The sequence below is a fragment of the Paenibacillus sp. J31R109 genome, from assembly GCF_059692055.1.
In genome coordinates, this window is the sequence record NZ_JCAUAR010000016.1 from 1 (window position 1) to 57,671 (window position 57,671).

Consider the following 57,671-nt stretch of genomic DNA (forward strand, 5'->3'; position numbering starts at 1 on the left):
GTTCTGGGAGAGTAGAACGTTGCCAAGCATTGTTCCCTGATAGCTCAGTTGGTAGAGCACTCGACTGTTAATCGAGTTGTCACAGGTTCGAGTCCTGTTCGGGGAGCCATTTATTTTTCAAAAACCAGGCCTTTTTATGGAGAGGTGTCCGAGCTGGCCGAAGGAGCACGATTGGAAATCGTGTAGGCGTCACAAGCGTCTCGAGGGTTCGAATCCCTCTCTCTCCGCCATAAGAGCTTTCATTGTAGAAGTGCCTGTTTACGAGGCCCGTTGGTCAAGTGGTTAAGACACCTCCCTTTCACGGAGGTAACAGGGGTTCGAGTCCCCTACGGGTCACCATTTATTCTTAATCCCATGGAGGCTTAGCTCAGCTGGGAGAGCATCTGCCTTACAAGCAGAGGGTCGGCGGTTCGATCCCGTCAGCCTCCACCATATTATGTTTAAATAGTAACGTCGCGGGGTGGAGCAGCCCGGTAGCTCGTCGGGCTCATAACCCGAAGGCCGCAGGTTCAAATCCTGCCCCCGCAACCAACCTCTTACCAAGAGGAGTATTACATAGTGTGGAGCTGTGGTGTAGTGGCCTAACATGCCTGCCTGTCACGCAGGAGACCGCGGGTTCGAATCCCGTCAGCTCCGCCATTTTTTTATTACTAGACATGAGTCATTAGCTCAGTTGGTAGAGCACCTGACTTTTAATCAGGGTGTCGTAGGTTCGAATCCTACATGACTCACCATTTTGCCTTATTTACAGCATGCGCGTATGGCGGAATTGGCAGACGCACTAGACTTAGGATCTAGCGGGCGACCGTGGGGGTTCAAGTCCCTCTACGCGCATCCAAACAAACAAAAAGAGCTTTCTTTTATCCTTTTAACGAGGATTGAAGAAAGCTCTTTTTTCGTACAATCCCGTCAAATTTTTGGTTGACATTGATTATTATTATCACTAATATCAAGAGTAGTGATAGACGCGAAATGGCGGGAGGAGATCGCATTTGAAAACGATTAAATACTGCTGCAGAAATGAGAAATTCGGATCCAAACAAATATATAAATCCATAAAGAATGAATTTCCCGATTTGAAGCAGAAGAAGAAAGACTGCCTTGGCAATTGCAGACATTGCAAGAAAGAGTGTATTGCGATGATCGGGAAGAAGAAACTGCTTTGCGCGGAATCACCAGATCATTTGTATGCTCAATTAAAGGAAATCATCTCGGCATCTAAAGCCAAAAGTGTGACGGCTTGAACATAGATCTATTAAAATTATTACTTCCGTTTGTATTTCTATGCACAATTCTGGTAATCTTGTATGTATGGGGAATACGCAAGAGATAACCATACAGAAAGGTGTGTGCACAGATGTTAAACGATACACTAACAGAAGCGCTAAACGAACAGATGAATTATGAGTTTTACTCCGCGCATGTCTACTTGGCTATTGCTGGTTATTGCGCTGCGGAAAGCTTGGATGGGTTTTCGAACTTTTTTAAAGTACAAGCAGAAGAAGAGAAATTCCATGCAATGAAAATTTTCAAATTTATTAATGACCGTGGGAAAAAGGTCAGCTTTGCTGGCATGAATACACCGGTGAACCAGTATGAATCGATTTTGGATGCATTTGAGCATGCGTATCTGCATGAGCAAGAAGTAACGAAACGTATCTATCACCTGTCTGACTTAGCGTTGAACGATCGAGAGCATGCGACGATGCAGTTCTTGAAATGGTTCATTGATGAGCAGGTAGAGGAAGAAGCGATGTTCGACAGCATTATTAATAAATTGAAACGCATTGATAAAGATAGCAATGCCTTCTATATGTTGGATGCCGAATTTGCACAACGCTCGTTTACCCCACCAGCTACGGAATAATTACATATCCTTTTCAAGAGACAAAAACTTACCTGTTTCGCATATTGTTGCGAGAGGTAAGTTTTTTCTGTTTGTTGACATAGAGGTGTCAGGGTTTATTAAGTATACTAAAAGAAAAAGAGAGGAAGTTCATTCATCATGGATAAATTAGATTTAGCCAAAACCTATAAAACGTACTATACGGCTCCGACCAAGCCTCAAGTTGTTGAATTTGAACCTATTTCTTATGTCACGATCGTAGGGAAAGGGGACCCCAATGGTAGGACCTTCGCTAGCGCAACAGAAGCTCTGTATACGGTCGCTTATGGTGTTAAGGGCTATTGTAAGAAGGCTGAGCAAGATTTTACTGTACCGAAGTTAGAAGGGCAGTGGTGGGTGGATGGCGATCCAAGAACTGCGTTAGAGGTGCCCAGAGAGGAGTGGCACTGGAAGCTGTTGATTCGGATGCCTGTGTTTGTAACGGCGGAGCTCGTGGAAGAAGCACGCAATGGTGCATTAGTGAAGAAGAAGGAGCTTAAGGTTATTGCCGATGTAAGGCATGAAACTATACATGAGGGACTCTGTGTCCAGATGCTGCACGTGGGCCCGTATGCGACAGAACCAGAAACACTGGCACAGATGGAGCATTTCATTTCACAAGAGCAGCTCAGCTACCGTGGACTCCATCATGAGATTTACTTATCAGATCCGAGGAAGATTGATCCTGCCAAAATGAAAACGATATTACGGTATCCAGTTCAAGCGATAGAAGTGGTGAAGGGGTGATTTTTGCTGTAAAATAGAAGATAATGTCGAGAATGATGGGAGTGAGTGCGGATGCGCATACGTAAAATGGCTGCAAATGGACAAGCAGTGGTTGTCCTCGTGATCTTGTTAGGTTTGCTGTATCCGGCACCTGCCGCCCACGCTTCTTGGTTAGATCGGATCAAAGATATATATCAATTACCAAGCAATGTAGAGCAGATTCAGAAGGATTACGACGCTACGAAGCAGCAATTAGAAGAACAGAAGGACAAGCTATCGGAGGCTGTCAGGCAGTCTCAAGAAATTGAACAACGACTTTTGAGCCAGAATGAGGCGCTTAAGAAGGATAACGAGCAATTGCAGGATCGCTTGAAGGCTATGGAACAAGTTGCTTTAGACAAAGATAAGCGTAATCGTAAAATTACCTACATGATCATTACGGCAGCGGCATTAGTAGTAGGATATTTCTTGCTTGGACGTGTGTTTCGTTTCTTCGTATGGCAGAGAAGGAAGCGTGGGATGCGTTAGCAGGAGCGGCAAGGGGGTTGTATGATTTGGAGATTATCTATGAAAATGCAAGCTCACAAGCCAGGATGGCTACGCTGCAGCTTCTTAAGGGAGAGGCCGTGCATGTTCTGCACCCGAACCAAATTGTTGCCTTTCAGGGGAGGCCAGAGCAGCGTGAGGATGCACTGATGAAGCTTCCCAGCATGTATAGGAAGAAGCGGTTGATCCAATCACGCATACTCGGTCCTGGGCGTGTGCTCATGGGCTTGCCAGAAGCGTATAGTTTGGCTGTCGTCCCTTTGGAAGCAGAAGACGATCTATTGTTTGAATTTCGTCATGTGCTGTTCTATACGGAAGGTGTGACGTTTACAACGCATTTACAGAGTATGAAGAACACGTTGATCACGCAAGATTTAGTTAAAATGCAGTTTCACGGCCCTGGTAATCTAGGTTTGCTAACAGCTGGCCCTATCCATCACATGGCCCTAGATCCTGTGGAGCCCTTGTATGTTGATGTCCATTGCCTTGTTGCCTACCCGCGGCAGGCTAAGCTGCGCCTCTGTGTATACGGCAACACGCTGGCGAGCCAACATATGAATTATCACTGGGAGATAACGGGGCAGGGTCACGTACTCATGCAGCCTTGTAAGCCTGATCCCAAATTAGATGAGCATATGAAATCGGATAGTTTGCTGCGTCGCATAGCACGGGAAGTACTGCCCTTTGGCGGCGTTTTCATAAAATAATAAAAAAAATTGAAAAATAGTTGCATTTGTTTTGAATACCTGATATATTATTCCTTGTCGCCTCAGAGAAACACTTGTTGAGCGAAAGAGAAATAATACCGTGCGGAAGTGGCTCAGCGGTAGAGCATCGCCTTGCCAAGGCGAGGGTCGCGGGTTCGATCCCCGTCTTCCGCTCCAATATTTTGCGCCCTTAGCTCAGCTGGATAGAGTATTTGACTACGAATCAAAAGGTCGGGAGTTCGAATCTCTCAGGGCGCGCCATTTATACTTTATTCACACTTCGGGACGTAGCTCAGCTTGGTAGAGCACCTGCTTTGGGAGCAGGGGGTCGCATGTTCAAATCGTGTCGTCCCGACCACTTCGTTATTTTTAATATGCGGGCGTAGTTTAATGGTAGAACTTCAGCCTTCCAAGCTGATCGCGCGGGTTCGATTCCCGCCGCCCGCTTACGAGCAAGAGAAAAGGCCACCTTCGGGTGGTCCTTTTTTGTTTATATTTGGGTTCGCAGGAGTTCACATAGTAGCGAAGGATGAACTAATCATCAAATTTCCGATAGTCATACTCGTATATCTAGGTTAAAATGGGAAAAACATGCAAAGGGGACTTACCGAAATGAACGCAATTGAAAATCGTATTCAAGGGCTACATAATTATCATTCGGAGTTAACAGCGCCCACTGATCTGGCTGCATTCTGGGAGCGCGCTTACGCGGAAGCTACAGAAGGAGCATCGTATACAAGAGAGTCGGTGCCATCAAATTTTGTACAAGCAGAAGTGAATAAGATCGTTTTGAGGGGTGCTGCGGAAACACCGATTCATGCTTGGTTGTTACTGCCTGCAGAGTACAAGTCTAAGAAGGTGCCTTGTATTGTTACATTCCCGGGCTATACAGGTTCCAAGGGAAGACCAGAGGATCATGCAGCTTGGCTGCTTATGGGGTATGCGGTACTTGCGGTTGATGTACGCGGGCAAGGCGGCGAGAGTGGTAACCTGCTGCCGCAGGAGACCGGCATGACGAAGGGATGGATTACACAGGGGATTCTCGATGCGGAGACGAGCTATTATCGAGCGGTTGCGATCGATTCCATGCGTGCTGTGCAATGTGCGTTAGAGCAGCCAGAGATCGACAGTGAGCGAGTATTCGTAAACGGTGGAAGCCAAGGCGGAGGGATTGCCTTACTCGTTACTGCACTTGAGAAGCGCATTCGGGCAACCATTGCCCATGTACCGAATCATTGTCACATGGATCTAGGCTTGTTGAATTCGGTTAGTTCACTCAGCGAAGCGGCTGATCTAGTTACCCGGTTCCCAGAATATCTGCCTAAAGTACTGAAAACGATTTCTTATTTCGATATCATGAACCTAGGCGATCGTATTGGGCAGCCTGTTCACATTTCCGTAGGATTGAAGGATACGTGTTGCTTACCAGAAGCGATATTCGCTGCCTATAACCGAATTGAATCCCCAAACAAATCGATTAAAGTGTATCCCTTCATGGGGCATGCGACACCTCCTGGTTCCCATGCAGCGGCACATACCTTTTTCTCAAAATGGTAAGGACTAAAACAAGTGTCGAGTAAAGATGACGATCCCCCTACCTTATTGGAAAGTAAGAAGCTGCACAGTTGGATAACCTATAGCTAACTTGAAGGGAGGTGGGGACGGATGGTCAATGAGGAGTCGTTTGAAGAGATATTTGAGCTGATGAAAGTCGCTTTTCCAGAAACGGAAATAAGAACGTATGAGGGTCAGCGGGCGCTTTTACCTCATCCTAGTTACAGGATCGATGCAGAGAGAGATGACCAGGGGCAATTGCTCGGTTTTTTGGCTAGTTGGAACTTTAGCACGTTTCGATTTGTAGAACATATTGCTGTCAATGTTGCCATAAGAGGTGGCGGGATTGGCAAGCGAATGCTGATGAAGTACATGAGCAGTGCAAGCACGCCTATGGTACTTGAAGTCGAGCCTCCAACTACCATAGATGCGACGCGGAGAATTGAATTCTATAAGCGCTGTGGTTTTCAATTGAACCGATTTCCCTATGCACAGCCTCCACTGCGAGAAGGACAAGCGATGCTTCCTCTCCATATCATGAGTTATCCGAATCCTTTGACTGAAAGTGAGTTTAATCCCATTAAGGAAGTCCTGTTTACAGAGGTATACAGGCAGCCAGTGGGCTTGGTCTGAGGTCATTTTGCAGACAGTTACTCTGAAAAGAGTAGCTGTTTTTTTGCGATTTTCACCCGAAAAGGAAATAATTACCGCCGTGTAAAAGTTGTCAAGCCAAAACGAACTGTGCTAGTCTAACATAGACAAAAAATGCCGAATCTCGGAGCATCGAAAGCTCCGGTACGGGGGACTTCTTTATTTGGGGTGAATGAATGCTCAGTTAGTCTAGTTTTAGGCTAATGGGGCTTACTAGGGAAAACCTCTTCCCGAACCCGTCAACTAACCTCGGAGGCTTCAAGGAGGCACAACGTTTTGAAACTTTTTACCAAAAGCTTTATTTGTTCATGCGCTATTGTAGGCGCAGCCATTTCGCTATTCGCCGCGCCATCCGCGCATGCGGCAACGGACTCTTCTTCGGTGAAGGTTCAAGTCAACGATGACTTGGTGCAGTTCCCAGAGGTACAGCCTTTTATTGATAAGGCCGGTACACTCCAAGTGCCACTTCGCGTGTTGTCGGAGAAGTTAGGTTATCAAGTGGGTTGGGCGAAGCAAGGCGATGAAGTTGTCGTCACACTCATGAACAAAGAGCAATCCATTCAACTTACTACTGACGAAGAGAAAGCGATCGTGAACAGTAAGTTAGTTGAACTAGAGAGCAGTCCTACCTTGCTTGAGGGAAGTACCTATGTTCCGCTACGTTTCATCACAGAGACGTTTGGCTCTGAGATTGCGTGGAATGATGCGAATAAAATCGCTATCGTCGAACAAGACGGTAAAACTCATAAGCCAGCATGGATTGCACCCCCACCCGCAGCCCTAGCAGCTCCAGTGGCCAAGGTCGTTCAGTCATCCGTTTCAGCTCAAATTATACAAGCTGCAACGACTTTTAAGGGGACGCCTTATCGATGGGGAGGAACGACACCCAAGGGCTTCGATTGCTCAGGATTCGTTCGTTATGTATACGAGGCCAAAGGCATTGAGCTGCCACGCACCTCCGTGCAAATGTACGATCAAGCAGGGACAAGAGTGACGGATTTGAAAGCGGGAGACCTTGTTTTCTTTGCTTCAGGTATCGTCAATCATGTGGGCATTTACATCGGAAATAATCAATTCATTTCCTCAACAACGTCCGTTGGTGTGACGGTTGATAGTCTCGCTAGCTCCTATTGGGGCTCAAGATATGTAGGTGCAAAGCGCGTACTATAAGACAGTTACTCAATATGGTATATGCAGGGTGAATAAGAGCGTATGTTCGCTGTGTCTTTCGCAAATGAAAGCATAGCGGCGGATGCTCTTTTTTTTGCGCGAAAATCTGCGATTTTTATCGAAATTTTGAGGATTATAGCCTATAATGAGAAAATGGTTGGAAGAAAGTAGGTGACGCGTACGACATGCAAGTTAGTGTCTGGAAAAGCTGGTTTCATAAAATTAAAATGTCGGGTCGAACAGATCGCATGTACAACGTGGAAACAGGTCCTGCCATTCCGGAAGACATTCGGGTCGTGATTAAGCAATTTTTTCATACGTATAACCATTTCAAAGGGGCAAGGCAATTCCAAACGGATACTTTTATTAAAGAAGTATTCTATGCAACGAAACAAGATCCGAAGGATCACCGCTCGATAGATGAGATGGAGAATTATATCCAGAGCAAGAACGTCAACCGTTTACGACTGAAATCGTATGTGATTGATGAATATCTGCGAATTGGTGAAAAGGTATGTATGATTGGTGTGACGCGGGAATTTAGCAATGCGCATCGAAATCGTGTCCTTTATTTTATCGTACAGGAAGAAGGCGCTTGGCGGTTTCATCATATCGTGAGATCACATCATGGGAAAATTATCGAGAAGTTTCAGGTGAAAGAACAGGTTGGATTTGTAGTTGGGGATGATAAGGTAGCGTTGCTCTTTCTGACACATGCAGATTCAGCGGATGCTTCCACGTTTATGTTGGGGGATTATGTACATACGGAAGGCTATTTGGAAGTGGAACAAGAGGTAAGCGGTCAGCTCTATTATCGGATTGTTCGGATGAATCGCGTACATTAAGAAGGTATAAGTCAGGATACAAGCGGCATGAATAGGCTTTGCTCTGTCGAGTAACGCTTATTTGGTGTGCGTGCAGATGGCGATAGGTAAGTGGACAGGGCGTATCTCCTTATGAAACAATAGAACTAACATTTTATCAGGATAAAATAAAGTGCAACATGTTTGGAAGGGAGGCAAAGATGGAGAAAGAACCGTTGGAGCTGCAAGCGCAGTTTTGGAAAAAGGTTAATGGTGAACAGTTAGGGCAGCTGTTGCAACAGATCGCATTGAACACAGAGTTGAAGCCAAGTGAGTTGGCTTTTGTGTGTATCGGGACCGATCGTTCAACTGGGGATTCACTAGGTCCACTCGTTGGCAGCAAGCTTGAAGAGCTAGGCTATCCGCATGTTATTGGTACGTTAGCGGCACCGTGTGATGCCAGTAACTTGGCAATTCGCTTGCAGGAAGTTCCACCGAATGTCGTGGTGATTGCGATAGATGCTTGTTTGGGACAAAAATTAAGTGTAGGTTTATACCAGTTATCGAACCAGCCGTTGGCACCCGGGAAATCAGTCGGTAAAGTGCTGCCGCCTATTGGTGATTATACGATTGCGGCGATCGTCAATGTTGATGGACCAAGACAGTACAATGTGCTGCAAACGACTTCGTTATATCATGTATTGCGAATGGCAGATGAAGTTGTTCGTGCAATCACCTATGCAATTCCTTTGTAGCTGAGGGGCAGCAAAGAGGAGAAAGATCGGAGTGATATGTGAGTGATAGGACCAGGAGGGCCAGGGGGAATGGGGCGGCTGTCCGACCGGAATCGTCCCAAGGCCAAGTTGAAGGATGTATCGATACGAAGGATTTTGTTATTGTTCAAAAGCTATTGGGGACAAATCATGGTGATTATTGGTTTGGCGCTGCTTGCGGCAGTGATTGGGCTTATTCCACCACTCGTTATGAAAGAAATTATTGATACGGCAATCCCGCAGGGGCGTGTAAAGCTGCTGTCCGTTATGGCGCTGCTGATGATTCTGCTGCCCGTGCTTAGCGGTGTGCTCGGTGTTTGGCAAAACCATCTCAATACCAAAGTAACCCAAGGGGTTATTCGGGATTTAGGACAGTCCTTGTTTGTTAATTTGCAGCGGCAGTCGATGGCGTTCTTCACAGACGCGCGCTCAGGCGAAATTGTGCAGCGGATCACTGGCGATGTGCAATCGGTACAGAGTGTGGTGACATCGATTGTGGTCTCCTCCATCACGCAGATTGTTATCGTATTCACGACGATAGGCATTTTGTTTGCGCTAGATTGGAAACTTGCGATCATCTCGGTGCTCATTCTTCCGCTTTTTGTGCTGCCTGTAAAAAAGGTCTCCCAGGTAAGGAAGGTCTTGCGGCTCGAAACACAAAAAGTGCGTTCGGAAATCACCTCGCAGCTGAATGAAAATTTCGGCATTTCGGGTGCGTTGTTGACCCGGATTTTTGGCAGAGAGAAACAGCAAGAGCAAGAATTCACGAAGATGAATCAAAAGGTAATGGATCTCGAGCTGCGCCTCAATTTAGTCGGCCGTTGGTTCGGAATGGCTACGAATACGCTTGGGCCGTTAGGCACGGCCATCATCTATATCTATGGCGGCTACTCCGTTATCAACGGGGATATGACCTTAGGATCGATCGTCGCGTTTACGGCGTATTTGGGAAGATTGTATATGCCTGTAGGTACGCTGCTGAATCTGCAAGTTGAAGTCGCTACTGCGCTGGGGGTCTTCCAGCGGATCTTTGAGTATCAGGACATGGTGCCTGATGTCATGGATGCCGAGGGAGCACGTCAGTTAGGGCCTGTGGCAGGGCGTGTGAGTTATAAGCAGGTGTCTTTTGCTTATAAGTCGGGGGAACCGCGTGGTAAGGGAAGTGTGGGGGAGCTAGAAGTAGGGAAGCGTAGGAAGCCGGCTGAAGTTGGCGAGCAGGGTAGAGCGGAAGAATTCGCAGTCGGGCTCAGCGAGAAAGTGGAGGAGAGAAGAGCAGAGCAGAAGGGAAGATTGGAAGAGCGAAGTGCAGAGATGAGAGGAAGGGCCGTGGAGCTGGGCGGAGTTGGCGAGAGAGGGAAGTCGGTGCAGTATGCACTGCGCGACGTCACCTTTGAGGCGCAGCCTGGTGAGATGGTCGCGCTCGTGGGACCAAGCGGCGCTGGGAAGTCGACGCTGATCGGAATGATCGCGCGGCTGTACGACCCGACAGCCGGCGTTGTCGAGGTCGACGGCGTCAACGTCCGCGACGTGGGGTTAGCGTCGCTGCGCGCGCAGATCGCGTATGTGACGCAGGAGTCTTTTCTGTTCCACGCGACGATTGGCGACAACCTGCGCTTTGCGCGGGAGGACGCTACGCGTGAAGAGATGGAGGCCGCTTGTCGGCAGGCCTACATCCACGATTTCATCGTGTCGCTGCCCGAGGGGTACGACACGATGGTCGGAGAGCGCGGCCACCGGCTCTCCGGTGGTGAGCGTCAGCGGATCGCGATTGCTCGCGCGATCCTGAAGCGCCCGCGCATCCTCATCCTCGATGAGGCGACGTCGCACTTGGACTCGGAATCCGAGTCCTATGTGCAGGCGGCGCTCGAGGAGCTGATGCAAGGGCGCACGACGCTCGTGATCGCGCACCGGCTCTCCACGGTGCTGGCCGCCGATCACATTCTGGTGATCGAAGCGGGCAGTGTCGTGGAGCGGGGCACGCATAGCGAGCTGCTCGCACTGGAAGGGCTGTACGCACGGCTGTACAGCACGCAGTTCGCCAAAGCTGCCGAGGAGGCAGCGAAAGGCGGCATAGCGTAGCCGCGCAAACGCAAGGAATAAGGCCCAAAAGGGGCCTTATCCCAGGGCAAACCACGCGCGGCGTGGCAGATAGCGCCCCAAAAGGGCGCTAAAACCGAGCGTCGCCCGCCGAACGGGCGGAAACGCAAGGAATAAGGCCCAAAAGGGGCCTTATTCCAGGGCAAGCACGCGCGGCGCGGCGAATAGCGCCCCAAAAGGGGCCTTATTCCAGGGCAAGCACGCGCGGCGCGGCAAATAGCGCCCCAAAAGGGCGCTAAAACCGAGCATCGCCCGCCGAACGGGCGCAAACGCAAGAAAGGGATATTCCACCAGGTCAATGGACCAGAGGGAATATCCCTTTTTTGCTACTCCACCCGAACGTTCACCTGAGGAGCGGGAGCTCCTGCGGGTTCCGCTAACACTGCGGGATCCAGTTTGGTTTCTTCACGCAGTAAGTAGCCGAAAAACAAAACGTAGTAGGACACGATGATGAAGAATACACCAGCGGTGACAGGATCCTTTGAAAACTGAGAGAGCTCAGCAGGTGTAAAAGTAGTTGTTGGACCTGTCGACAGGGCAACAGCTGCGTAGCGGTATGCAATGCGGCCTAGGAAGAGAACGAGCACGGTGACTTCAACCCAGAGATGTGTACGATAATACCAGCCATCGCTCCTATGCTCGAAGCGGGTATGGCGGATTGCTGTACGTCCAAGCAACGTACCGCCAGCAAGTCCGATCAGATAGCCGATGAAATGGATGGGGTGCACGAAGCCCAAGAGGAAAATGATGACCCCGAGGAGGCTAAATAAGGACAGACGAAAGATGAGTCTGCCACGGGAAAGCTTTTGAAAGCCAATGGTACGCTTCGTCCTTCGATAAATAAAAAAGCCAAAGATGAGAAACGGAATCACATAATGCAAAGAGTCCTGCAGGTGAAGCACCTCCAAACCTGTCGTTGTATATGTCCATATTGTAGCAAATTTGGACGGCCCATCGTGAGAAATGTTATTCCGTTTACAAAATATTGTCATACACTTAATAGTAGTTCGATAAACTTACTATTACACACTCAAAATGCAGCAAGGAGTTGACGGTAAATGGCAATGATCACTCATGTTAATGTATGTAACACAGTTAATGAAATTTACTGTTGTCTTCGTAATAAAGTCGTGAAGCTGGATGCGCAGCAAAAGGAGCAATATTGCAAAGGGTGTAAAATGTTCGCAGGTGGTGCAGCAGGCTACGACAACGGGGTTTGTTGTATATGGGAAGATTTGCGAACCGTAAGTAATCCACATGTGGTCCTAGACCCAGCCCAAGAGTTTAAACATAATCAAATTCGCCAAGTGCCGCCCGAGGGTCCGGCCTTATTTGTATATACACCCAGATGGTAAAACATATCCTATTTGATTTTGATGGGACACTTGTCGATTCGAGGGCGCTTTTAGTTAAGCTTTACAATGAAATGGCCATCCAACATCGTTTTCGCCCTATCCGCGAACAGGACTTAGGCCCTTTACGCTCGATGTCGATTTCTGAACGCGTAGATCGCTTAGGGGTGCCTGTGCTCCAAATTCCTAAGCTGATGGTGGCAGGGCGACAACTGTATCACGAAAATATTCGTTCCTTGCAGATTGTGCCTGGTATGAAAGAGGTTGTTGCAAAGCTTTCCGCGCAAGGCGTTAAGAGCTCGATTCTTTCTTCCAATTCAGAAGCAAATATTCGGCTATTTTTACGAAAGAATAAGCTGGAGGGTGCATTTAAGGAGATCATTTCAGCGAAGCATATTTTTGGCAAGCATCACTCTATTCGCAAAGTAATGAAGCAGTGGGGAACCACGCCTACGCGCATGATTTATGTTGGGGATGAAATACGAGACATTGAATCCTGTAAAAAGTTAGGTGTGCCCATCGTAGCTGTGACATGGGGATACGATTCTCCGCAGCTGCTGCACAGCGGAAAACCAGACTATATGGCCAACACGCCAGGGGAGCTATACCGCACGTTAATGAGTCTAACTTGAGGGACAACAGGATAGATAGGCAGGAGGCCGCCACAGGATGACTGGGGGGGCTTTTAATGTTGGCATCAAGTGAGAATACGTAGAATTAGCAGTTATCCGTTCTTTTCAAGTAAGATAATAGAGTAAGGCTGAGGAAACGAATGGGAGGTTTAGGATGTTATTTTATTCAATTATTCTAGTGACTACAGCTATTGATCAATTGTCTAAGTATTGGATACGCTCCGTGATGACGGTGGGTGAATCTATGCCATTTTATAAAGATATCATCTCATTTACGTATTATCAAAATAGCGGGGCAGCAGGCAGTTCACTGCAGGGATGGGCTCCTATACTCGGCGTTCTGGCCGTTCTCATTGTCGCAGGAATTTGGTGGTATCGTAAAAAAGGGGGCTTTCCAGGCCCGTTAAAACAAAGCGCTGCTGCATTTCTTGTTGGTGGAGCTATTGGTAACGGAATTGAACGTCTGCTATTCGGGAAAGTCACTGACTTCATCGTTTTTCACTCCGGAGGTGGCATTATGAATCTAGCTGATCTTGCCATTAATTTGGGTGTTGTGCTCTATATAGTGGATATGCTTTGGGAGCAGAGGGGCAAATGGAAGGGGAATCGAAAAAATCCGCAAATTTCATAGGTATTTATACCCTTTCATGTGAGGGTTGATATGGAACTTAAGAACTATTTGTGGTATCCTTCAAGAAGAAGTAAGTTATTTGGAGGGATGGTCACATGAAACCGGATCGACAACTACTTGTTGATGAGTTTTTTGCGATGATTCGAAGGTTGAACCGCACGGGTGCCGATATTATGCATGTGAGAGAATTTTTCTGGCGATCGTCTGAAATTCGCGGACTCGTTCCGCCAACTGTTGAGTTTATGACGGTTCTCAAAACTTATAATGCGGTGCTTTTTCACGAGTTTCGCAAATCATTAGTGCCCCATACAAGCATGCATATCTTAGCCAATGTACATATGGAAGCAGGCGATGCGCTGGTTAGCTTGGGGATCACAACGTTAGAAGATCTTGAATTAGCGGTTAAAGGCAGGATTTTAACCAAAACTTAACATAGTTATAAACATGCCGATGCAAAAGCCCAAGCGAAGTCGCTTGGGCTTTATGCTTGGCATTAGTCGTCTTTCTTCTGCTGAAGGGCTGCAAGCAGCTTGTCTGCGAGTGAGTTCCCAACGCCGGCAGAATCGGAGAATTGTTCGATCAGCTGGCGGTTGGCCTTGGCTGTAGCCTTGCGACCGCCGCCTCCCTTCGCATCGCCATCGATTTTCTCAACGACATTGCAGGGACGGCATTGAAAATATTTGCCTGCTTTCCCTGTGTGGATTTCCATCTTCTTATGGCACTGCGGGCATCGGTGGTTCGTTAATTGCCCGTCAGCTTCACGTTTATAGGAACATTCCCGACTGGAACAAACCAGGTAACGTCCTCTTTTGCCTTTGACTTCCTGAAGGAACTCGCCACAGTCGGGGCACTTACTGCCGGTCAAATTATGCGGTTTATACGCTGCGGAGCTGTGTTTGACTTCGTCAACAAGTTCGGCTGCTTTTTTGCGAATACCGCTGAGAAAAGCTTCCATGCTGCCTTTACCTTTGGAGATGCGTTCAAGTTCCTGTTCCCAGCGTGCCGTAAGCTCGGGTGAACGGAGCTCTTCGGAAGCTAGCTCGATGAGCTGTGTGCCCTTACCGGTAGGAATGAGCAAGGAACCTTGGCGCTCAATCGTGTCGGAGGACACGAGCTTCTCGATGATATCTGCGCGAGTCGCAGGTGTGCCGAGACCGAATTTCTCCATTTGCGATAGCAGAGAAGCTTCATTATGGCGAGAAGGCGGCTTCGTTTGGCGGCTAACTTGGCGGACGTTGCGAGCGGTAACGGTGTCTTTCTCTGAAGCCTCTGGCAATAATTGTCCAGAATCTTCTTCGGCATCATTGTCTTCGCGATCAGGATCGCTGAAATCCGTGGCACCATAGACCTCTTTCCAGCCCGCTTGTTTCACGACTTTGCCTGAAGCGTAGAGCTTCTCGCCAGCGATTTCGATGGTTAATTTCGTTTCATCGAAGCGGCAAGGACCGCTGAATAAAGCTAAGAAGCGGCGAAGAATTAGATCATAGAGTCGACGTTCATCTGCACTTAATGTTGCAAGTGAGATGGCTTCACCTGTTGGTATAATGGCATGGTGATCGCTGACTTTGGAATCGTCGACAATTCGTTTCGTGATGGTTAGCGGCTTCCGGATAAAAGGTGCAGCCAGCGCCGCATAAGGGCCAATAGCAGCACCTTTCAAACGGCCGAGCAAGGTCGGTACCATGTCCGAGGTCAAATAGCGCGAATCCGTTCGCGGGTAAGTGACCAACTTGTATTGCTCGTAAAGCCGTTGTAGAACATTGGACGTCTGTTTAGCGGAGAAGCCAAATTTGCGGTTCGCGTCGCGCTGCAGCTCCGTTAAATCATAAGCCAGCGGATGCGGGATCTGCTTCTCGGTTTTATTGACCTGCACGATACGGCCGTTCTGGCCTTGCAGCTTGGTTTTCAAGCTATCGGCGCGCTCGCGGTCCCATATGCGCGAGTCGCCGGTCTTCGGGTCCCGCCACTGGGCGCGGAAGGACCCGAGTTCGGCTTCGATCAACCAGTAGTCGACGGACCGGAAATCGCGGATTTCCGCCTCACGGTTGATCATCATGGCCAGAGTGGGCGTCTGCACGCGCCCAGCGGATAACGACGCGCCGAACTTGCTGGTCAGCGCGCGGGTTACGTTGAGGCCGATCAGCCAATCGGCCTCGGAACGGCAGACGGCTGCTTGATACAGCCGGTTATAGTCGGTGCCAGGCTTCAGCTGCGCGAAGCCTTCGCGGATGGCCTGATCCGTCTGCGACGAGATCCAAAGCCGTTTGAACGGCTTCTTCCAGCGGATCAGCTCCATAATCCAGCGCGCGACAAGTTCGCCTTCGCGCCCCGCATCGGTTGCGATGACCAGCTCCGACAGGTCACCTCGACGGCTGAGATGCTCGATGGCACGAAACTGCTGCGAAGTTTCCTTCATGACTTTGAGCTTCATTTTGCCAGGGATAATGGGCAGATTTTCAAGGTTCCACGTCTTGTACTTGGGATCGTAATCATCAGGCTCAGCGAGCGTAACGAGATGACCGAGTGCCCAGGTGACAACATATTTAGGGCCCTCGAAATGATGTTTCTGCTTCTGATTACAGCCCAGCACGCGAGCAATTTCTTTGGCTACACTTGGTTTTTCGGTCAGTACAAGAATTTTCATAGGGTAAATTACCTCTTTTCTACATACAAAATAGCATAAGCGATAGAGAAGTACTTTTCAAACGAGAGTACTTTCTAAGTATTCATACAATTACACTGGGAATTAGTGAAATTTGTCTGTTTTTGTCCTCATATAAGGTATAATGCAGATATATAGAATAGAGGGGGAAACCTCAATGGGGCATTTGTTTTCTCTTTTTACCAATCATACCATTAAAATAAGACTGCAACTCTGGATCAGCGGTATCATTTTGGTGCTGGCGTTCTCGATCATTATTCCTTTTTATTTTATAGAGAAGGGCAATCGGATCGAGGAGGCTGGGGTTCAACTTAAGCAAGTGATCGATGTGCAGAGTTTATATATTGAAAATTGGAATCAGGAAAAGCTGGATACCATTAAACGCTTCGCACTTTCAGATAACGCCAAGTTCCATCGCATCGGTGATTTGAAGCGGGAATTTCAAGATTACGCGAAGGTAAAATCTGAATTTAATTCGATTATCTTTGTGGAGCCTGACGGTTATATACGTTCAAATTCAACACAGATGTATGTAGGTGATCGTGAATATTACGCGCGCGGCAAGGAAAAGAAGAGCTTTGTTTCAGGTGTTGTCATGTCCAAAGAAAATGGTACACCTATGATTACATATTCATCTCCCGTGCTAGGCGATCATGGTGAATTCAAAGGCATTGTGCTTGGTGTTGTTACGCTTGAAATGCTGAATACATTGATGTCACGGCTCAGCTTCGGGGATACGGGTGAAGTCTATGTGCTTGATGGAAACGGCAATATTGTAACGGCGTCCAAGCGTATGGAGAATTACCTCCATCCCCAAGGAGTCACACCGGAAATTTATCAACTAGCATTGGTGAATCGTAAGGCGGATCGTGCTTATATTGGCTTCCGAGGTGAGAGTGTCTACGGTCAATATCGTTGGTCGCAAGAGAAGAACTGGCTTGTTGTTGGGGAAATTACGAAGAAGGAAATCTTTCAGAAGCTCAATGAATTAAGCGTGACAATTATTGTCATCTCGTTGATTGCTCTACTACTGAGCGTAGCAGCTGCTGTGCTGATTGCATCCAAAATAGAAAGGCCGATTCGCTACTTGCTGCGTGCAACGAAGGTCATTCAGAAGGGCAATTATGATTACCAGATCAATGCAGATAAAATAAAACATGCACCTGTCGAGCTGCGTCAATTAGTGGTGACATTTAACCTCATGTCTGATCGTTTGAAATCATATATTTCGTTATTGGAGCATTCGGCATGGATGGATCAATTGACAGAGGTTCACAATCGACGGTATATGATGCTTGAAGGAAACAAGCAACTGCAGTCGTGCATTTACTCAGGACAGACTTGTTCCGTCTTGATGATGGATATTGATCATTTTAAGAAAATTAATGATACGTATGGTCATTTGGTTGGCGATGGCGTACTGCATCATGTTGCAAGTGTTTTGAAAAGGTATGCCGGAGAGGATGCGATTGTAGCCAGGTATGGCGGTGAAGAGTTTATTCTTTTGTTACTGCGAAAGGATGCGCAAGAGAGTGCTGCTGTAGCAGAGGAGGTACGTGAGGTTTTAAAAGAGGAGCCATACAGAAAAGAGTCGCTAACCGTCAAAATAACGGCCAGCATTGGAGTCGCAGAATACTCACCGACCTTGGAATACGGAACGATGGTGCTCGAAGATATGGTTTCCAGGGCAGACCATGCGTTATATCGTGCAAAGGCAAGCGGAAGAAATCGTGTCGTAGTGGATAACAAAAGGTTGTATGAGGAAGATGATCATGTATAAATATGACGTTGGAGGCGCGCTATGAAAGGGAGAACGGCGATTGTTGCAGGAGGAACGGGCTTAGTCGGCAAGGAACTGATCAAACAGCTACTGAACGATCCGGACTATGAGAAGGTTATTGCCTTAGTGCGTAAGAAGATGGATCTGGAGCAAACAGGTGGACAAAGTAAACTAGAGCAGCGAGTGATTGATTTCGCTAAACTAAGTGAGAATCTGAAGTCATCCGAGTTTGCGCATGCTCATGTCTTTTGTACCTTAGGAACGACGATTAAAAAGGCAGGCTCGAAACAGCAATTCCGCAGAGTTGATCGCGACTATCCCCTCATGTTGGCTGAAGTGGCAAGCAAGGGACAAGCAGATAGCTTCGCCATTGTGACAGCGATGGGTGCCGATCGAAGCTCTTCCTTTTTCTACAACCAGGTGAAAGGGGAAGTGGAAGATAAGCTGCGGGGAATGCGGCTTCGTGCACTTCACATGCTGCGTCCTTCACTCATTCTTGGCAACCGAGGGGAATTCCGACTAGGCGAGAAGATAGGGAGCATCCTGTCGATCGTGGTAGCCCCACTAATGACGGGCCGCCTTCGTAAGTATCGCCCCATTCATGCGCATACGATTGCAACGGGATTAATTCGAGCCGCGAAGTCAGGGAAAACGGGTGCTCAGGTGCTGAGCTCCGATCGGATTGCAGCCATAGCTGGTAAGTGATCCGCTAGGCGAAGAAGAACAAGCCCACAGAGCCAATTAAGCTAGTGAGGCCGAGTACCGCTCTCAACTTGAATCGAGGGTGGTACTCGGCCTCTGTTTTTGATAAGATTAATGTCGTTCATTATTAATGTTCGAAATGATTATAGACATAGAAAGAAGGTTCACACCATGATTGATCATATTGTCCTTGTAAAATTTGGTGAAACAACAACACAGGAGCAGCTGCAAGAGGTTGTTGATCGTTTTAAAGCACTGCGTCCACATCTAACCGGTATCGTTGATATTCAAGCAGGTCTTAATTTTTCTGAGAAAAATCAAGGTTTTCAAGTCGTACTATCCGTTCGTTTTGAAGATCAAGCAGCCTTAGTGGCATACGGGCCAAACCCTGAGCATCAAGCTGTAGCAGCGTATATCCGTGAAGTTGGGCGTGTAGACAGCCTGATTGTGGATATCGAGATTTAAGTGTAAACTGGTTCTATTTTGATTGGTATTTACAAAATATTTACATATTCATAGCTTGAAATTAACACTACTCCTCTATGCTGGAAGAGCATATTCCAATAAGAGGGGTGTTTGTGTTGAAAAAAATGATGAAAACTGTAGTTGGCGGGGCAATGGCGGGATTGCTTGTCGTGGCAGGATTAACGCCTGCTTACGCGATGGCAGCAGAAACAACAACGGATCTTCCGTTACGCAAGACGATTGAAGGAATGGAAGGCAAAGTGACATGGAATGACAAAGACCGTTCTATTCAAATTCAAGTTGGCGGCGTACAAGCAGTCGTAAAACTGGATTCCACTGAGGCTACTTTTCAAGGGAAATCCGTTCAATTGGATAAAAAGCCGTACCTAATCGATGGTTCTGCGCAACTAAGTAAAGATGCATTCAAAACTATTCAGAATGAAGTTATCAAACTTCAAAATAAAACAGGTTTGGAATTACTCACAACGTATCAAATGCCGAATAAAAAGGCTGAAATCTCAACGTCTACGCCAGATGGTAAAACGTTAATCGTTACCCAAGCAGATTTGGGCAGCATCGCATTGGTATCCATTGAGAACCTAGCAGCCGTGTCGGTTAAGAAAGAGATTAGTTTCACGGATCTTTCTAAAGAAGCTGAAGTGACGAGTGTCGTAAGTACACCTGATGGCAAGTACGTACTTGTAGGTGTTCGAGCTGGCGACAATGTAAATGTAGCGAATAAAGGTTACTTAGCTGTTGTGGATATTGAAAAACAAGCGACTGTTAAGACATATGAAATCGGCGTAGGACCCGACTCCGTTACAATCTCTAGCGATGGCAAATACGCTGTGGTGTGTAATGAGGATGAAGAGATCGATCCTGCTACAGGCGAAATTGATATGAAGAGCGTCAAGCGTCCTGGTTCGATATCGATTATCGAGTTCCCGAATGGAGATGTCTTGAAAGGCGTACATACGGAGCTGAAGATTGATTTAAGCCAAGTTGGTGGAGGCGTGACTTACCCGAATGATCCACAACCGGAGTATGTAGCGATTAGCCCGGATAACTCAAAAGCAGCAATTACACTGCAAGAGAATAATGCCATCGCTATCGTTGATTTAGCTTCCAAAAAAATCATCAATATGTTCGGTTTAGGAGTAACGAAGCATAAAGCTGATTTGAAGAGCAATGGTGAGGTATCGATTACGGAAGATATGACGGCACGCCCTGAAGCGGACGGGATTGTATGGTCTTTGGATGGGAAGTATGTGATTACAGCCAACGAAGGCGATTTAGGTAAGGATGAGTTTAAAGACGGCGTTAAAGCAGGCGGACGCAATATTATGGTGTGGGATTTACAAGGTAAAGCCATCTATGACAGCATGGAGCTTATTGATCGAATGACAGCTCAAGTTGGTGTGTATCCCGATAGCAGAAGTGCTAATAAAGGCAGTGAAGTGGAGAACTTAACCATTGGAGTTATCAATGGTAAGCCGATGCTAGCAGTAGCTTCTGAGCGTGCTAGCGCTATCTTATTTTTTGACATCACAGATGCAACAAAACCAAATTACTTGGGCCTATTGCCATCAGGCGGCGAGTCACCAGAGGGTATCCTTAAAGTAAGCGGGAAGAACTTATTCGTAAGTTCAGATGAAGTTTCTGGAACGCTTAGCTTTTATGGCGTGAAGTAATAAAGTGTTGAGAGAGCCTATGCCAAGATGTTGGTATAGGCTCTTCGACATGTCATGAGGAAATGTCACTCTGACTGATTGTTTCTGAGCTCCTTGCGATAGACCGAGGGCGCAGAACCACTCCATTTGTGAAACTGCTTGGAGAAGTAGAGCGCATCGTTAAAGCCGACGGACGAGGCAACCTGATCGATTGTCATGGCCGTTCGTAACAGCTGCTTAGCCCTTTCCATGCGGATGTTGAATAAATACTGCATAGGGGACAAGCCAGTGGATTGTTTGAACATTTTGCATAGATAGGTCCGATGATAACCCAGGTTGCGAGCGAGATGCTCAATAGAGACAGCTTGGGTGTATTGCAGCTCTAAGTAGCGGATGGCTTGACCAATTTGGCGCTTAATATCGGTTTCTGCCGTATGTTTAACGGAAATATGGTGTGTATTCACACGGCCAAGTTCACGTAGAAGCAAGCGCAGCCAGCCTTCGGCTTCCAATTCATCCAACTGGGGGAAATCGCTTTGGCGAAAGGAGGAGCGAATATGGCGATAGTAGTGCCTAATTGTTCGTGGTGTGCTGCCAGATATGACAGCTTGCTCGGGTGACATGCCAATTTGTGCAAGTGTTGTGCTTGCGGCACGGCCGGTAAAAGCAACCCATGTATAGTGCCAAGGCGTATTGGCATCTGCGGTGTAGGTGAACAGCTCGCCTGGATAAATGATGAAGGTATCCCCGGCCTGGCAGACATAGGTTCGTCCACACATTTCAAAAGTACCCTTTCCTGCATGCACGGTATGAATCAAAAAATAATCATGAACAGCGGGTCCCGTTTTGTGAAGCGGGAAAGGTCTGCCTTCACCGCTAAAAAGCACGGACAGTTCAAGGTTACTATGAAGAGGGTTAATACTTACTGAGAAATAGGTGTGCTCTGGAATCATAGATGCCTCGCTATGTTTTTATTTTGAGCGTACCCTATTAAACTACAAATGTCCATATTGGAGTTGTTTCAATCCATATTTTTAAAACCGAGCATGCGCTATAGTAAAGATATGAAATAGATGAACTATTGGAGGAGAATCTCACATGTCCAAAATTACTTTTTTAGGTGCAGGAAGCACGGTTTTTGCGAAAAATGTACTCGGTGATTGTTTGCTTACACCCGCATTACAAGGCTTTGAAATCGCTCTCTTTGATATTGATCATGAACGGTTGCAAGACTCAGCAAATATGTTGAATAACATCAAGAAAACAAGTGGAAGCACATCCATTATTAAATCGTATACAGACCGCAAAGAAGCGCTTAACGGTGCTAAATATGTGGTAAATGCGATCCAAGTAGGTGGTTATGATCCATGTACGATTACGGATTTTGAAATTCCGAAGAAGTATGGTTTGCGTCAAACGATTGCCGATACGGTTGGAATTGGTGGTATTTTCCGCAACTTGAGAACGATTCCAGTTATGCTGGATTTTGCTGCGGATATTCGTGAGGTGTGTCCAGATGCTTTGTTCCTTAACTACACGAACCCAATGGCTGTATTGACGAATGTGATGAATACGTATGGCGGTGTGCGTACAGTAGGTCTATGTCACAGTGTGCAGGCTTGCGTGCCGGAGTTGTTTAAGCATTTGGAAATTGATCAAACAGGTGTGAAAGCGAAAATCGCAGGTATTAACCATATGGCGTGGTTGCTCGAGGTATCTAAGGATGGCGTTGATTTGTATCCGGAGATTAAGAAGCGTGCAGCTGAGAAGCAAAAAGAGAAGCACAAGGATATGGTTCGCTATGAAATGATGCTGAAATTCGGTCACTACATTACGGAATCTTCCGAGCATAATGCTGAGTATCATCCGTATTTCATCAAACGGAGCTACCCGGAGTTGGTGGATCGTTTCAACATTCCGCTGGATGAGTATCCGCGTCGTTGTGTCAATCAAATCAGCAAATGGAAACAAATGCGCGAGGATCTTGTGAACGATGCGAATCTGACGCATGTGCGTTCACATGAGTATGCTTCGTACATTTTCGAGGCGATTGAGACGGATGTTCCGTTCAAGATCGGTGGTAACGTGATGAACACTGGCTTAATCACGAACTTACCGCGTGAAGCGTGTGTGGAAGTGCCGTGCTTGGTAGATCGCAACGGCGTTACACCTACCTATGTGGGTGATCTGCCTCCGCAGCTAGCGGCGTTGAACCGTACGAACATCAACACGCAGTTGTTGACGATTGAAGCTGCGATTACACATAAACGTGAGCATATTTATCATGCCGCGATGCTAGATCCGCACACAGCTGCGGAGCTGTCGATGGATGATATCGTCGCGATGTGTGACGAGATGATTGAGGCGCATGGCACATGGCTGCCTGAGTTTAAATAATGGTTGAGGTCGCGGGGGCGGTTGTGCCCCGCGGCTTTTTTTTGGCGAAGCGAGGGGGAGGAAGAAGCAACAAACCAGCCAAACCACCGAAACCGTTGAAACCGCCTAAACCAGCGAAAGCCGCCGAAGCCGCCGAAACCACCAAAACCACAAAAACCACCGAAACCAATCAAACTACCCACCTCCCCAACCACCGAAACTAATCAAACTACCCACCTCCCCAACCCTCCCAAACTTTCTCACCTTAAAAAAAAGGCACAACCTCGCAATTCAAAACACCACAAAACTGCAAATATGCAGCTTTTATAGAGTTTTTTCGTCAAATATTAGGAAAAACTGCGAATATACATCTTTTTAGTGTCATTTGAGTATGGAGACGGAAAAAGAGGTGAAATTGATGTATTTTTGCATCAAATCACTGAATTAGAGTTAAGAGGAGCTGAAAAAACTGCATTATCGCATCTTTTTAAAGAACTTGCAGGGCAGGAAGAGTAGAAAGAGTGGAAGACAGGAAGAGCAGTAGTAGGAGTAGCGGTAGGAGTAGAAGAGCAGTAGTAGTAGCAGTAGCAGTAGCAGTAGCAGTAGCAGTAGGAGTAGCAGTAGGAGTAGGAGTAGGAGTAGGAGTAGGAGTAGGAGTAGGAGTAGGAGTAGGAGTAGGAGTAGAAGAGCAGTAGGAGCAGGGAAAGCAAGAAGAGCAGCAAGAGCAGAAAGATCTAGGAGTAGAAAGTGGAAGGAAAAAAGACAGCAAAAAGGCCCGGAATCACTCCGGGCCTTCCGTGATATTAACCGCCGAATGCGTCGCGGAACGCCTCCGTTAAGCTTTCCAGCTCGACATTCCATATAGGGGCGATCTCCGGTCCTACGTGTTCAGCGAACCAGTCGGCTAGTAAGCGACGGTTGCTGCCATTATCGACGATGAAGGGGAGATTCAGTATCACTTTTTTCACATAGATGGTCTCAGCGGACTTAATTTGCTCGGGGGTCAGCCAAATTTTGAGCCGCTTAATGGTTCGATATAATTCCTTGTTGCATGCTCTCCGAATAGCACGAGCGTTAGGGTATTGCTGTTTGTGACGTTCACTTTGATTCTGATACACCATACAGGGTTCGACGCTCCTCTCTCTGATATGTGTATGCACAGAGAGGGCGGAGAGCGACTCGTGACAAGGACCTATTGCGCCCAAGTTCGTGAAGAAAGCTTCGCTTTTGCCACACGTGGCTCCATAGTAGTCATCAGTGCTGGAAGCAACATGCCTCGTACGAGAAAGGTATCGATGAGAATACCAGCAGCCATCGCGAAGCCAAACAGCAGCAGCTCCTGTAAGGGCTGCGTCATTAAGACGCAGAAGGTCGCCGCCAGCACGATGCCTGCTGAAGAAATGACGCCACCAGTTAATGCAGCACCACGTTGCACGGCTACTTGCCATGGATAGCGCTGAGCTTCTTCTTGCACGCGAGATACCAAAATGATGTTATAGTCCACACCTAACGAGATGAGAAAGATAAACGTGTACACAGGCAGACGGTAGCTGAAGGCATCGTGACCAAATCCGAAATGAAACACACTCCACACAATTCCCATTGTAGCTGCATAGGACAGCAGCATGGTGGCCATCATAGTGAGCGCCAGTCGAATGGAACGGGACTGCCAGATGAGCATAACGGTAATCAATATTGTAATAAGTGAGAAAATAACGAGCGTATCACGCTTATTCATAGTACGAACATCAAGCTGCTCCGCAGTCTGACCAGCATAATGCAGGGTGAACTGGCCAGGCTCGAAGCCACTCTGCTCAAGCAAGGCAGCACTATCCTCGCGTAAACCAGAAATCACCTCAAGCGCAGCTTGATCATAGGGATTCATCTTTAAGATTAACTGGAGCTTCAGCGTGCGCCTAGGTAAATCAGCGTTTTCAAGACCGAACGCTGGCGTAAGCGAACTAATCCCCTCACGCCCCTGAATAAGTCCGGTCAGCGTATTTATTTTACTGCTAAACGACTCGTCCCTTACGATTGCTTTCTTCGACTCCAAAAGGACAGTGACTGGCGCCAATTCCCCTTGTGGGAATCGTGCCTCCAGAATTTCAAAACCTTGTCTGGAAGAAATATCGATAGGGAAGGATATCATGAGATTAAATGAATAACGCGTGCCTAGTGTAGATAGCGCAGGTGCCAACAGTACAATTATGAGCACAAGTGCGGTTATCCGTGGCTTTGTGGTCACGCGAGTGCTGATCCACGCCCAGAAGCCGCGAGGCTCCTCCTTCACAAGCGCCGCTTCCTCACGTGGAATAAACGGCCAAAAAGCTCTCCGTCCAATCAAGGCAAACATGGCAGGAATCAACGTCAGTCCACCAAGCAAAATGACGACCATCGCGATGGCAAACACTGGAGCAAAGCTATGATAGGGCTTAAACACAGCAGTGAATAAAGTGAGCATGGCGATTAGCACGGTGCCGCCGCTAAAGAAAATCGGTTCAGCTACATGGGAGAAAGCTTTCGACATCGCTTCGTACTTGGAATCCGTTGTCCGCAGGGCAGAACGGTAGCGCGCTATGATAAATAAGCAGTAATCCGTCAACACGGCAAAAAGCAAAATCATCATGATCGAGAGGGATTGCTTCTCGACGAATATCCAGCCCATTTTGCCAGCTAAGCCTATGAGTCTATCGACGACTGCATATACCATGCCCGCGATAACCAAAGGTAACAAGGCTAGAAGCGGGGATCGATAGATGACGATTAAAATGACGAGAATAATCCCAAGTGTGGCGAGCATTAACACAATATCGGCCTTTTTGAAGAGCATGATGGTATCGGATGAGATGCCTGCAGGACCTGTAATTTCAAGCTGCATCGTCCCCAATCCTTGTTGCTCCGACATATGACGAATCTGTTCAAGGGTATCGTAGACAGGACCAGATGCCAGATCCTTCTGTAGGGAGAGTGTTAACAAGAGCGTTGTTCGATCTGCGGAAAATAAGAGCTCTTGCTGCGCGGCAGGCATTTGATGGAAGGGTAGAGAACGCGTGACGTAGGGTGGTTTCTGATCAGAAGCCAGCCACGTACTGATGCTCGTAATAGCACCACGTTCAGAATCCGTAATGGGTTTCTCGGAATGGAACACGAGTATGGCGGTTAAGCCGTCTTGGGTAGGGTAGGCCTCTTGCAGTAGCTGTTTAGCTGTTTCAGACAGTGTATGGCTACCAAGGCTGCCTTCACCGCCACTTTGAGCGACTTCTTTGGAAGATGGCGCAAATGCGCTTAATAAAAGGATGGCAGCTAACCAGCTGATGAGTACGATTCGGACACCTTTGGCACTGCTTACAAACTTGGCAAGACGTGATAACGTAGGTTTCATGCAGGTTCATTCCCCTCTCCTAAATCTATCTCAAATAGTAGGAGAGGAATATGAACGGATGATGAATGGGAGATTACATTCGAGGGAGCCTAACAGTGAAAGTAGTCCCTTTACCGAGTTCACTTTGCACATGAATACTGCCACGGTGCAGCTCGATGATTTTCTGAACAATGGATAAACCAAGACCCGTACCGGCACTGGCACGGTTTCGAGAGCGATCCGCTTTGTAAAAGCGGGTGAAAATATGAGGCAGTTCCGCCTCCGACATGCCAATCCCTGTGTCCCTTACCGTAACGGTGACTTTCGTCTCTGATGACAGAATCGCGACGTGTATGGAGTCATGAGGGCGTGCGTATTTAATAGCATTCGTAATAAGGTTAAGCCAAACCTGATGCATCAATTGATGGTCTGCCGAGACGTCAGTTTCCGGTAAATTCAACTCAATCGCTAGGTCTTTATCAGACCATTGCCACTCTGTATAAATGAGAATTTGGCGTATTTGTTCATCTAGCCGGTACACAGTCCGCTTAACTACATGACTTTCTTTATCTAACGAGGCTAGTGTTAAGAGCTGTTTACTGAGGGAGGACAACCTTTTACTTTCATCTAAAATGATATGAAGATAGCGCTCCTTCTCCTCCTCGGAGGTCGTCTGATCCAATATGGATTGGGCGAAGCCCTGAATTGAGGTTAAGGGAGACTGGATTTCATGCGAGACATTGCCCACGAATTCCTGCCTCATAGCTTCTACCTGTTTGAGGGATTGGGCCATGTAGGTGAAATCTCGTGCAAGCTCGCCGATCTCGTCCTGCCGGGAAACGTCCATCGTTATTTCGTAGCTGCCTCCAACGATCCGCTTTGTGGCTTCTCGTAATTTTTTGATAGGCTTTACGATAAGTTGGGAGAGAATGATGATAAGGACGATGCTGAAAAGAAAGGTAAGTCCGAGTAGATAAGCCATCAGGACACGAACGCCGCCGATCTGCTGTTCCAGAGCAGGCCGAACAAACAAGGCATACGATTTCCCTTGCACCTGAAGGGGAACACCGATACTGTTGCGCAGGCTATTTTCAAAATAACCGATCACCATGAGAACATGCCGCTCTTGCAGCATTCCACGGTACGTTTCCCCCGCTAGAACACGTTGAATATGCTCCGGATCGAACTGCGTATGTTTATACGGTGCCCCATAGAAGGTCCCAGCCATCTGCTCATTCACAACATAAAGCTGGAAGCCCATATTGGCGATATGGGTGAAATAGATTGAGGGCTCTACACTCGGCATTTCCTCGTAAAGCGTGCGAATTTCCGTTGTAATTTTCCAAATCTGCTCCTCGTTCTGATCTCTTAATTTCGTTAGATAATACCAATTCGAGAGAAAGAGTGCGAGCATGGAGCTGACCATTGCGATGAGAATAAACGTAACAACGATGCGAAAATATAAAGTTTTCACCTTTCTGTCACCTCAAGCTTGTAACCAAGTCCTCTCATCGTCGTAATTATAAAGTCACTAGTTTTTTCGTAAAAACGCTCCCTCAATCGCTTGATATGAACATCGATGGTTCGACTGTCACCCTCATAATCTGTGCCCCACAGCATGTGAATTAGTTGCTCTCGCGTAAAAATGCGCCCTGGATGACTCGCCAATTGCGCAAGCAGCTGGAATTCTTTGAGCGGTAGCAGCAGCGTTTCACCTGCGATCGTGATTTCATAGCTTTTGCGATTGATGACCGTGTGGCCAAGTGTAATCATTTCCGAAGAAACGAGCTGGTATCGCCGTAATAAGGCGCGCGCTCGGAAGAGCAGTTCCTTCGGCTCGAACGGCTTTACTAAGTAATCATCGGTGCCTGAGGCAAAGCCCTTTTCTTTATCCTCCATGTCTCCTTTGGCCGTTACAAGAAGAACTGGAATGTCGTAGTGTTTGCGGATTTCAGCGCACAGCTCCAAACCGTCACGAAGCGGCATCATGACATCAACAACAGCGAGATGGATTTGTTCCATTTCCAGCAGTCTCGAGGCTTGTTCACCATCACTTGCTTCAAAGACGGCATAACCTTCTTTGGAGAATAGGAAACGCATCAATTCGCGTATATGGGCATCGTCATCGACGACGAGTACATGTGTTTTCAAAAAGGGAAGCACCTTCTTCGCTGGGATTCAATTGAGCTTGGCATCAGTGTAAACGAAAAAAAACCTTAATGCCACTTCTGATGTCGAGTCGCCTGTTGATGACGATTCGAGTTCGCAGAAGGATGGTTTAAGGTTTCGCTGGAGAAGCCATTTAATACACCTCGATATAACCGACCATCGGGCCATTATGGGCCATATCCGTATGCGTCATACAGATGAGGCGATACGTCCCTGCTTGATTGGCGGTAAAATGTACGATGGTTTCTTTACCTTTTTTGATCTCACCACTGATATTGAGCCCTTCGATGAAAAAGGGGTGACTCTCACCATTGATGCCAAGGATGCTGAGCTTGATGTGTTCACCCTTCTTAACGGGAATGGAGCCAGGGTCCCAGCGGTAAGCCTCGATGGTTTTGCCATCAGCGGTAGTGGATTTGAACTCCCCAACAACCATGTGAATGGTGCGTTCTGCCGTTGGCTCGGCTAATGTGGGCAGGATGGTATCGCGATTGACATACAGCCATCCAATGAGAAGGAGTAGAAGCGCGGCTGCTAGTTGAACAACATGTTTGCGTTTGATAATCCATACTCGGGACATAGGGTCCGCCTCCTGTACAAGGGTCTTGTACATCTTATGCAATGGCTTGTCAGCGCATGAATCGGAATATCGGATGAAGCAAATTGACTCAACATGGAGTGATGTGCCAACATCAATTGGTGTATTTTAACAATGAGTTGCATACAAGTAGAGGATAAGAGCCTGTCTATGATAGAATGTGGATGGGATTAGAAAAGCAGAATATCAGAATAGTCAACACAATCAGCACAGATATATGAGCCCATGGGGGCTGTTTTTACCAGCAAAAGAAAGAAGCGAAGAGAGGGTTACATATGCATGAGTTGATTCAAAGTGTTTTGGTATATTTGGAAGGCCTGGGGTACTGGGGGATATTCCTTGGACTCATGCTTGAGGTCATTCCGAACGAATTGCTTTTAGCCTACGCAGGGTATCTAGTATCCAAAGGTCAAATTAACTTCGTTGGCGGCATGGTGTGCGCGGTCGTTGGGGGAACATTGGCTCAAGTTGTTTTGTATTGGATTGGACGTTACGGCGGCAGACCTTTCCTGGAAAGATATGGCAAATATCTTCTAATCAGTAAGCATCATATCGATGTAGCGGAGAGCTGGTTTAACCGGTATGGGACGGGGATGATTTTTACAGCGAGATTTATTCCAATTGTTCGTCATGCGATCTCTTTGCCAGGCGGAATGGCCAAAATGCCATTAGGTAAGTTCACCTTGTATACGGGACTAGCGTTAATTCCTTACTCGTTTTTGTATATTTATTTGGGCATGAAATTGAAAGACAACTGGGAAACGATCGGCGAATATGCAGGGCCTTATATTAAACCATTGATTATCGCTGCGGTCGTGCTGACGATCTTGTATGCGGGCTATCAATTTTATCTCAAAAGAAAAACGAAAGCATAGCAACATATTGATTTGGCGGTTTCGTTTGCTTTTGATACAATGAAAGGGAATATGGACGATCTAGGGAGGATGAAAACGATGGGTGCGAATCTTGCTAGTAAGTTAGGTACAGGCCTAAAGCCGAAACAGTTTATCGAGAGTATGGAGAAAAATAAAGAGCAATTTTTGGCGTATTACGATGGTTTTGCCTGGGATAATGAAGAGGACAAAGAGTATTTTGAATCGTTGAATAATCGCGATGATCTTCGTTGCTTGATTATTGCTGCTGACTGGTGTGGCGATGTTGTTCGCAATGTGCCGGTAGTTTTCAAGGCTTTGGAAGATAGCGGTATTCCTACGGAAGTTCTTATCATTGAGCAAAACTATGATGTTATTGATCAGTTCCTGACAGGCGGCGGACGTGGGATTCCAATCGTCGTGTTCACGGATACTGGCGGCTTCTCGCTTGGGCACTGGGGACCTCGTCCGAAGAACGTGCAAGCGGTGATGACGCAGTTCAAGAAAGATAATCCAGATCGCGATGCGGCTGATTATAACGAAAAAATTCAAGTAGCCAGAGCCGAAATGGGCCGTCAATATGGCGAAGGTAACGGATATCATGCTGTTATTGTGAAGGAACTTCGTTCATTGATCGAATCGTTCTAAAAAGGTGAAGGTGGCATCACGATGATTAACATTCAATCCTTCGTCCTGGGTCCGGTTCAGACGAACGCGTACTTACTGTCGAATCCAGAGACGAATCAAGGTATTATTATCGATCCCGGTATGAATCCGAAGTCGCTGATCAAGAAGATTGCCGATATGGATATCGTGGCGATTCTGCTGACGCATGCGCATTTCGATCATATCGGTGGCGTGGATGAGATTCGTAAGCTCAAGGGGTGTCCGGTGTATATTCATGACCTGGAAGCCGATTGGCTAACGAATCCGAAGAAAAACGGCTCTGCTCGCTGGCCTGACCTCGGTGCTCCGATTGTGACGGATCCAGCGGAATTTGCTTTGGACGAGGGACAAGTGCTGGAGTTCCTGGGCATTAAGCTCAAAGTGTTCCACACCCCTGGTCATTCTCCAGGTAGTGTGAGCTTCCTGTATGATAATCACCTGTTCAGCGGTGATGTATTGTTTAAATTATCGGTCGGTCGTACCGACTTACTTGGTGGAGACAACAATACCCTGTTGGATTCCATTCAGGATAAGCTGTTCCTGTTGGATGACGAGGTTATCGTCTATTCCGGGCATGGCGCGAAAACAACGATCGGCTTCGAACGTGAGAATAACCCATACGTGTAAAAGATAAGGACTGCTCCCTCTGTTGAGGGGGCGGTCCTTTTTTTTGGGGTTTGGAGGGGGGAGCGGAGAAATAGCCGCTGTAAGTCGAAAAATTCGAGTTAGGGGATGAGAAAGTGAAGAAATGGCAGCTGTAAGTCGAAAAATTCGAGTTAGGGGATGAGAAAGTGGAGAAATGGCAGCCGTAAGTCGAAAAATTCGAGTTAGGGGATGGGGGAGTGGAGAAGTAGTCGCTGTAAGTCGAAAAATTCGAGTTAGGGGATGAGAAGGCGGAGAAATAGCAACTGTAAGTCGAAAAATTCGATTTAGGGGAGGAGAAGGTGGAGAAATGGCTGCTGTAAGTCGAAAAATTCGAGTTAGGGGATGAGAAGGCGGAGAAGTAGCCGCTGTAAGTCGAAAAATTCGAGTTAGGGGATGAGAAGGCGGAGAAGTAGCCGCTGTAAGTCGAAAAATTCGAGTTAGGGGATGAGAAAGCGGAGAAATGGCTGCTGTAAGTCGAAAAATTCGAGTTAGGGGAGGAGAAGGCGGAGAAATAGCTGCTGTAAGTCGAAAAATTCGAGTTAGGGGATGAGAAAGTGGAGAAATGGTAGCTGTAAGTCGAAAAATTCGAGTTAGGGGAGGAGAAAGTGGAGAAATGGCAGCTGTAAGTCGAAAAATTCGAGTTAGGGGATGAGAAGGTGAAGAAGTAGCCACCGTAAGTCGAAAAATTCGAGTTAGGGGATGAGAAAGCGGAGAAATAGCAACTGTAAGTCGAAAAATTCGAGTTAAGGGATGAGAGGTATGAGAAATGGCAGCTGTATGCTCGTTCGCCCATGACACCCACCCAATTTATTCAGTAACTGGGTGTTTACCGTGTGCAACGTAGGTGCTTCCCCATAGACTGATGTTGTAAGCTATTCACCCAACTTCAACAATAACCTTTGAGTTAAACCGTAAGCTTGTGTAAGTCCCTTAAGGGAATCATTTAGGAGGTGCTCTCTCATGGAATATGTAAAAGTTCCGAATTACCCAATGCAACCAATGCCAATGCCAACTCCAATGCCGATGCCAATGCCAATGCCGACTCCCACTCCGATGCCAGCTCCAGCGCCAATCATGCAGCAACCGATCCACCTACACGCGTCTTACCAACAAACTGAATATGTTTTCCCTAAACCAGTGACTACTCACGCAGTAGCTCCATGTCCACCGAAAAACAATTCAGCTGCTAGCATCCTAGTATTGTTCATTCTATTGGTTATCATTACACGTTGTATTTGTAGATACTAATTTACGAAATTCACGGGTAGAAGAGAGGCAGTCCCATAGGACCAAGGGGTCTTGTGGGGTTGCCTTTTTGATTTTGTGGAAAAAAAGGATTGTCTATTACGCAGAACTCATGTACAATTCGTCATGATTACAAACAATTTCATAGACTAGCTTAATAGGTGCTCTCCGCTGAATCTAGCGGAAGCTTAATAGGGAAGTTCGGTTGAAGTCCGATGCGGTCCCGCCACTGTAACGCTGAGCTAACAATCATAGCCACTCTCGATACCAAGAGGGGAAGGAGATTGTACAAGCGATGAAGCGAAGCCAGGAGACCTGCCTGATAAGTTTATTATTTTTCCCCCACGAGGATGGGAGGAGGATGTTTCTTTGCATTTGCTAAAAGAATGGTTAATTTTTTGATTAACATGATTCTTACAAAGACATCTTTCCTCTGGAACCGGGGGGAAGGTGTTTTTTTTGTTTAAAACTATTTTAAGGAAGATGAAGGTGATTGGTTTGTTCCGTTTGATGAAAAAAGGGATTTCTACTCTTCTTAGTTTAGCTCTAATAGCTTTATTGCTCGTTCCACAAGCTGCGAGAGCAGTCGAAGTAAATCCAAGTACGAAATTGAATACAATGATCGCGGATACCGTCTCATTTTATGAGCAAAATCGCTCTGAACTCAATTCTTGGTGGCAGATGGTTGCACTATGGGGCGCTGGGGAAGATCTACATAATAGCAAATGGACACTGCCTTCTTGGGAGCAAAGCGATCCTGGTGACTTACTACCTACTGACAGCAGTACATACCATATTAATTTAATATTTGGCCTGTTGGCTATGAATCTTGATCCTTCCCATGCTTGGGAAACGGATCGTAATTTATACGCAGAGTTAGCAGCTCAGCAAAACCCAACAACAGGTTCCTTTGGAGGTTCTAACCGACAGATTTGGACGATGCTTGCTCTGGATACAGGCAAGAAGAGGGGACATGACGTCGGAACCTGGAACGATACAGCCAAAGAAAAAGCGCTAAACAATTTACTTAGCTTACAGCTGTCTGATGGCGGGTTTGCTTTCTTTGGAAGTGAATCAGATACAGATATTACTGGGATGGCGTTGCTTGCACTTGGCAATTATCAATCCAATAGCGCAGCTGCAGCTGCAATAGTACGTGCAAAAACGTTATTGAAACAAAGGCAATTAGACAATGCTGGGTTTAATTCTGCAGGTCAGTGGGGGTATGGTGACAATTCAAACAGTTGGGCCACATCGGTATCAGGTTTGGTTGCAGTTAGAGAAGACATGTTGTCTGCAAATTGGGTCGTCAATGGTCACACTGTTGTTGATGCTGTTTATAGCTTTCAACTGCCCAATGGAGCTTTTTCTTGGAAAGTAACTCCGCCAAGCCAAAATTTGATGGCAACGGAGCAAGTATTAATCGCACTAACTGATATTCAGCAGGGTAAATCAGTTTGGCAACGTTTGGCGGATAAGCCTAATCTAACTACCGTACAAATAAACGTTGATGGCATTAATAACCCAATACTACCACAGCAGTCGATAACTGCAGCAGTCTATGGCAGTCAGCCAACAGCTATGGATGCCTTGAAACAAGCACTTGAGAAGTCGAGCATAAATTTTGTCATTCAAAACAGTAGTTATGGTCCTTATCTCTCCTCCATAGCAGGTCAAGCTGCAGGAAGTCTTGGCGGATATGATGGTTGGATGTATAAAGTGAATGGTAATTCACCTTTAATTGGTGCAGCAGATTATATTTTAAACGAAAATGATAACGTTACATTTTATTATGGCCGCTGGCCTTCCATTGCAATAGCTTCGAATACGAATATCGGAACGCTCAATCCGAGCTTGCAGATTAAACTAGTTGGCGATACGTTCACTTCTGGTGCTAATGTAACTGCGAATTGGAGCTTTAATCCTGGCACTACAGGATTGACAATCGATCATATTACGCAAGAAAGCAATCAACAAGATATTACGGTTACATTTGCAGGTCAAGGTCAAAAAGGGACGCTAACACTCCAAGCATTACCAGCTGCGTTAGTTAGTAACTCAGCAAGTAATAAATTGACCATTCATAATGTAAACACGTCGGGGGATCAGATCGTCAATGTTGGCGCGAGTGAGTCCAATGTATCCTTCTCGACAGATGATAATGATCCAGCGACGAATAAAATTACCCTCTCTTTCACAACACCAGCTTTGCCAGAGGTTATTGCTAAACGGGGCAGTACCGAATTGAACATACCAGCTTATACACAAGTTACATCAGTTAATTGGAACAATGAAATTCAATTGCCAAGAATTCTAAATACAACAGATTCCTCTCTAACGAATAAAGTGAACGTAGTACTTACGAGCAGTGGTAGTAAGCTAGATAGTATCGATTCACGTATTAAGGTTGGCGGTGATAGCCGCATCCAGTTTAATCAACACGTTACCTTGAAATTAAAGGGAATGGGCGACAGAAATGCTGGTTTTATTGATGAAAACGGAAATTTTAGCGCGATACCTAAGTATGACAATAGTAACTATCGAAACGATGATGTTTATGCTTATAGCGAGAATAGCGACTTAATAATTAAAACGAAGCATTTCACGGAGTTTTTAGCCTTTAAAGCGACGCTAGTAACAGCACCTGGTTCTGGTGGTGGAGCTGGACCTGGTACAACACAGAAGGTTACACTGTCAGTTGAAAAACGCTCACTGGGTGAAGGGGATATCATTGCTCCTATATCTGTTACTCTGCAGTCTGGTGATACAGCATTCACACTGCTGCAAAGAGTACTTAGTTCCCAAAGTATTGCGTTGTCTTATACAGGTTCAAGTGCAAGCCTCTATGTACAGTCGATTGATCACTTAGGGGAGTTTGATAAAGGGCAGCAAAGTGGATGGATGTATGCTGTAAATGGTATATTTCCAAACTATAGTGCTGGTTCATATACGTTACAAAATAACGATGTTCTTCGTTGGCAGTACACGAAAGACCTCGGGAAAGACATTGGAAATGTCTATACCCCACCGGTAGGAGGAGGTAATGGTAACGTTGGTAATCCTAATATTCCAGGTAAGCCTGCAGAACCTACCGAAGAAACCAAAAATACGCTGGAAAAAGAATATGAAGACGCAGTTGCTATTTCTAGTTGGGCACAGAATGCTGTAGCAAAAGTCACTGCTTTGGGTTATATGGAAGGAACTGGAGCTAAATTTGAACCTAAACGTGAATTAACGAGAGCAGAGTTTGCCGCACTTATTGTCCGTTATACAGGAAGCGAGTTAATAAGCGGTGAGTCGGATTTTGAGGATGTTAGCACCGAAGATTGGTATTACAAGTATATAGTAACAGCGAAGTCTAAGGGTTTGATTTCAGGTATTTCAGACTATACCTTTGCACCGAATCAAACAATTTCCAGACAGGAAATGGCTGTAATTCTTGGCCGTTTACAAGGCGTTTCGACGGAGGACCAGCTGGCAGTTGAACTAAAAGACCAATCACAAGTTGCTGATTGGGCATTACCATACATTAATCAAGCCATTAAATCAGGGTTACTGACAGAGGATAATGGGTATTTCAACCCGTTACTTTCTGTAACGAGAGAGATGGTTGCAGTGGTTATCTTAAGACTGCATGAGCAGAAAAAATAGAACGAGCTTAGCAAAGAAGGGGAGAAATCCTCTTCTTTCCACTTTTAAGTATTGCTTGAGGTGATCAGAAATGAAAAGTTTATGGAAGGCAAAGAGGATTGCAGCACTATTTAGCATTATAGCAATCGTACTATGTGTGGTTGATAAGACACAAGCAGAACCAATGCGGCCAGAAAACGTTGAAGAGGTAACACGCGGTACTTACGCCGACACCAACACGATCTCCCCTTGGGCTGTTGATGCGATTAGCGAAGCGACAGAGAAAGCTTTTGTCGAGGGCAGCGATGGTAAATTTAGTCCGCAAACGAAGGTTACGCGAGCTGAGTTTTCAAAAATGTTAGTAGGCGTTCTTGGGCTGGATGTGCAAATCGCTAAGGCCATAAACTTTAACGACGTGACACAAGGGGATTGGTTTTATCCTTTCGTGAATACTGCGTATCAAGCTGGATTTATTACAGGAATGAGCGCAGACCAGTTTAGTCCCAATGAGAAGCTGACACGTGAGCAAATGGCGGTCATTATGTTTAATGCGCTTAAGCTTTCATCTCCTGAGCAGACGCCAACGATTGACGATTTGGATCAAGTGTCGGCTTGGGCAAAAGCGGCTGTACAAACAATTATTTCCCAAGAACTGATGTCAGGATGGAATAATCGTTTCCAACCGGCTGATCAAGTAACCCGTGAGATGGCAACGGTTGTTGCGATGAGAGCTTACCAGTATAAGCTTGATAACAAACCGGATACGCAGCAGCCAGATCTAGGCAATAAAGCTGTGGTTGAAAAGCAAATAAATCAAACAGCGGCGTTTCTGCAGCAAACGATAACGGATCCAACGGTGAATTCAATTGGTGGAGATTGGACGGTATTCGGACTGGCGCGCTCCGGCGTTCCAGTTCCAGATGCTTATTACGCCAAGTATTGCGCGAATGTGGAAAAGATTTTGAAGGAAAAGTCAGGCAAACTGCACGCGATAAAGTATACGGAGTATGACCGAGTTATCCTTGGCTTAACATCGATTGGACGCAATGTGGATCAAGTAGCAGGCTACAATTTGAGAGAGTGGCTCGCTGACTACGAGACGCTGATTAAGCAAGGCATCAATGGCCCGATCTTCGCCCTCATTGCACTAGATAGTAAAGGCTACGACATTCCGATTGTTAATGGTGTTAAGACGCAGACAACAAGAGAGTTGTTGATTGATTTTATTTTGAAAAGAGAGATCACAGGCGGCGGTTGGGCATTAGGTGAGAAAGCAGATGAACCGGATGCAGACATCACAGCGATGGCCATTCAAGGTCTGGCTCCCTATGTGAAAACGAATCAGCAAGTGGGGGCGGCTGTGGACCGCGCACTGACGTGGTTATCCAAAGCGCAAACAACGGATGGCGGTTATGCAAGTTATGAAGCGACTAACTCTGAAAGCATTGCTCAAGTTATTGTGGCGCTAGCTAGTCTTGGGATTAACCCACATACGGATGCTCGATTTGTTAAAAATGGCAGATCAACCTTGGACGCTTTGTTAAGCTTTTCCGCTGACAATGGCGGTTTCTATCATGTGAAATCGGGCGGTGTGGATAATGGCGGTGGCAAGCCAGGTGAGGTAGATGCTATGGCAACCGATCAGGCGATGTATGCATTGGTGGCGTATGACCGACTTATCAAAGGGCAAGCACGATTATACGATATGACAGATGTAAAATAGAATAGGAAATGAAAAGCAGGGGCATGTGAGTGCCCTTGCTTTATTCTTGAAGGATGTGAATAAACGCATGCCCATAAAGAAATGGTTGATAGCATTGGGGATTGTTGGCGTGCTAGCCATTGCGTTCTTCTGGGGTGGGAATAGCCCGAAAAGCTCCATCCAGCCTGAGATAAGCCGCTCAGAAGCTCCAGTAACACCATTGGCAGTGACAACGGATGCCCCACAGGCAACAGCAATCACGCAGCCGGTTCAAGAAACGGTTAACGACATTAAGGATTCACAAGCAGCGATTACAAAAGCTGATGAGGCTGCAGATACAAAGCCAACTGCTATTCCTGCTGCTGAACCCAAACCAACAGAGGTTCCAAAGAAACCCTTGGTGGAAACGACTAGCCCTGAACCATCCGCTCAACCAGCAACGCCAACGCCAATGTCAGAACCAGCGAAGGATAAATTTCAAACCGAACCTGTGCCTGAGGGCAAACCGAAGCCTGTTGAGTGGCAGGATGTCACAGTCAACAAGAAAAAAACGTTAACGGCTACCTTATCCGTGACGTGTAAGACGATTTTGAACCATATGAGCAGCTTTAATAAGGATAAGCTCGAAGTACTGCCAGCAGATGGCGTTATTTACAAGGCGCAGACGGTCACCTTTTATGAGGGGGAATCTGTGTTTGATGTCCTGCTGCGAGAGATGAAAAAGAACAAGATTCATATGGAGTTCTCGATGACTCCGATCTATAACAGCAACTATATTGAAGGGATTCATAATCTGTATGAATTTGATTGCGGCGAGTTGAGCGGTTGGATGTATAAGGTGAATGGCTGGTTCCCGAATTATGGGGCGAGTCGCTATATGCTCAAAGAGCGTGATGTCATCGACTGGGTGTATACCTGTGACTTGGGGCGCGATGTAGGTGGAGATGCGAAGGCAGCAGGAGGGAAAAAGTAATGCGTGATTCCTTTTCGACGTTTCACCCTTGGGTTAATTTGGCCTACTTCGTTGCTGTTTTCGTGTGCAGTATGGTTTTCATGCATCCCGTATTCCAAGCTATTGCTCTCCTGAGCAGTGCTCTCTATTCCGTTATGTTAAAAGGGAAGCGAGCAGTCAAATTTAATCTGCTGTACCTGATTCCGATGCTTGTGATAATGGCGGTGATGAATCCACTTTTTAGCCATGCGGGTGTCACGATTCTGTTCTATTTACGCAATGGGAATCCGATAACGCTGGAATCAATCCTATACGGAATTGCTGCCGCGTGTATGTATGTGACGGTTATTTTGTGGTTTTCCTGCTATAACGCAGTAATGACATCGGATAAATTTATTTTTATTTTCGGCAAAATGATACCAGCATTATCGCTCGTTCTCTCCATGGCTCTTCGTTTTGTCCCTAGATATTTGGCCCAGCTGAAAGTGATCTCGAACGCTCAAAAATGCATTGGGCGAGATGCCATGCAGGGTAACATCGTATATAGGGCACGCAATGGGATTCGTATTCTTTCAATCATGACGACATGGGCGTTAGAAAACGCGATTGAAACGGCAGATTCAATGAAATCACGAGGCTATGGGCTGCCAGGGCGAACGAGTTTCTCACTCTATCGATTCGATGGACGGGATGGAAGGACGAGTATGATCATGGCAGGGCTTATCGTCATTGTCGCCGCAGGCGCTTGGATGGGGCACAATACGATGCGTTTTTTTCCCTCGATTCACTTGCAGCACATAACGCCACTTAGTGTGATTGTGTACGTTGCTTATGGTTCTCTATGCTTGCTGCCGGTGTTCATTCAGATTGTGGAGGAGATCAAATGGCGATATATGACATCAAGAATCTGAGTTTTGCTTTTCCGCTGCAAGCGAAAGAGACGCTCTCGGTGATAAACTTGACGATACAAAGTGGAGAGTTTGTTACAATTTGCGGCAAATCCGGCTGTGGGAAGAGCACGCTGCTTAGGCACCTTAAGACTGTGCTGGCCCCGCATGGCGAGCGCAGTGGGGCTATTCATTTTTGCGGGTCGGCATTAGATGAAGTAGATCAGCGGACGCAAGCCTCAGAGATTGGATTCGTGCTGCAAAGTCCAGATAATCAAATTGTAACGGATAAGGTGTGGCATGAGCTGGCTTTTGGGCTGGAGAGCCTGGGTTATGATCAATCCACGATTCGGTTGCGTGTGGCGGAGATGGCAAGCTTTTTCGGGATTCAGACCTGGTTTCATAAATGTGTGACGGAGCTTTCAGGCGGACAAAAGCAGTTGCTGAATCTGGCTTCGATCATGGCGATGCATCCCTCTGTGCTCATTCTGGATGAGCCCACTTCCCAGCTCGATCCAATCGCAGCAACGGATTTCTTGGAAACCGTGAGTAAAATCAATCGTGAGCTAGGCACAACGATTATCATGACGGAGCACCGATTGGAGGAGGTATTGCCGCTAACGGATCGGCTCATTGTGCTGGATCAAGGCTCTGTGATCGCAGATGATCAACCAGCTAAGGTTGGTGAGGCGTTGCGGGTGAGGAAGCACCCGATGTTTGCTGCTATGCCATCGCCGATGCAGATACATGCTGGTGTTGTTGGTGGCGGTGGGGAGGCCTCTCCTGTGACCGTCAAAGAGGGACGGCAGTGGCTTAATTCGTTATTGGCAGACAGAGAGGCAGCGTCGATCACTTATGAGCCAAAAGGCTCCACAACTCACCAAAGTCCAGTTGTTGTTTCGTTCAAAGATGTCTGGTTTAGGCATGAACGCCAGGGGGCAGACATCATCAAGGATCTTTCTTTTGAAGTGCGTGAGGGGCAGTTCTACTGTTTGGTTGGAGGCAACGGAACAGGGAAAACGACTACCTTATCGCTTATGAATGGGATTTTACAGCCATATCGTGGGAAGATCGAGATCCATGGATATCCTCCTTCTAAAATGAAAGCCAAACAACTCTTCGTCCATCAATTAGGCGTCCTCCCACAAAATCCTTCCACATTATTTGTGACGAAAACGGTTGAATTGGATTTATATGAGATGTTGGCGGATACCAAGCTGACGTTGGAAGAAAAGAAACTGAAAGTGGAAGCAGTTATTCACTTCGCGGAGTTGGAGAGCTTACGGAATATGCATCCCTATGACCTTAGCGGAGGGGAGCAGCAGCGGGCGGCACTTGCCAAAGTGCTGTTATTAGAGCCGAAAATCCTCCTGCTCGATGAGCCGACGAAGGGGTTGGATGGCTTTTTTAAAGAAAAGCTAGGCTTATTCCTTAAAAAGCTTCAAAGCGAAGGTGTCACGATCATCATGGTATCGCACGATATTGAATTCTGCGCTGTGTACGGGGGGATTTGTGCGATGTTTTTTGATGGCAGCATGATAACGAGTAACACTGCTCATCAGTTTTTCGCAGGGAATAGTTTCTACACAACAGCAGCGAACCGCATGGCGCGTCATATTTGGCCAGACGCAGTAACGATAGAGGATGTGATCGATTGTTGCCTGAGAAGCCCGCAGTTAGTAAACGTTTAAGTCGACGAACTATCGTAGCCGCCCTATTCATTCTTATCATTATTCCTACAACGATTATGCTGGGGGTTTTGGTACTCGATGATCGCAAATATTATTTCATTAGCCTGCTAATCGTGCTCTATACGATGATCCCATTTGCGATGGTGTTTGAAAATCGTAAGCCACAGGCGCGCGAGCTCATTGTTATTGCTGTTTTGGCGGCGATCGCTGTTGCTGGGAGAGGTGCATTCTTCATGCTGCCGCAATTCAAGCCGGTTGTTGCGATCGTTATTATTGCCGGCGTCTGTTTTGGGGCAGAAGCAGGATTTCTTGTTGGAGCGACCGCAGGCTTCGTCTCCAATTTCTTCTTTGGTCAGGGGCCGTGGACACCGTGGCAAATGTTCTGTTTTGGCCTGGTTGGCTTCGTGGCTGGACTTTTATTTAAGAAGGGAATGCTTAAGAAGAACAAGCTCTCATTGTGTGTGTTTGGGGGAGTAGCAACGCTGCTGATCTATGGAGGCATTATTAACTTGGGCTCTTTATTGATGTCTACGCCAAGCTTCTCTTGGGGAGCGTTACTGGCGGTTTATATCTCCGGTTTTTGGTTTGATCTGGTGCATGCGATTGCGACGGTGTTTTTCTTGTTCGTGATATCGAGGCCGATGATTGAGAAGCTGGAGCGGATAAAAAGAAAGTATGGTCTCATGGAGTCCTAGAAACGTTTGTTAGAGTGGAAAGCCAGCTCACTTTGAGCTGGTTTTTGTTGTTCCGTTCTAATCTAACGCAACCTACTCCCTCGATTCCCCTCCCACATCGCCGCCACCTTCCACAAACGCGTCTGGTTAAACTAACTAGATTTTCTCCATCAACTTGAGTCAAAAAATAGTTAAGCTCGGCATCGGTGCTTGTTAAGCACTTAGATGAATTTCTTTGTATGCCATACCGCAAAGTAACGTCATTTTTGCACAAGATAGCGTCACATTTGTAACCGCATTCTTGCTATGCTTTGAGTAACAAATAGCAGGGAGATGAATGGCATGCTAAAGGTAGCAATTATTGGTGCGGGTGCGATCTCAAGAGCGCATATTGAAGCGTATTTGAAATTTCCGGAGCGGTGTACCATTGTCGCGATTAGCGATATATATGAGGATAAAGCGCAGGAACGAATTGACCAATTCGAACTGAAAGATGCGAAGGCTGTGAAGGATTATAAAGAGTTGCTAGACGCGGATATCGATCTCGTGTCTATCTGTACGCCACCGTATACGCATGCTTCGCTCACGGTTGAGTTTCTAGAAGCAGGCTCACATGTGATGGTAGAGAAGCCGATGGCTTCCTCGCTCGAGGAATGCGACTTGATGAATGCAGCTGCGCAGCGCACAGGAAATATTTTATCTGTTGTAGCGCAGAACCGTTTCAAGACGCCAATGATGAAAATGAAGACTGTGCTGGAAAGCGGCCTTATGGGCAATATCGTCCACACCCAAGTCGATTCCTTCTGGTGGCGCGGTCATTGCTACTATGACCTCTGGTGGCGTGGTACGTGGGAGAAGGAAGGCGGAGGTCCGACGCTGAATCATGCGGTCCATCATATCGATGCCCTGCTCTGGATGATGGGCAGCCCAACGGAGGTCCAAGCCTTCATGAGCAATGTGTCGCATGACAATGCCGAGGTCGAGGACTTGTCCATCGGAATGCTGCGTTTCGCGAATGGGTCCTTAGGTCAAATTACAAGCTCAGTCGTTCACCACGGTGAGGAGCAGCAGTTGATTTTTCAAGGATCGAAAGCGCGCGTATCTGCGCCATGGAAAGTGAAGGCGTCGAACTCGACGTCGAATGGGTTCCCAGAGCCGAATAAGGAGCTGGAGGAAGAGCTCGAAACGTTGTACAACAGCTTGCCGGAAGTGATCTATGTCGGACATGTCGGCCAAATCGACAATGTGTTAACGGCGATTGAAACGGGCGCTCCTGTGTTGATCGATGGGATCAGCGGCCGCCAAACGTTGGAGCTTATCACCGGAATTTATAAATCAGCGAGCACAGGCGAGCTGGTGAAATTTCCACTCGACGCGGATGATGCGTTTTACACGAGAAGCGGTGTGCAGGCGAATGCGACGCATTTTTATGAGAAGAACACGTCCATTGAAAATTTCGCGCCACAGACGATTACAACAGGAAGTTCATTCAAATAACAACAGAGGAGATTTACGATAATGCAAAAAAGTGATGGCATGAATTATGCTCCACAAGGGAGCTTTAAAAGGGTTTGTGAGCCAGGTGAGTTTATTTTTGCAGCGGCAGCACTGGATCATGGTCATATATATGGGATGTGTAATGGACTTCGTGAAGCGGGCGGGGAATTGAAATGGGTGTACGATCCGGATCCAGCCAAGGTGGATAAATTCCTTAGCCAATATCCTGGTGTTCGTGCGGCAACTTCGCTAGACGAAATCCTGCAGGACGCAGAGGTGAAACTTGTAGCAGCAGCGGCGATCCCGAGTGATCGCGGCCCACTAGGGCTGCGCGTGATGGACAGCGGCAAGGATTATTTCACGGATAAAGCTCCGTTCACAACGCTGGAACAATTGGAAGCAGCACGTGCGAAAGTAGCTGAGACAGGACAGAAATATGCGGTTTATTATAGCGAGCGCCTGCATGTGGAAAGTGCCATTTATGCGGGACAATTAATTGAACAAGGCGCGATCGGTCGCGTTCATCAAGTCATTGGTTTGGGGCCGCATCGCATTGGTTTGTCGAGCAGACCGGATTGGTTTTTTGAGAAGGAGAAATTCGGCGGCATTCTATGTGACATTGGGAGTCATCAGATCGAGCAGTTCCTGTATTTTACGGGGGCAAAAGATGCAAAGGTTGTACACAGTAAAGTAGCCAACTATAATTACCCGCAGTATCCGAACTTTGAGGATTTCGGTGATGCTACGTTGGTCGGAGACAATGGCGCAACCGGCTATTTCCGCGTGGATTGGATGACGCCGGATGGTTTAAGTACATGGGGCGACGGCCGCATGACGATTCTGGGGAGCGATGGGTACATAGAGCTTCGTAAATATGTGGATATCGCCAGAGAACAGACGAGTAATCATGTGTATCTCGTTAACAAGGATGGGGAGCAGCATTTTGCTGTCAGCGGCCAAGTGGGTTACCCTTACTTTGGTCAGCTGATCTTAGATTGCTTGAACCGTACGGAAGTGGCGATGACACAGGAGCATACGTTTAAAGCGGCAGAGCTGTGCCTTATCGCACAGCGCGATGCCATGATCATTACGGCAGCAGAGTAAGAGTGGCCTCATACTGCTTCAGTAGTTGCTTGCGATATTGGTGCGGCGTAATGCCGATGTGGCTTTTGAACATTTTGCAAAAGTAAGAGCAATTCGTCACACCAACCGCTTCGCCAATGCGAGCGACAGTCTGATCCGTAGACATCAGCAGCTTAACGGCTTGCTGCAGTCGGCGAGCGGTTACATAGTCGGAAATGCTGGTACCTGTGCACTCGGTAAACAAATGGGACAAATGATATGGGGAGAGATGCAGTTCTGCTGACATCGTCTCCAAACGCAGCGGTTCCGTGTAGTGCTCCTCCAACCAGCTGAGAATGCGCTCAGCTTGATGGGTTTTACGCGTAGGGCCAGAGCGAATCTGACCATCGTGCTGCTCCCACAGCGGCATGAAGCTTCGGTAAAAAGCGATGAGAAAGAGGGAGTACTCCTCTAACTCATCTTTTTTATTTATAGAGGGGAGCTTCGCCTCTAAGCTTTGGAAAAGCGAATGAAACAGCTCACTCTCACTGAGCCCGTATAGGCAGGGCGTTTGCAGCGTGCTGGTATGGATATGTTTGAAAAAAGCCAGCAATCGCGGCCAATGTTCAAAGTAGGATTCATATACGGAAGGTTCGAATTGAACGACGGTGCGCACGAAAGGCGTCTCGGGTTCAACTTGAATATGGTGCAGTTGATAAGGCTGGAACACACATAACATCCCGGAGGTTACTTCATAGCTCTTCTGATCAACGATCAAGGTCCCATGTCCCTTGTGAACAAGTAAGATTTCTATCCCTTGATGGGCGTGGAACGTACCCTGATATTGCTCAGATCCAATGCTTTCTCTTTGATAGGCAAAATAGAGCGGATTCTCGTTCAAACCAATATTTCGAACATAGGACATCAGGGTCACTTCCTTAGCAACGCGTAGGGTATTAAGCGCTTGATACAGCCAAAGTATACAGGAATGTGGCCGTGATCGGCAAGGCAGATCTGATATGAATTCTGTTTAAAAACCTAAGACATCTGTCTTGGGTTTATTTTGTTTTGAAAGGCATATCGACGCGTGTGGTTAGCAAGCAGAATATGCAGCAATGTAAGTGAAGGAAGGCTACCCTTCTAATCCATTTCTAATTTTCACATGAGAGAATGTGATCTGTAGGAAGGAGGAACATATTGGTGCTCAGATGGTTACGCAACAACGAGGGGCTTACAGCACTTGTTTTTCTACTGCCAAGCGTGGCAGGATTTGCGGTGTTTTTCTTGATCCCCTTTGGGATGGGGTTTTATTATTCGCTCATGGACAGCCCTGTGGATGGCTCATTTGTGGGGATAGCGAATTATCGCGAGCTGCTGGGTAATCCCATTTTTCGGCGGGCAGCCGTGAATACAAGTTTGTTTATGGCAGTCTGTGTGCCTCTTAACATGTTGATTGCACTAGGACTAGCTATGATGCTCAATCGCAAATTGCCGATGCGCCAAACGTTCCGAATCTCGTTCTTGAGTCCGCTTGTTGTACCGGTGGCTTCGGTGGTGCTGGTGTGGAATGCGTTGTTCGACCTCCATGGGACGATCAATGCTTGGCTAGCAGGCTGGGGAATACGTCCGCAAGACTGGATGGAAAGTGAGGCTTCCTTGTATGTGCTGATTATTGTCTATCTGTGGAAAAACATCGGCTACAATATGATCCTCTTCCTAGCAGGTCTCCAGAACATCCCGGGTGATTATTACGAGGCAGCGTCGCTGGATGGAGCGGGCAAGTTTCGGCAGTGGCGGTCCATTACGCTTGTCTACCTGACGCCAACTGCTTTCTTTGTTTTTATTATGTCAATTATTAACTCCTTCAAAATGTTTCGAGAGACGTACTTAATTGCCGGCAATTACCCGAATGAAAACATTTATATGCTGCAGCATTATATGAACAATATGTTCAAATCGCTGGATTATCAGAAGCTCACTTCTGCTGCATTTTTAATGGCTGTGGTGATTGTATTCCTCGTCTTGACGTTATTCGTGGTGGAGAGACGCATCAGCAAAGCAATCGGATAGCGGAGGATCCACGCTGGAAAGGAGTTTTTACATGCAAGCAGCTCGCATTAAGCCGCTAACTAACCGCTTGGGACGCCAAACATCGCGATTCGTGCTAATCACTGTGCTTAGTGCGCTTATGGCGGGATTTCTGTTCCCGATGGCGCTGACCATTGCGAACTCATTCATGGCGGAAACGGAGATAACGAGCAACTACGCTGCTCTTTCTGGCGATACAGATGATGGCCCATTCATCACGATGAAATGGATACCAGATCGCGTAACCTTGTCACAATTCTACGATGTATTGGTGGGAAGACCACAGTTCCTATTCATGTTCTGGAACTCAGTGAAAATGACAGTCCCAATCATCGCTGGCCAACTGGTTGTCGCTTCGCTCGCTGCGTATGCGTTTGCCCATTTACGTTTTCGGTTTCGCGAGCCGCTCTTCTTTTTGTACATTGTCACGATGCTGATGCCCTTTCAGGTGACACTGGTGCCCAATTTTATTGTCGCGGAAAAGCTAGGTCTGCTCGGTTCGTATGGGGCGATTATTTACCCGGGCATCTTCAGCGCCTTCGGCGTGTTCTTGCTGCGGCAGTTCATGATGGTCGTACCTGCGAGTTATATCGAAGCGGCACGTGTGGATGGTGCGAGTCACTTTTACATATGGACACGGATTGTTCTGCCGATGTGCGGAACAGGTGTAGCAGCACTATCAATCCTCGTTTTCATCGATAACTGGAATATGGTGGAGCAGCCGCTGATCTTCTTGAATGATGCGATTAAACAACCGTTATCTGTGTATTTAGCCGTTATTGGAGACGAGGAGCGAGGCATCGCCTTTGCCGCTTCTGTGGTATATATGCTGCCTCCGCTTCTAGTTGCTCTGTATGCAGAGAAGTATTTAGTTGAAGGCATCCAGTTATCTGGCATAAAAGGGTAAGACGGATTACCTATAGGAGGAACGTTGTATGGATGCATTAATGGCCGCCGCCGATGGCGAACGCGCCAAGAAGAAGGGAATCCGCAAGGCAATCGTTACTTTCGTTATTGCGATGGTGGCCTTGACGTTCTTTTCCAATACCCTGCTAGGTATATCGCTGGCTGAGGTTACCACGGAAAAGGCGCTCGCAGGCACATTGTCACATGAGGTCACAGGCTCGGGAACGGTGGAATCCGCAGAGACTGCTGATGTCTATGTGGAGACCAACTGGGCCGCAAGTGAGGTCGAAGTGAAGGTTGGGGATACGGTGAAGGCTGGCCAAGAGCTAGTGGTTTTTAAAACAAGAGAGACCGAAGACGCGCTACAAGATAATCAGGCGCGATATGCCCAGAAGCAGTTGAGCTTGGAGAAGCTTCAAGAAAATTATCAGGACACCTTCCGCAGCAATGATGAGAAGCAACTGCGCAGCATAGCCCGCGATATCGAAAGCACGCAGCTGGATATGCAAATTCTGGAGCGGCAGATCGCCAATCAACAGCGTCAGCTTAAAGAGTTTTCGCGGATGGCCGCACCTGTCAGTGGCATTGTCACAGCCGTCAACGCAGTGAAAGGAGCTCCTGTTCCTAGCGGGAAAGCGGCGGTGAGCATAGCGGATTTGTCCAAAGGTCAGCAGATGAAGGCTACCATTGACGACGCTAAGGCGTCTTATGTCACGGTGGGAGATAAGACGGAGCTCATTTTCTCAACGCTCAACAATGCTAGAATTTCCGCGCAAATCATCGATATTCGGGATGCAATAAGCCCCTCGGGTTCCAATCAGTCTAGCCAGTCTACGCAAAAAGGGAAGGAAATCACCTTCACGCTGAAGGATGATCGATTGAAAGGTGGGGAAACAGCTGAATTCGATATTGTAAAAAAAACAGCTTCACTTCGCTCGCTCCTGCCTAACGATGCGGTGCGAGAGGATGATCAAGGTACCTACGTTCTGCTCCTAAAAGAGAAGAAGGGTCCACTTGGTACAGAATACGTTGCGCAGCGGGCGAATGTACAGATCGGGGATGCGGATGATACGAAAACATCCATCGAGAATGGAATTACGCCTCTGGATAAAGTGATCGTGTCGAGCTCGAAGTCGATTTCGGATGGTGACCGCGTGCGTGCAAATGACTAACAGGGAGGAGGGAGGTTATGCAGCGTTCCCGATTGGCCGCATGGATGGTATTTGCCGGTGTGCTGTTGCTGCTGGCGAGCAGCGGATTCATCGCTTCTGTCGTAAGGGACTGGGAGCAGTCGAACGGCTCCTACGGGATGCAGCAGATCACGGTGAACGTGGATCCATCGGCTGCACGAGCAAGCCCAGTGGGTTTGTCCTTGAAAGAGGCGGAGCTTCTGACCAAAAAGTGGGCACCGCTGCCCATCGCTTATGCAGCGAGGGAGCAAACACGCGCCGTATATGGCGCTGCCCGGCTGAATGCCGACGTGTTCGGCGTGAATGGCGCCTACACGGATTTTAACGAGATGAAGCTGAAGGCAGGTGCTTCTTTCGCGCGAAACTCGGTGGAGGAACACAGCCGGGTCGCTATTGTGAGCGAAGCTGTTGCTCAGCAGCTCTTCCATGCCAATCAGGTCGTAGGAAAAACGATGGAGCTGTTTGGTGTTGCTTTTACGGTCATCGGGGTGATCGAGGAGGAAAGTTCACTGCTTCGGCACATGTCCGACGATGGCACTCCGAATGTGCTGATTCCCATCACGACGTTATTCGATATCCAGTCAGATACGAGCATTGAAACCTTGCAATTGGCTGGTAAGCCTAGCGCTGTTGCAGGGGGGGAAAGCCAAGTGAACGAGGTGCTCAATTCAATCGGTTACAGCCCTGGGCAATTCATAATCGTCAACCACGAGCTTGCTCATACACGAATGGCGCAATGGCGTTTGGTTCAATTGTTTGTATGCGGCATGCTTACGATCTACTTGTTCGTACGGTTAATTGCTCGACAGTTAACAATCATCCAAGGTGTTTTACGAAACAGATTGGCTAGAGATAACTGGATCGATGCCGTGATTCACGAACGATCAGCATTGCTCATTAGCACACTGGCTACACTCGGTATGACCGTCTGCATCACGGCCCTATGGAAGGGCATCCAGTTTCACCTCTACATTCCGTTGGAATGGGTGCCGGAGCAGATCATTGATCTGTCGTTTTATATGGAAAAGCTGCGCAACCTCTGGCAGCAGGAAGCAGCCCAGATGGGCTATGTCCCATCTCCGCAGGAATTGGTGATTGACGCCGCTAATCGGCTAACAGGCCGGTTGTTCCTAGGGGGCATGTTGTTCGGCTTGCCATTGCTCTTGCTTGGCATTCGGTTATGGGTGCTGGAACGAGTACCCGTGTATACCCAATTGCAACGCATATTCATGTATGTGCCTGTTGCAGCTGTCTTCATTTTTGCCATGGCCCAGTGGGCAGGATTATCTTACCGAATTGAGCTGCTGGACTATGCAGTACTAGGTGCTCTATGCACCGTGGCTATTATTTTTTGGAACCCATCTAAAGGAGTGGAATTTTCTTATGCGCAAAATGTCAGTTAAACAATCGGTCATCGCTTGCTCACTCGTTTCTATGTTATCCCTCACGGCTTGTTCGTCCAATACGACGACAACTACGGGGGATACAGGAAGTACATCCTCGCCAGCCCCAGGGAACAAAACAATTACACTATCTGTGATGACATCCGATCGTTTTCTCGAGCTAGCCAAACAGAAATACGAGGCTCTGCACCCCGACACCAAAATTAACATTAAAGAGTATGCAGCAGCACCTCAAACGGCGCCACAAGGCCAAGCACAAGGTCAAGGGCAGCAGCAGATGATGATTATGCAGAAGCCAGACCCAAAAAACACGGAGAAATACGCAAGTTCCGTAGGGGCTGAGCTCATGAGCGGTAAAGCCTCAGATATCATCGTGACGAGCGGGCTTCCGTATCAGAAATATGCCGATAAGAAGCTTTTGGAAAATATCAGCGACCTGATGAGTAAAGATGCTTCATTCAAAAAGGAGAACTATTACGCAGGTATTTTCGATGCGATGAAATATAACGGTTCCTTATATGCGGTTCCAATTAAAGTAGGATTAAATATGTGGCTCGGTAATCAGGCTGTGCTCAGCTCCCAAAAGATCGATGACAGCAAGTGGACTTGGGCGGATTTCAAGAAACAAGCGAGCGCGATGGTCGCAGATAAAAATAATGACGGTAAGCCAGATACGTATCCTATGGGCAAAATAGAGCCTGCCGAGCTCATCACGTCGATGCTCAATAGCAGCTTCTCAAAATTCGCCGATATCGGTGTGAAGAAAGCCAAGTTCGATACACCTGATTTTATTAACATGCTTAAGCTTGCGAAATCCATGTATGACGATAAGATCATTCTTGCGGATAATTCGGACCCGAACAATGTTATTTTCCAACCAAAAGGGAACATCCTGATGTACACCGATATGTATACGATGCCGAAAATGAATTGGGATGGCAAAGGCGGGTACTACAATCTGCCTTCAGAGAGCGAAGCCAAAGGAACTCAGTTTACTTCCTCCTTGCCGCTTGCGATTAACAGCAAATCTGCTAACAAGAAAGAAGCTTGGGAATTCGTGAAGTACTTGTTGTCCGATGAGATGCAATCGGCTCGAGAGTTGACGGGCATTGCGGTAAACAAGACGGGAGCGAAAGCGCAAATCGACTTCTTGAAAACGCTCGGAACTGGCGGCGAAGGCGGCGGCAAAACAATGAAGATTATGAATAATGGTAAATCAGCAACGGTTCAACCTGCGACAGAGCAGGATGTTGCGGCTATGGAGAAGATTTTGAACAATATTAGCGTATATGCAGAAAACGATCTAAAAATCACGAATATCGTTGCCGAAGAAACAGCACCGTTCTTCCAAGGTCAGAAATCCGCTGAAGAGGTTGCGAAGGTCATTCAGAATAAGGTGAACACGTACTTGCAGGAGTAACGCTAGTCAAGGAGGATGTATGCATCATGATGATTTCTCACCGTAAAATAATTCATTGGCTCCTGTTCCTCTTCCTCCTAAGCAGCGCAGATTCCCCCGTTTCGGCTTCGGCCGGAGCTGGGGTTGCTTCGTCTACATCCGCGGAGCCCCAGAAGGAGCAGGTTGTTGGCTCTACCTCGTTAGGAAAGGCTTCCATCAATGAGGACAGTTACATGGAAGTTCAAGATGTCATGCTATTGCCTGGCGATCAGGATGGGATGGTCACCTTTAAAGTCAATGTTCATAACGGCGGTGTGAGCGAGCTTTCTTTTAAAAATTATTGGGTACGCCTGCAGTCCAAGGCTGGCAGTACGTTTAAAGTCAACCAGTTAGCGCAGAGCGGCGATACGCATGGGATCGCACCTGGCACGAGTGAATCATATAGCCTCTATGCGAAAGTGAACGCGACAACCGAGCTTCAGGATCTCGTTTTTAAGCTCGTTGGGCTAGATTTCTCCGTTGCTGGCTATGAGCGTGTGATCGGTCAACTGACGCCGGCAAGTGATTACACCGTGGTGACGCCTGTGGGAGCGAAGCGTTCGGTTGGGATTGACGGTACGCCTTTCCATCTGAACATGAATCGCACGTCCATAAGTAGAAATGACGATTTCTATTTACCGTCCTTGTATGTTCAAATGGAGAATATAGGGACAGGCAGTATGAAGCTGCCAGATCTGAGCTATTTCATTCGTACTGCCCAGGGGCACATGTATCCGCTGCAAGCTGCAACGCTGGGGAAAGGGACGGATCTGCAACCTCTGGCTGAAAAAGAAGGACTTCTCAGCGGGTCTATTCCTAGGGAAGCGGGAGCGGAGGGGTGGCAGCTTGTCATCACGGAAACGACGACTGGAAGTGACGGCAAGGGCAGCTTGAAGCTGCCTGTCGCCTTTTTCGAAGTGCCGGAAGCTGTGGAAGTTGAGGTTTCGCTAGGTAACGATTACGAATTCTCCAACAAATCAGGCACCTATACCGCACGGTTGACATCCCTGCAGCGATTGCCGTGGGAAGATCAAGACATTTTGGCAGCGAATATCACGCTTACGAATAAAGGGAGTCAGGCACTGCCTATTCCAGATTTGAAGGGTTATTTTGAACTAGATGATGCGGTCAATATTGAAGCAAGTTTAATTCAGATAGACCGTGTGATCAGCCTCCAGCCCGGCAAAGAGATCAATTTACAATTGGCTGGGAAAATCCCGTATACGAGCGATTTCAAGGACTTAAATCTCGTCCTACAAGAGAAGGCTGCGGATAATCAAGTGAGTGATCTGCTCACCTTTCATCATAATAAAGAGCTGATGGGGATGAAGGTGATTCCTGCCTACGGGACGAGAACACTGACCGATATTGGGCAAAGCGCAGCGTATTCTGTTCGTTCTACGCAAACGTTCGCTGGCGAAGGCTCCGATCTGTTCACGGTGCAGCTGAGTGTCGCTAACTTGGAGAAGCGGTTCACGGATTTGCGCAAGCAAGTTGCGCAGTTTCAGGCGGAGGATGGGACGGTTTTCCCGGCTCGCATTTCAGAGATTAGCAATAAGGTCATTCCAGGTGGCAAAGCACTTGTCTATGTGTACGCAACCCTACCGAAAGGCTATAAAACAGCAGAGTTAAAGCTGATTCTTGGCGATGAAGTTACCTTCTCAGGTGTAGCTGAAGAGAATGGCTATGTCAACGCCGCTGTCTTTCAGTTGCCTGAAGAGATTGAAGAGCCGCAGCATGGCTTCGCAACATTAGACGTCTACCCGTATACGATTACGTTAAGTCATATCGGGACACAGATCGATTTTACAAAAGGAACGGTTATGCTGAATTTCGATTATGATCTAAAAAGGGATACCTTAGTGGAAACGAGCATGAAGGACCATTCCTTGATTGTTGAGCTGAGAGACGAATTGAGTGAGAGTGGTAAGGAAATTATCGTTAGTCAAACCTACGAGCTGGATGGGAAGGATCCGTCCAAATCTCTAGAAGTGGGCTTCCACGATGCCACAATCACGTACACGAACAAAGATACCATTTATAAGATTAGTGATATGAAAACGTATCAATTCAATGTCTACCACCAGTTCCAAAATGGACAGAAAAAGCTGCTAGCAACCAAAGAACTGGACTGGTTCATTTATACAGATTAAACTCAGCTATTTTTAAGCTAGCATTCATCTAATCCTTTTATACTAAAACTATGAGAGAGGTAGCGGGTACCAACTAGGAGGAAAGTCGATGAAAATACTCGTTGTGGAAGACGAGCTGCCGTTGCTGCAAACGATACGAACCTTGCTGGTAGAAGAAGGCTACCAAGTGGATGCGACTGCCTGCGGCGAAGAGGGCTGCTATTTGGCAGAGCAAGGTATCTATGATTTGTTGGTGCTCGATCGGATGCTGCCTGGGATGGATGGTGTCAAAATTGTTCATACCTTGCGGGCTAAGCAAGTTCTGACGCCAATCCTGTTCCTCACAGCAAGAGATAGTATTGAGGATATGGTGAAGGGACTCGATTCAGGTGCGGATGATTATATGACGAAGCCTTTTGGCGTACCGGAATTACTTGCCAGGGTGAGGGCTTTACTGCGTAGACGCGGGGGAATCGAGACCGAAGATCGTCTATCTTATGATCAGCTAGTACTGATAAGTAGAACGAAGGAAGTTGCGATTGCCGGAAGGCCTTTGGAGCTTACTTTGAAGGAATTTGAGCTGCTCGAATACTTGCTGCGAAATCGGGGTCAAATTCTGACTCGGGAGCAAATCTGTCTTCGTGTCTGGGGACTTGATTCCGATGTAGGGTCCAATGTCGTGGACGTGTATGTCTACTATTTGCGCAAAAAACTGAAACCGCTCGATTATGATCACATGATCCATACGATTCGGAATGTCGGGTATATTTTGAAGGAGAATGCTGTATGTTCAAAAAGACCCGAATTCGTCTAACGACGTTGAACGCGGTTATTTTCTTCGTCATCATTGTTGGTCTGGGCATCATCGTCTATACCGAACTACGCCATCAATTGTATGCCAATGTGGATGAATCGTTACAGCAGCGAGTTCAGCAGGATGCGCAGTTTTTCTATACGAAATCGCAAATCATGTCGCCTGATGAACCTGCGGAAGGCACGACCAAGAAGACGTTAATTCAAGTTCAGGGGATCGATCCGCGCGTGTTTGTGGTGCTATGGGATGATCAAGGAAATTCGTATCCGATCTTAAGCGGTGCTGCGATGCGGAAAGAGGTGAATGCCTTCAAGCCGTATCGATCGATTCCAGCACCTCAGACGGTGAGCCTCGATAATCATTCTTATCGCGTTCATGCTGTGCAGTATGAACAGCCGAAACTGATGAATTTCAAGGTGTTGACCGATATTTCCCAGGCGAAAGGATTAGACAGTATTACACCTACTTCACTTTTTAGCGAGGCGACGACCAAGATTGTAGCGATTCAAGCCATCAGCCTCATTGACTCTGAGCAAAATATGCTGAAGCAATTGTTTAAGCTTATTCTAATCGGGATCGTGGTTGGCGGCGCTATAACCGTGTTAGCAGGTATGTATCTAGCGAATCAAGCGCTGCGCCCGATCAAGGAATCCTGGGATAAACAGCAGCAATTTGTGGCAGATGCCTCGCATGAGCTGCGCATGCCGTTATCCATTATTCGAGCGAATGTAGAGCTCGCGTTTCGGCATCCGGATCGATCGATCCTGCATATGAGTGAACCGCTGTCTGTCGTGCTAGAGGAGTCGAAGCGGATGGGCCGCTTAACGGAACAGCTGCTGACGCTGGCCAGAGCGGATTCCAATCAAGAGGAAATTATGCTCAAGCCTTTGCAACTATCGGAGATTATTCACGAAGTCGTGCAAAAGTTCGAACCGTTAGCGGAGTTGAAGGGGCAGAAGCTGGAGACGGACGTCGAGAGCGGGATTGAGCTGATAGGGGATGTGGAACGCATCCACCAGCTACTGGTGATTCTGCTAGACAACAGTATGAAATTCACCCCCGCGGATGGCACGATTCGTGTCATTGCTCGCAAGCGAGGGCATGACGTTGAATTAGTCGTCGAGGACACGGGAGTCGGCATTGCGGCAGAGGATCTGCCGCATATCTTCGACCGTTTCTACCACGGCGACAAGTCGCGGACGCGCAGCAGCAGCAGCACGGGTGGCACGGGCCTAGGCCTCGCGATCGCGAACTGGATCGTGACGAAGCACGGCGGCGAGATTACACCGGCCAGTGCGCTGGGGCAGGGGACGAAGATGGTGCTGCGGTTCCCGGTGCGGAAGGGGTAGGGGGACGCGACTCTGAATACATACACCCTGACATAGTGTTGTCAGGGTGTATCGTTTATTATAGGGATATAAGCAAAACTACCGTAATTAGATGGGAGATATCACGATGAAGGTACTCACGAACCGTGAATTAAATCGTGCGCTGCTGGCAAGGCAAATGCTGCTTACCCGTGTGAAGCTTCCTGTCTTGGAGACTATCGAAAGACTGGTTGGGATGCAGGCGCAATCCCCGAACGCCCCTTACTTTAGTTTGTGGTCGCGAATAGACGCGTTTCGTCATGAAGAACTGTCTGAGCTTTTGCGGAGTAAGCAGGTTGTCCGCATGGCGCTAATGCGATCGACATTGCACTTGGCTTCTGCTAATGACGCCCTGCATCTGCGGCCGTTACTGCAGCCTGTTATGGATCGCAGCTTGAAGGGAGCCTTCGGCAAGCAGCTTCATGGCATAGACCAAGAAACACTTGCTGCAGCAGGAAGATCGTGGGTCGAGAAGGAGCCAATGACTTTGAACGAATTGGGCATAAGGCTATCCGAACAATGGTCAGGGCTCGACCCAGAGGCTGCCGTGGGATTGGTTCGGAATAAGGTACCGTTAGTGCAACTGCCACCGAGAGGCATCTGGGGGGAAAGCGGACAAGCGGTACATACGTCCATTGAAGCATGGCTCGGCCAACCGCTGTCCTCTTCGTTAGAGCCAGAATGGCTCATTCGTAGATATCTAGCCGCATTCGGACCGGCTACCGTCAAGGATATCCAGATGTGGTCAGGACTTACTCGTATACTTGAAGTGATAAAAAACCTTCGTCCACAGCTAATCAGCTTCCAAAATGGACGAGGCGAAGAATTATTCGATCTGCCGGATGCACCTCGACCTGCTGACGATACACCTTCCGCACCACGCTTCCTCGGCGAGTTCGATAATATGCTGCTCTCATATGCGGATCGCAGCCGGATTATGGACGAGACGTACCGCAAACGTGTTTTCACGGTGAATGGCATCATCCGGGCAACTATTCTCGTAGACGGCTTCGTAACGGGAACTTGGAAGCTGATCAGCAAGCGGGATCATACTGTTTTGCATATAGAACCATTCCGGGTGCTTTCGAAACAAGAGCAAGATGCTCTGTTTGAGGAGGGGGCTCGAATGCTTCAATTCGCAGCTGCGAATTCGTCTACCTCTGAAATTATTTTTTCGAGTATCGTGTAATTTAAGTAAATACCCCTTCTCAAGACGAGGGGGTTTATGCTACACTCAACATGTCTGACAACCTGATAAGTTAACGAAAGAAAGTGGGGCTTCTCATGAAGGTTTCCTTATTTATTACGTGTTTAAGTGATGCATTATATCCAAAGGTTGGCGAAGCGATTGCACGTCTACTAGGGCATTACGGTGTTCTACTCGAATTGCCGAAGGTGCAAACCTGCTGTGGGCAGCCTGCCTATAACAGCGGTTACTGGGATGAAGCGAGAGCAACTGCGAAGACCATTCTTACCGCATTTGAGGACAGTGATTTTGTG

At 47.3% G+C, this 57,671-nt stretch carries 51 protein-coding genes, 12 tRNA genes and 2 riboswitches (1 of these 65 running past the window's edge); of the genes, 53 read left to right on the top strand and 10 right to left on the bottom strand.

What is annotated here, in order from left to right:
• Window positions 1-33 precede the first annotated feature (33 nt).
• The 23 genes from AC58QT_RS28095 to AC58QT_RS28205 all read left to right on the top strand — a co-directional run bounded on the left by AC58QT_RS28095 (window position 34) and on the right by AC58QT_RS28205 (window position 10,894).
• Window positions 34-109: transfer RNA gene (locus AC58QT_RS28095), tRNA-Asn, on the top strand.
• A 29-nt stretch (window positions 110-138) separates the two neighbouring features.
• Window positions 139-230, top strand: a tRNA-Ser gene (locus AC58QT_RS28100).
• A gap of 34 nt (window positions 231-264) precedes the next feature.
• Window positions 265-339 (top strand) — tRNA-Glu (locus tag AC58QT_RS28105).
• A gap of 17 nt (window positions 340-356) precedes the next feature.
• Window positions 357-432: transfer RNA gene (locus AC58QT_RS28110), tRNA-Val, on the top strand.
• 22 nt (window positions 433-454) lie between these two features.
• Window positions 455-531: transfer RNA gene (locus tag AC58QT_RS28115), tRNA-Met, on the top strand.
• A gap of 31 nt (window positions 532-562) precedes the next feature.
• A tRNA-Asp gene (locus tag AC58QT_RS28120) sits at window positions 563-639 on the top strand.
• Between the two features lie 19 nt (window positions 640-658).
• Window positions 659-734 (top strand) — tRNA-Lys (locus tag AC58QT_RS28125).
• A gap of 20 nt (window positions 735-754) precedes the next feature.
• Window positions 755-834 (top strand) — tRNA-Leu (locus AC58QT_RS28130).
• A gap of 158 nt (window positions 835-992) precedes the next feature.
• A complete protein-coding gene (locus tag AC58QT_RS28135; protein WP_173114693.1) occupies window positions 993-1,244 on the top strand; it encodes a DUF1450 domain-containing protein in 252 nt (83 codons plus the stop codon).
• Window positions 1,245-1,357: 113 nt separating this feature from the next.
• Entirely contained in the window at window positions 1,358-1,867 is a 510-nt protein-coding gene (locus tag AC58QT_RS28140; RefSeq protein WP_497411879.1) for a ferritin, read from the top strand.
• A gap of 138 nt (window positions 1,868-2,005) precedes the next feature.
• Complete coding sequence (locus tag AC58QT_RS28145; RefSeq protein ID WP_497411880.1) at window positions 2,006-2,632, top strand: GyrI-like domain-containing protein; 627 nt, start codon at window positions 2,006-2,008, stop codon at window positions 2,630-2,632.
• Window positions 2,633-2,683: 51 nt separating this feature from the next.
• Window positions 2,684-3,139: an SH3 domain-containing protein gene (locus AC58QT_RS28150; RefSeq protein WP_497411881.1), complete on the top strand. Its 456-nt coding sequence runs from the start codon at window positions 2,684-2,686 to the stop codon at window positions 3,137-3,139.
• Window positions 3,109-3,864: an AIM24 family protein gene (locus AC58QT_RS28155; protein ID WP_497411882.1), complete on the top strand. Its 756-nt coding sequence runs from the start codon at window positions 3,109-3,111 to the stop codon at window positions 3,862-3,864. Before AC58QT_RS28150 ends, AC58QT_RS28155 begins: the two co-directional genes overlap by 31 nt.
• A gap of 102 nt (window positions 3,865-3,966) precedes the next feature.
• A tRNA-Gly gene (locus AC58QT_RS28160) sits at window positions 3,967-4,041 on the top strand.
• Window positions 4,042-4,048: 7 nt separating this feature from the next.
• Window positions 4,049-4,125: transfer RNA gene (locus AC58QT_RS28165), tRNA-Arg, on the top strand.
• 20 nt (window positions 4,126-4,145) lie between these two features.
• Window positions 4,146-4,222 (top strand) — tRNA-Pro (locus AC58QT_RS28170).
• A gap of 18 nt (window positions 4,223-4,240) precedes the next feature.
• A tRNA-Gly gene (locus AC58QT_RS28175) sits at window positions 4,241-4,311 on the top strand.
• Window positions 4,312-4,476: 165 nt separating this feature from the next.
• Complete coding sequence (locus tag AC58QT_RS28180; RefSeq protein ID WP_497411883.1) at window positions 4,477-5,421, top strand: acetylxylan esterase; 945 nt, start codon at window positions 4,477-4,479, stop codon at window positions 5,419-5,421.
• A 108-nt stretch (window positions 5,422-5,529) separates the two neighbouring features.
• Window positions 5,530-6,051, top strand: coding sequence for a GNAT family N-acetyltransferase (locus AC58QT_RS28185; protein WP_497411884.1), 522 nt, complete (start codon window positions 5,530-5,532; stop codon window positions 6,049-6,051).
• Between the two features lie 123 nt (window positions 6,052-6,174).
• Window positions 6,175-6,342: riboswitch (cyclic di-AMP (ydaO/yuaA leader) on the top strand.
• Between the two features lie 3 nt (window positions 6,343-6,345).
• Complete coding sequence (locus tag AC58QT_RS28190) at window positions 6,346-7,239, top strand: C40 family peptidase (RefSeq protein ID WP_497411885.1); 894 nt, start codon at window positions 6,346-6,348, stop codon at window positions 7,237-7,239.
• Between the two features lie 185 nt (window positions 7,240-7,424).
• Window positions 7,425-8,084, top strand: a complete 660-nt coding sequence (locus AC58QT_RS28195) for a hypothetical protein (RefSeq protein WP_497285272.1) — start codon at window positions 7,425-7,427, stop codon at window positions 8,082-8,084.
• Window positions 8,085-8,263: 179 nt separating this feature from the next.
• Entirely contained in the window at window positions 8,264-8,797 is a 534-nt protein-coding gene (gene yyaC, locus AC58QT_RS28200; RefSeq protein WP_497411886.1) for a spore protease YyaC, read from the top strand.
• 69 nt (window positions 8,798-8,866) lie between these two features.
• Window positions 8,867-10,894, top strand: a complete 2,028-nt coding sequence (locus AC58QT_RS28205; protein WP_497411887.1) for an ABC transporter ATP-binding protein — start codon at window positions 8,867-8,869, stop codon at window positions 10,892-10,894.
• A gap of 344 nt (window positions 10,895-11,238) precedes the next feature.
• Here the strand turns inward: AC58QT_RS28205 and AC58QT_RS28210 are convergent, their stop codons facing one another.
• Entirely contained in the window at window positions 11,239-11,904 is a 666-nt protein-coding gene (locus tag AC58QT_RS28210) for a CcdC protein domain-containing protein (RefSeq protein ID WP_497411888.1), read from the bottom strand.
• 66 nt (window positions 11,905-11,970) lie between these two features.
• Here AC58QT_RS28210 and AC58QT_RS28215 point away from each other — a divergent pair, with 66 nt between their 5' ends.
• The 4 genes from AC58QT_RS28215 (at window position 11,971) to AC58QT_RS28230 (ending at window position 13,958) form a co-directional block, all read left to right on the top strand.
• Window positions 11,971-12,267 (top strand): hypothetical protein, encoded by a 297-nt coding sequence (locus tag AC58QT_RS28215; protein ID WP_497411889.1) that lies wholly within the window; start codon window positions 11,971-11,973, stop codon window positions 12,265-12,267.
• Window positions 12,261-12,896: an HAD-IA family hydrolase gene (locus tag AC58QT_RS28220; protein ID WP_497411890.1), complete on the top strand. Its 636-nt coding sequence runs from the start codon at window positions 12,261-12,263 to the stop codon at window positions 12,894-12,896. The genes AC58QT_RS28215 and AC58QT_RS28220 overlap by 7 nt, the downstream gene beginning before the upstream one ends.
• Window positions 12,897-13,050: 154 nt before the next feature.
• Window positions 13,051-13,527 (top strand): signal peptidase II, encoded by a 477-nt coding sequence (gene lspA, locus AC58QT_RS28225; RefSeq protein ID WP_497411891.1) that lies wholly within the window; start codon window positions 13,051-13,053, stop codon window positions 13,525-13,527.
• Window positions 13,528-13,622: 95 nt separating this feature from the next.
• On the top strand, window positions 13,623-13,958 hold the full coding sequence (locus tag AC58QT_RS28230) for a hypothetical protein (protein ID WP_497411892.1): 336 nt from the start codon (window positions 13,623-13,625) through the stop codon (window positions 13,956-13,958).
• A 62-nt stretch (window positions 13,959-14,020) separates the two neighbouring features.
• On the opposite strand, the gene AC58QT_RS28235 is transcribed toward AC58QT_RS28230, so the two are convergent.
• Complete coding sequence (locus AC58QT_RS28235; RefSeq protein WP_497411893.1) at window positions 14,021-16,171, bottom strand: DNA topoisomerase III; 2,151 nt, start codon at window positions 16,169-16,171, stop codon at window positions 14,021-14,023.
• Between the two features lie 175 nt (window positions 16,172-16,346).
• Between AC58QT_RS28235 and AC58QT_RS28240 the strand changes: the two genes are divergently transcribed.
• From AC58QT_RS28240 to AC58QT_RS28255, 4 genes are all read left to right on the top strand, one after another.
• Window positions 16,347-17,969 carry a sensor domain-containing diguanylate cyclase gene (locus AC58QT_RS28240; RefSeq protein WP_497411894.1) on the top strand — a complete coding sequence of 541 codons (1,623 nt, stop codon included), beginning with the start codon at window positions 16,347-16,349 and terminating at the stop codon, window positions 17,967-17,969.
• Between the two features lie 21 nt (window positions 17,970-17,990).
• On the top strand, window positions 17,991-18,674 hold the full coding sequence (locus AC58QT_RS28245; RefSeq protein ID WP_497411895.1) for an NAD(P)H-binding protein: 684 nt from the start codon (window positions 17,991-17,993) through the stop codon (window positions 18,672-18,674).
• 168 nt (window positions 18,675-18,842) lie between these two features.
• Complete coding sequence (locus AC58QT_RS28250; protein WP_497411896.1) at window positions 18,843-19,136, top strand: Dabb family protein; 294 nt, start codon at window positions 18,843-18,845, stop codon at window positions 19,134-19,136.
• 113 nt (window positions 19,137-19,249) lie between these two features.
• The gene (locus AC58QT_RS28255; protein WP_497411897.1) at window positions 19,250-20,827 is read left to right on the top strand and encodes a choice-of-anchor I domain-containing protein; all 1,578 of its coding nucleotides are present in this window, start codon (window positions 19,250-19,252) and stop codon (window positions 20,825-20,827) included.
• A 65-nt stretch (window positions 20,828-20,892) separates the two neighbouring features.
• On the opposite strand, the gene AC58QT_RS28260 is transcribed toward AC58QT_RS28255, so the two are convergent.
• Window positions 20,893-21,759, bottom strand: a complete 867-nt coding sequence (locus tag AC58QT_RS28260) for an AraC family transcriptional regulator (RefSeq protein WP_497411898.1) — start codon at window positions 21,757-21,759, stop codon at window positions 20,893-20,895.
• A 145-nt stretch (window positions 21,760-21,904) separates the two neighbouring features.
• Between AC58QT_RS28260 and AC58QT_RS28265 the strand changes: the two genes are divergently transcribed.
• Window positions 21,905-23,203 (top strand): alpha-glucosidase/alpha-galactosidase, encoded by a 1,299-nt coding sequence (locus tag AC58QT_RS28265; RefSeq protein WP_497285246.1) that lies wholly within the window; start codon window positions 21,905-21,907, stop codon window positions 23,201-23,203.
• Here the strand turns inward: AC58QT_RS28265 and AC58QT_RS28270 are convergent.
• The 6 genes from AC58QT_RS28270 to AC58QT_RS28295 form a co-directional block, all read right to left on the bottom strand.
• The gene (locus tag AC58QT_RS28270) at window positions 23,196-23,372 is read right to left on the bottom strand and encodes a hypothetical protein (protein ID WP_497411899.1); all 177 of its coding nucleotides are present in this window, start codon (window positions 23,370-23,372) and stop codon (window positions 23,196-23,198) included. The two genes, AC58QT_RS28265 and AC58QT_RS28270, sit on opposite strands and share 8 nt — an antisense overlap.
• Before the next feature lie 613 nt (window positions 23,373-23,985).
• The gene (locus AC58QT_RS28275; protein WP_310499531.1) at window positions 23,986-24,303 is read right to left on the bottom strand and encodes a dehydrogenase; all 318 of its coding nucleotides are present in this window, start codon (window positions 24,301-24,303) and stop codon (window positions 23,986-23,988) included.
• A gap of 71 nt (window positions 24,304-24,374) precedes the next feature.
• Complete coding sequence (locus AC58QT_RS28280) at window positions 24,375-26,564, bottom strand: MMPL family transporter (protein ID WP_497411900.1); 2,190 nt, start codon at window positions 26,562-26,564, stop codon at window positions 24,375-24,377.
• A gap of 73 nt (window positions 26,565-26,637) precedes the next feature.
• The gene (locus AC58QT_RS28285) at window positions 26,638-28,017 is read right to left on the bottom strand and encodes a sensor histidine kinase (RefSeq protein WP_497411901.1); all 1,380 of its coding nucleotides are present in this window, start codon (window positions 28,015-28,017) and stop codon (window positions 26,638-26,640) included.
• Window positions 28,014-28,694 (bottom strand): response regulator transcription factor, encoded by a 681-nt coding sequence (locus AC58QT_RS28290; RefSeq protein ID WP_497411902.1) that lies wholly within the window; start codon window positions 28,692-28,694, stop codon window positions 28,014-28,016. The genes AC58QT_RS28285 and AC58QT_RS28290 overlap by 4 nt, the downstream gene beginning before the upstream one ends.
• A gap of 151 nt (window positions 28,695-28,845) precedes the next feature.
• Complete coding sequence (locus AC58QT_RS28295) at window positions 28,846-29,292, bottom strand: cupredoxin domain-containing protein (RefSeq protein WP_497411903.1); 447 nt, start codon at window positions 29,290-29,292, stop codon at window positions 28,846-28,848.
• Between the two features lie 293 nt (window positions 29,293-29,585).
• Between AC58QT_RS28295 and uptA the strand changes: the two genes are divergently transcribed.
• From uptA to AC58QT_RS28350, 11 genes are all read left to right on the top strand, one after another.
• Window positions 29,586-30,185 (top strand): undecaprenyl phosphate transporter UptA, encoded by a 600-nt coding sequence (gene uptA / locus AC58QT_RS28300; protein ID WP_310499526.1) that lies wholly within the window; start codon window positions 29,586-29,588, stop codon window positions 30,183-30,185.
• 78 nt (window positions 30,186-30,263) lie between these two features.
• The gene (locus tag AC58QT_RS28305; protein ID WP_068663455.1) at window positions 30,264-30,830 is read left to right on the top strand and encodes a thioredoxin family protein; all 567 of its coding nucleotides are present in this window, start codon (window positions 30,264-30,266) and stop codon (window positions 30,828-30,830) included.
• A 21-nt stretch (window positions 30,831-30,851) separates the two neighbouring features.
• Entirely contained in the window at window positions 30,852-31,475 is a 624-nt protein-coding gene (locus tag AC58QT_RS28310; RefSeq protein WP_068663456.1) for an MBL fold metallo-hydrolase, read from the top strand.
• A gap of 1,405 nt (window positions 31,476-32,880) precedes the next feature.
• A riboswitch (cobalamin riboswitch) is annotated at window positions 32,881-33,075 on the top strand.
• A 122-nt stretch (window positions 33,076-33,197) separates the two neighbouring features.
• Window positions 33,198-36,389 (top strand): DUF4430 domain-containing protein, encoded by a 3,192-nt coding sequence (locus AC58QT_RS28315; RefSeq protein WP_497411904.1) that lies wholly within the window; start codon window positions 33,198-33,200, stop codon window positions 36,387-36,389.
• A 70-nt stretch (window positions 36,390-36,459) separates the two neighbouring features.
• Window positions 36,460-38,091, top strand: a complete 1,632-nt coding sequence (locus AC58QT_RS28320) for an S-layer homology domain-containing protein (RefSeq protein WP_497411905.1) — start codon at window positions 36,460-36,462, stop codon at window positions 38,089-38,091.
• Between the two features lie 67 nt (window positions 38,092-38,158).
• Entirely contained in the window at window positions 38,159-39,043 is an 885-nt protein-coding gene (locus AC58QT_RS28325; protein WP_497411906.1) for a DUF4430 domain-containing protein, read from the top strand.
• Complete coding sequence (locus tag AC58QT_RS28330; protein ID WP_497411907.1) at window positions 39,043-39,933, top strand: energy-coupling factor transporter transmembrane component T; 891 nt, start codon at window positions 39,043-39,045, stop codon at window positions 39,931-39,933. Before AC58QT_RS28325 ends, AC58QT_RS28330 begins: the two co-directional genes overlap by 1 nt.
• Window positions 39,906-41,600 carry an ABC transporter ATP-binding protein gene (locus AC58QT_RS28335; protein ID WP_497411908.1) on the top strand — a complete coding sequence of 565 codons (1,695 nt, stop codon included), beginning with the start codon at window positions 39,906-39,908 and terminating at the stop codon, window positions 41,598-41,600. The genes AC58QT_RS28330 and AC58QT_RS28335 overlap by 28 nt, the downstream gene beginning before the upstream one ends.
• Window positions 41,567-42,295 carry an ECF transporter S component gene (locus AC58QT_RS28340; protein ID WP_497411909.1) on the top strand — a complete coding sequence of 243 codons (729 nt, stop codon included), beginning with the start codon at window positions 41,567-41,569 and terminating at the stop codon, window positions 42,293-42,295. The genes AC58QT_RS28335 and AC58QT_RS28340 overlap by 34 nt, the downstream gene beginning before the upstream one ends.
• A 321-nt stretch (window positions 42,296-42,616) precedes the next feature.
• Window positions 42,617-43,771, top strand: a complete 1,155-nt coding sequence (locus AC58QT_RS28345) for a Gfo/Idh/MocA family protein (RefSeq protein ID WP_497411910.1) — start codon at window positions 42,617-42,619, stop codon at window positions 43,769-43,771.
• A gap of 21 nt (window positions 43,772-43,792) precedes the next feature.
• Entirely contained in the window at window positions 43,793-44,875 is a 1,083-nt protein-coding gene (locus tag AC58QT_RS28350) for a Gfo/Idh/MocA family protein (RefSeq protein ID WP_497411911.1), read from the top strand.
• Here the strand turns inward: AC58QT_RS28350 and AC58QT_RS28355 are convergent.
• Complete coding sequence (locus tag AC58QT_RS28355; RefSeq protein ID WP_497411912.1) at window positions 44,859-45,758, bottom strand: helix-turn-helix domain-containing protein; 900 nt, start codon at window positions 45,756-45,758, stop codon at window positions 44,859-44,861. The two genes, AC58QT_RS28350 and AC58QT_RS28355, sit on opposite strands and share 17 nt — an antisense overlap.
• Window positions 45,759-46,033: 275 nt before the next feature.
• Between AC58QT_RS28355 and AC58QT_RS28360 the strand changes: the two genes are divergently transcribed.
• The 10 genes from AC58QT_RS28360 to AC58QT_RS28405 all read left to right on the top strand — a co-directional run.
• Window positions 46,034-46,903 (top strand): carbohydrate ABC transporter permease, encoded by an 870-nt coding sequence (locus AC58QT_RS28360; RefSeq protein ID WP_497411913.1) that lies wholly within the window; start codon window positions 46,034-46,036, stop codon window positions 46,901-46,903.
• 31 nt (window positions 46,904-46,934) lie between these two features.
• Entirely contained in the window at window positions 46,935-47,828 is an 894-nt protein-coding gene (locus AC58QT_RS28365) for a carbohydrate ABC transporter permease (protein WP_497411914.1), read from the top strand.
• Between the two features lie 28 nt (window positions 47,829-47,856).
• Window positions 47,857-48,999 (top strand): efflux RND transporter periplasmic adaptor subunit, encoded by a 1,143-nt coding sequence (locus tag AC58QT_RS28370; protein ID WP_497411915.1) that lies wholly within the window; start codon window positions 47,857-47,859, stop codon window positions 48,997-48,999.
• 17 nt (window positions 49,000-49,016) lie between these two features.
• Entirely contained in the window at window positions 49,017-50,420 is a 1,404-nt protein-coding gene (locus AC58QT_RS28375; RefSeq protein ID WP_497411916.1) for an ABC transporter permease, read from the top strand.
• Window positions 50,401-51,840 carry an ABC transporter substrate-binding protein gene (locus tag AC58QT_RS28380; RefSeq protein ID WP_497411917.1) on the top strand — a complete coding sequence of 480 codons (1,440 nt, stop codon included), beginning with the start codon at window positions 50,401-50,403 and terminating at the stop codon, window positions 51,838-51,840. Before AC58QT_RS28375 ends, AC58QT_RS28380 begins: the two co-directional genes overlap by 20 nt.
• Before the next feature lie 26 nt (window positions 51,841-51,866).
• Window positions 51,867-54,011 carry a hypothetical protein gene (locus AC58QT_RS28385; protein WP_497411918.1) on the top strand — a complete coding sequence of 715 codons (2,145 nt, stop codon included), beginning with the start codon at window positions 51,867-51,869 and terminating at the stop codon, window positions 54,009-54,011.
• Between the two features lie 88 nt (window positions 54,012-54,099).
• Entirely contained in the window at window positions 54,100-54,804 is a 705-nt protein-coding gene (locus tag AC58QT_RS28390; RefSeq protein WP_497411919.1) for a response regulator transcription factor, read from the top strand.
• Window positions 54,777-56,153 carry a sensor histidine kinase gene (locus AC58QT_RS28395; protein WP_497411920.1) on the top strand — a complete coding sequence of 459 codons (1,377 nt, stop codon included), beginning with the start codon at window positions 54,777-54,779 and terminating at the stop codon, window positions 56,151-56,153. The genes AC58QT_RS28390 and AC58QT_RS28395 overlap by 28 nt, the downstream gene beginning before the upstream one ends.
• A 106-nt stretch (window positions 56,154-56,259) precedes the next feature.
• Window positions 56,260-57,360: a winged helix DNA-binding domain-containing protein gene (locus tag AC58QT_RS28400; protein WP_497411921.1), complete on the top strand. Its 1,101-nt coding sequence runs from the start codon at window positions 56,260-56,262 to the stop codon at window positions 57,358-57,360.
• A 95-nt stretch (window positions 57,361-57,455) separates the two neighbouring features.
• On the top strand, window positions 57,456-57,671 hold the 5' portion of the coding sequence (locus AC58QT_RS28405; RefSeq protein ID WP_310499508.1) for a (Fe-S)-binding protein. Its footprint extends 513 nt past the window's final position; 216 of the gene's 729 nt are visible here — the first part of the coding sequence; its start codon is at window positions 57,456-57,458; the stop codon falls past the right edge of the window.

Bases quoted from the DNA above. Each gene is read 5' to 3' on its own strand.
- AC58QT_RS28185 (WP_497411884.1), top strand. From the start codon at position 5,530: ATGGTCAATGAGGAGTCGTTTGAAGAGATATTTGAGCTGATGAAAGTC.
- AC58QT_RS28150 (WP_497411881.1), top strand. From the start codon at position 2,684: ATGCGCATACGTAAAATGGCTGCAAATGGACAAGCAGTGGTTGTCCTC.
- AC58QT_RS28145 (WP_497411880.1), top strand. From the start codon at position 2,006: ATGGATAAATTAGATTTAGCCAAAACCTATAAAACGTACTATACGGCT.
- AC58QT_RS28305 (WP_068663455.1), top strand. From the start codon at position 30,264: ATGGGTGCGAATCTTGCTAGTAAGTTAGGTACAGGCCTAAAGCCGAAA.
- AC58QT_RS28205 (WP_497411887.1), top strand. From the start codon at position 8,867: ATGGGGCGGCTGTCCGACCGGAATCGTCCCAAGGCCAAGTTGAAGGAT.
- AC58QT_RS28355 (WP_497411912.1), bottom strand. From the start codon at position 45,758: ATGTCCTATGTTCGAAATATTGGTTTGAACGAGAATCCGCTCTATTTT.
- AC58QT_RS28385 (WP_497411918.1), top strand. From the start codon at position 51,867: ATGATGATTTCTCACCGTAAAATAATTCATTGGCTCCTGTTCCTCTTC.
- AC58QT_RS28345 (WP_497411910.1), top strand. From the start codon at position 42,617: ATGCTAAAGGTAGCAATTATTGGTGCGGGTGCGATCTCAAGAGCGCAT.
- AC58QT_RS28325 (WP_497411906.1), top strand. From the start codon at position 38,159: ATGCCCATAAAGAAATGGTTGATAGCATTGGGGATTGTTGGCGTGCTA.
- AC58QT_RS28240 (WP_497411894.1), top strand. From the start codon at position 16,347: ATGGGGCATTTGTTTTCTCTTTTTACCAATCATACCATTAAAATAAGA.
- AC58QT_RS28250 (WP_497411896.1), top strand. From the start codon at position 18,843: ATGATTGATCATATTGTCCTTGTAAAATTTGGTGAAACAACAACACAG.
- AC58QT_RS28370 (WP_497411915.1), top strand. From the start codon at position 47,857: ATGGATGCATTAATGGCCGCCGCCGATGGCGAACGCGCCAAGAAGAAG.
- AC58QT_RS28220 (WP_497411890.1), top strand. From the start codon at position 12,261: ATGGTAAAACATATCCTATTTGATTTTGATGGGACACTTGTCGATTCG.
- yyaC (WP_497411886.1), top strand. From the start codon at position 8,264: ATGGAGAAAGAACCGTTGGAGCTGCAAGCGCAGTTTTGGAAAAAGGTT.
- AC58QT_RS28390 (WP_497411919.1), top strand. From the start codon at position 54,100: ATGAAAATACTCGTTGTGGAAGACGAGCTGCCGTTGCTGCAAACGATA.
- AC58QT_RS28350 (WP_497411911.1), top strand. From the start codon at position 43,793: ATGCAAAAAAGTGATGGCATGAATTATGCTCCACAAGGGAGCTTTAAA.
- AC58QT_RS28395 (WP_497411920.1), top strand. From the start codon at position 54,777: ATGTTCAAAAAGACCCGAATTCGTCTAACGACGTTGAACGCGGTTATT.
- AC58QT_RS28400 (WP_497411921.1), top strand. From the start codon at position 56,260: ATGAAGGTACTCACGAACCGTGAATTAAATCGTGCGCTGCTGGCAAGG.
- AC58QT_RS28140 (WP_497411879.1), top strand. From the start codon at position 1,358: ATGTTAAACGATACACTAACAGAAGCGCTAAACGAACAGATGAATTAT.
- uptA (WP_310499526.1), top strand. From the start codon at position 29,586: ATGCATGAGTTGATTCAAAGTGTTTTGGTATATTTGGAAGGCCTGGGG.
- AC58QT_RS28320 (WP_497411905.1), top strand. From the start codon at position 36,460: ATGAAAAGTTTATGGAAGGCAAAGAGGATTGCAGCACTATTTAGCATT.
- AC58QT_RS28365 (WP_497411914.1), top strand. From the start codon at position 46,935: ATGCAAGCAGCTCGCATTAAGCCGCTAACTAACCGCTTGGGACGCCAA.
- AC58QT_RS28210 (WP_497411888.1), bottom strand. From the start codon at position 11,904: ATGACAATATTTTGTAAACGGAATAACATTTCTCACGATGGGCCGTCC.
- AC58QT_RS28155 (WP_497411882.1), top strand. From the start codon at position 3,109: ATGGCAGAGAAGGAAGCGTGGGATGCGTTAGCAGGAGCGGCAAGGGGG.
- AC58QT_RS28275 (WP_310499531.1), bottom strand. From the start codon at position 24,303: ATGGTGTATCAGAATCAAAGTGAACGTCACAAACAGCAATACCCTAAC.
- AC58QT_RS28375 (WP_497411916.1), top strand. From the start codon at position 49,017: ATGCAGCGTTCCCGATTGGCCGCATGGATGGTATTTGCCGGTGTGCTG.
- AC58QT_RS28310 (WP_068663456.1), top strand. From the start codon at position 30,852: ATGATTAACATTCAATCCTTCGTCCTGGGTCCGGTTCAGACGAACGCG.
- AC58QT_RS28335 (WP_497411908.1), top strand. From the start codon at position 39,906: ATGGCGATATATGACATCAAGAATCTGAGTTTTGCTTTTCCGCTGCAA.
- AC58QT_RS28180 (WP_497411883.1), top strand. From the start codon at position 4,477: ATGAACGCAATTGAAAATCGTATTCAAGGGCTACATAATTATCATTCG.
- AC58QT_RS28330 (WP_497411907.1), top strand. From the start codon at position 39,043: ATGCGTGATTCCTTTTCGACGTTTCACCCTTGGGTTAATTTGGCCTAC.
- AC58QT_RS28265 (WP_497285246.1), top strand. From the start codon at position 21,905: ATGTCCAAAATTACTTTTTTAGGTGCAGGAAGCACGGTTTTTGCGAAA.
- AC58QT_RS28380 (WP_497411917.1), top strand. From the start codon at position 50,401: ATGCGCAAAATGTCAGTTAAACAATCGGTCATCGCTTGCTCACTCGTT.
- AC58QT_RS28295 (WP_497411903.1), bottom strand. From the start codon at position 29,292: ATGTCCCGAGTATGGATTATCAAACGCAAACATGTTGTTCAACTAGCA.
- AC58QT_RS28235 (WP_497411893.1), bottom strand. From the start codon at position 16,171: ATGAAAATTCTTGTACTGACCGAAAAACCAAGTGTAGCCAAAGAAATT.
- AC58QT_RS28195 (WP_497285272.1), top strand. From the start codon at position 7,425: ATGCAAGTTAGTGTCTGGAAAAGCTGGTTTCATAAAATTAAAATGTCG.
- lspA (WP_497411891.1), top strand. From the start codon at position 13,051: ATGTTATTTTATTCAATTATTCTAGTGACTACAGCTATTGATCAATTG.
- AC58QT_RS28280 (WP_497411900.1), bottom strand. From the start codon at position 26,564: ATGAAACCTACGTTATCACGTCTTGCCAAGTTTGTAAGCAGTGCCAAA.
- AC58QT_RS28215 (WP_497411889.1), top strand. From the start codon at position 11,971: ATGGCAATGATCACTCATGTTAATGTATGTAACACAGTTAATGAAATT.
- AC58QT_RS28245 (WP_497411895.1), top strand. From the start codon at position 17,991: ATGAAAGGGAGAACGGCGATTGTTGCAGGAGGAACGGGCTTAGTCGGC.
- AC58QT_RS28230 (WP_497411892.1), top strand. From the start codon at position 13,623: ATGAAACCGGATCGACAACTACTTGTTGATGAGTTTTTTGCGATGATT.
- AC58QT_RS28260 (WP_497411898.1), bottom strand. From the start codon at position 21,759: ATGATTCCAGAGCACACCTATTTCTCAGTAAGTATTAACCCTCTTCAT.